Source organism: Prevotella sp. C561 (assembly GCF_000224595.1).
Taxonomy (GTDB): Bacteria; Bacteroidota; Bacteroidia; order Bacteroidales; family Bacteroidaceae; genus Prevotella; species Prevotella jejuni.
The window spans coordinates 115,343-173,013 of sequence record NZ_JH114147.1 but is presented as its reverse complement, the minus strand read 5'-3'; the positions used below and the strand labels follow the sequence as shown (position 1 = coordinate 173,013).

44 protein-coding genes (2 of these 44 running past the window's edge) are annotated in these 57,671 nt (G+C 41.5%); 23 read left to right on the top strand and 21 right to left on the bottom strand.

Features of this window, described 5'->3' with window-relative positions; translation table 11 throughout:
• The 8 genes from HMPREF0666_RS10415 to HMPREF0666_RS10380 form a co-directional block, all read right to left on the bottom strand.
• Nucleotides 1–1,626, bottom strand: the 5' portion of a protein-coding gene (locus tag HMPREF0666_RS10415; protein WP_042856274.1) for a pitrilysin family protein. It extends 1,227 nt beyond the left edge of the window; only the first 1,626 of its 2,853 coding nucleotides appear in the window; it begins with the start codon at nucleotides 1,624–1,626; its stop codon lies off the left edge, out of view.
• Nucleotides 1,627–1,635: 9 nt separating this feature from the next.
• The gene (locus tag HMPREF0666_RS10410; RefSeq protein WP_009012339.1) at nucleotides 1,636–2,964 is read right to left on the bottom strand and encodes a thioredoxin family protein; all 1,329 of its coding nucleotides are present in this window, start codon (nucleotides 2,962–2,964) and stop codon (nucleotides 1,636–1,638) included.
• A 166-nt stretch (nucleotides 2,965–3,130) separates the two neighbouring features.
• Entirely contained in the window at nucleotides 3,131–3,604 is a 474-nt protein-coding gene (locus HMPREF0666_RS10405; RefSeq protein ID WP_042856273.1) for a hypothetical protein, read from the bottom strand.
• Between the two features lie 2 nt (nucleotides 3,605–3,606).
• Nucleotides 3,607–4,239: a fasciclin domain-containing protein gene (locus tag HMPREF0666_RS10400; RefSeq protein ID WP_009012337.1), complete on the bottom strand. Its 633-nt coding sequence runs from the start codon at nucleotides 4,237–4,239 to the stop codon at nucleotides 3,607–3,609.
• Nucleotides 4,240–4,280: 41 nt separating this feature from the next.
• Nucleotides 4,281–5,828 carry a RagB/SusD family nutrient uptake outer membrane protein gene (locus HMPREF0666_RS10395; protein WP_009012336.1) on the bottom strand — a complete coding sequence of 516 codons (1,548 nt, stop codon included), beginning with the start codon at nucleotides 5,826–5,828 and terminating at the stop codon, nucleotides 4,281–4,283.
• 6 nt (nucleotides 5,829–5,834) lie between these two features.
• Entirely contained in the window at nucleotides 5,835–9,320 is a 3,486-nt protein-coding gene (locus tag HMPREF0666_RS10390; protein WP_009012335.1) for a SusC/RagA family TonB-linked outer membrane protein, read from the bottom strand.
• Nucleotides 9,321–9,699: 379 nt separating this feature from the next.
• Nucleotides 9,700–10,977: a DUF3078 domain-containing protein gene (locus HMPREF0666_RS10385; RefSeq protein WP_042856285.1), complete on the bottom strand. Its 1,278-nt coding sequence runs from the start codon at nucleotides 10,975–10,977 to the stop codon at nucleotides 9,700–9,702.
• A 197-nt stretch (nucleotides 10,978–11,174) separates the two neighbouring features.
• A complete protein-coding gene (locus HMPREF0666_RS10380; protein WP_009012333.1) occupies nucleotides 11,175–11,858 on the bottom strand; it encodes an outer membrane beta-barrel protein in 684 nt (227 codons plus the stop codon).
• Between the two features lie 1,109 nt (nucleotides 11,859–12,967).
• Between HMPREF0666_RS10380 and HMPREF0666_RS10375 the strand changes: the two genes are divergently transcribed.
• The 7 genes from HMPREF0666_RS10375 (at nucleotide 12,968) to HMPREF0666_RS10345 (ending at nucleotide 19,929) form a co-directional block, all read left to right on the top strand.
• Complete coding sequence (locus tag HMPREF0666_RS10375) at nucleotides 12,968–13,846, top strand: ABC transporter permease (RefSeq protein ID WP_009012331.1); 879 nt, start codon at nucleotides 12,968–12,970, stop codon at nucleotides 13,844–13,846.
• A 93-nt stretch (nucleotides 13,847–13,939) separates the two neighbouring features.
• The gene (locus HMPREF0666_RS10370; RefSeq protein WP_009012330.1) at nucleotides 13,940–14,182 is read left to right on the top strand and encodes a DUF3098 domain-containing protein; all 243 of its coding nucleotides are present in this window, start codon (nucleotides 13,940–13,942) and stop codon (nucleotides 14,180–14,182) included.
• Entirely contained in the window at nucleotides 14,182–15,042 is an 861-nt protein-coding gene (locus tag HMPREF0666_RS10365) for an undecaprenyl-diphosphate phosphatase (protein WP_009012329.1), read from the top strand. The genes HMPREF0666_RS10370 and HMPREF0666_RS10365 overlap by 1 nt, the downstream gene beginning before the upstream one ends.
• 21 nt (nucleotides 15,043–15,063) lie before the next feature.
• Nucleotides 15,064–15,762, top strand: coding sequence for a tRNA pseudouridine(55) synthase TruB (truB, locus tag HMPREF0666_RS10360; RefSeq protein ID WP_009012328.1), 699 nt, complete (start codon nucleotides 15,064–15,066; stop codon nucleotides 15,760–15,762).
• Between the two features lie 21 nt (nucleotides 15,763–15,783).
• The gene (locus tag HMPREF0666_RS10355) at nucleotides 15,784–16,968 is read left to right on the top strand and encodes an S-adenosylmethionine:tRNA ribosyltransferase-isomerase (RefSeq protein WP_009012327.1); all 1,185 of its coding nucleotides are present in this window, start codon (nucleotides 15,784–15,786) and stop codon (nucleotides 16,966–16,968) included.
• 1 nt (nucleotide 16,969) lies between these two features.
• Nucleotides 16,970–17,380, top strand: a complete 411-nt coding sequence (gene folK / locus HMPREF0666_RS10350) for a 2-amino-4-hydroxy-6-hydroxymethyldihydropteridine diphosphokinase (RefSeq protein WP_009012326.1) — start codon at nucleotides 16,970–16,972, stop codon at nucleotides 17,378–17,380.
• Between the two features lie 113 nt (nucleotides 17,381–17,493).
• Nucleotides 17,494–19,929, top strand: coding sequence for a C10 family peptidase (locus HMPREF0666_RS10345; protein ID WP_009012325.1), 2,436 nt, complete (start codon nucleotides 17,494–17,496; stop codon nucleotides 19,927–19,929).
• A gap of 314 nt (nucleotides 19,930–20,243) precedes the next feature.
• Here the strand turns inward: HMPREF0666_RS10345 and rpsO are convergent, their stop codons facing one another.
• Nucleotides 20,244–20,519: a 30S ribosomal protein S15 gene (rpsO, locus tag HMPREF0666_RS10340; RefSeq protein WP_004360506.1), complete on the bottom strand. Its 276-nt coding sequence runs from the start codon at nucleotides 20,517–20,519 to the stop codon at nucleotides 20,244–20,246.
• Nucleotides 20,520–20,726: 207 nt separating this feature from the next.
• Here rpsO and typA point away from each other — a divergent pair, with 207 nt between their 5' ends.
• The 4 genes from typA (at nucleotide 20,727) to HMPREF0666_RS10320 (ending at nucleotide 25,982) form a co-directional block, all read left to right on the top strand.
• Entirely contained in the window at nucleotides 20,727–22,529 is a 1,803-nt protein-coding gene (gene typA / locus HMPREF0666_RS10335; RefSeq protein ID WP_009012324.1) for a translational GTPase TypA, read from the top strand.
• 347 nt (nucleotides 22,530–22,876) lie between these two features.
• Nucleotides 22,877–24,118, top strand: a complete 1,242-nt coding sequence (locus tag HMPREF0666_RS10330; RefSeq protein ID WP_009012323.1) for a DUF1810 family protein — start codon at nucleotides 22,877–22,879, stop codon at nucleotides 24,116–24,118.
• A 24-nt stretch (nucleotides 24,119–24,142) separates the two neighbouring features.
• Complete coding sequence (locus tag HMPREF0666_RS10325) at nucleotides 24,143–25,045, top strand: hypothetical protein (protein WP_009012322.1); 903 nt, start codon at nucleotides 24,143–24,145, stop codon at nucleotides 25,043–25,045.
• Nucleotides 25,046–25,199: 154 nt separating this feature from the next.
• The gene (locus HMPREF0666_RS10320; protein WP_009012321.1) at nucleotides 25,200–25,982 is read left to right on the top strand and encodes a radical SAM protein; all 783 of its coding nucleotides are present in this window, start codon (nucleotides 25,200–25,202) and stop codon (nucleotides 25,980–25,982) included.
• A 160-nt stretch (nucleotides 25,983–26,142) separates the two neighbouring features.
• Here the strand turns inward: HMPREF0666_RS10320 and HMPREF0666_RS10315 are convergent, their stop codons facing one another.
• From HMPREF0666_RS10315 to HMPREF0666_RS10290, 6 genes are all read right to left on the bottom strand, one after another.
• Nucleotides 26,143–26,994: a hypothetical protein gene (locus tag HMPREF0666_RS10315; protein WP_009012319.1), complete on the bottom strand. Its 852-nt coding sequence runs from the start codon at nucleotides 26,992–26,994 to the stop codon at nucleotides 26,143–26,145.
• Nucleotides 26,995–28,162: 1,168 nt separating this feature from the next.
• Nucleotides 28,163–28,945: an acyl-ACP--UDP-N-acetylglucosamine O-acyltransferase gene (gene lpxA, locus HMPREF0666_RS10310; RefSeq protein WP_009012318.1), complete on the bottom strand. Its 783-nt coding sequence runs from the start codon at nucleotides 28,943–28,945 to the stop codon at nucleotides 28,163–28,165.
• Nucleotides 28,946–28,976: 31 nt separating this feature from the next.
• Nucleotides 28,977–30,356, bottom strand: coding sequence for an efflux transporter outer membrane subunit (locus HMPREF0666_RS10305; protein ID WP_009012317.1), 1,380 nt, complete (start codon nucleotides 30,354–30,356; stop codon nucleotides 28,977–28,979).
• Between the two features lie 21 nt (nucleotides 30,357–30,377).
• Nucleotides 30,378–33,641, bottom strand: coding sequence for an efflux RND transporter permease subunit (locus HMPREF0666_RS10300; RefSeq protein ID WP_009012316.1), 3,264 nt, complete (start codon nucleotides 33,639–33,641; stop codon nucleotides 30,378–30,380).
• Between the two features lie 82 nt (nucleotides 33,642–33,723).
• Nucleotides 33,724–35,058 carry an efflux RND transporter periplasmic adaptor subunit gene (locus tag HMPREF0666_RS10295; RefSeq protein ID WP_009012315.1) on the bottom strand — a complete coding sequence of 445 codons (1,335 nt, stop codon included), beginning with the start codon at nucleotides 35,056–35,058 and terminating at the stop codon, nucleotides 33,724–33,726.
• A gap of 198 nt (nucleotides 35,059–35,256) precedes the next feature.
• Nucleotides 35,257–36,681: a CCA tRNA nucleotidyltransferase gene (locus tag HMPREF0666_RS10290; protein WP_009012314.1), complete on the bottom strand. Its 1,425-nt coding sequence runs from the start codon at nucleotides 36,679–36,681 to the stop codon at nucleotides 35,257–35,259.
• Between the two features lie 599 nt (nucleotides 36,682–37,280).
• On the opposite strand from HMPREF0666_RS10290, the gene HMPREF0666_RS10285 reads away from it, so the two are divergent.
• The 11 genes from HMPREF0666_RS10285 (at nucleotide 37,281) to HMPREF0666_RS10235 (ending at nucleotide 48,875) form a co-directional block, all read left to right on the top strand.
• Entirely contained in the window at nucleotides 37,281–37,445 is a 165-nt protein-coding gene (locus HMPREF0666_RS10285; protein WP_009012313.1) for a hypothetical protein, read from the top strand.
• Between the two features lie 52 nt (nucleotides 37,446–37,497).
• A complete protein-coding gene (locus HMPREF0666_RS10280; protein ID WP_009012312.1) occupies nucleotides 37,498–39,540 on the top strand; it encodes a hypothetical protein in 2,043 nt (680 codons plus the stop codon).
• An 808-nt stretch (nucleotides 39,541–40,348) separates the two neighbouring features.
• Nucleotides 40,349–40,897 (top strand): DUF1599 domain-containing protein, encoded by a 549-nt coding sequence (locus tag HMPREF0666_RS10275; RefSeq protein ID WP_009012311.1) that lies wholly within the window; start codon nucleotides 40,349–40,351, stop codon nucleotides 40,895–40,897.
• Nucleotides 40,890–43,010, top strand: a complete 2,121-nt coding sequence (locus tag HMPREF0666_RS10270; RefSeq protein ID WP_042856269.1) for a BT_3928 family protein — start codon at nucleotides 40,890–40,892, stop codon at nucleotides 43,008–43,010. Before HMPREF0666_RS10275 ends, HMPREF0666_RS10270 begins: the two co-directional genes overlap by 8 nt.
• A gap of 97 nt (nucleotides 43,011–43,107) precedes the next feature.
• On the top strand, nucleotides 43,108–43,773 hold the full coding sequence (locus tag HMPREF0666_RS10265) for an SPOR domain-containing protein (RefSeq protein WP_009012309.1): 666 nt from the start codon (nucleotides 43,108–43,110) through the stop codon (nucleotides 43,771–43,773).
• Between the two features lie 67 nt (nucleotides 43,774–43,840).
• Nucleotides 43,841–44,434 (top strand): GTP cyclohydrolase I FolE, encoded by a 594-nt coding sequence (folE, locus tag HMPREF0666_RS10260; protein WP_009012308.1) that lies wholly within the window; start codon nucleotides 43,841–43,843, stop codon nucleotides 44,432–44,434.
• A gap of 47 nt (nucleotides 44,435–44,481) precedes the next feature.
• Entirely contained in the window at nucleotides 44,482–45,111 is a 630-nt protein-coding gene (locus HMPREF0666_RS10255) for a DUF4840 domain-containing protein (protein ID WP_232214097.1), read from the top strand.
• A 75-nt stretch (nucleotides 45,112–45,186) separates the two neighbouring features.
• Complete coding sequence (locus HMPREF0666_RS10250; protein WP_232214096.1) at nucleotides 45,187–45,792, top strand: DUF4840 domain-containing protein; 606 nt, start codon at nucleotides 45,187–45,189, stop codon at nucleotides 45,790–45,792.
• Between the two features lie 56 nt (nucleotides 45,793–45,848).
• Nucleotides 45,849–46,598, top strand: coding sequence for an exodeoxyribonuclease III (locus tag HMPREF0666_RS10245; RefSeq protein ID WP_009012305.1), 750 nt, complete (start codon nucleotides 45,849–45,851; stop codon nucleotides 46,596–46,598).
• Nucleotides 46,599–46,607: 9 nt separating this feature from the next.
• On the top strand, nucleotides 46,608–47,360 hold the full coding sequence (locus tag HMPREF0666_RS10240) for an SGNH/GDSL hydrolase family protein (protein ID WP_009012304.1): 753 nt from the start codon (nucleotides 46,608–46,610) through the stop codon (nucleotides 47,358–47,360).
• A gap of 33 nt (nucleotides 47,361–47,393) precedes the next feature.
• A complete protein-coding gene (locus tag HMPREF0666_RS10235; protein ID WP_009012303.1) occupies nucleotides 47,394–48,875 on the top strand; it encodes an MBOAT family protein in 1,482 nt (493 codons plus the stop codon).
• A 360-nt stretch (nucleotides 48,876–49,235) separates the two neighbouring features.
• Here the strand turns inward: HMPREF0666_RS10235 and HMPREF0666_RS10230 are convergent, their stop codons facing one another.
• From HMPREF0666_RS10230 to xpt, 5 genes are all read right to left on the bottom strand, one after another.
• Nucleotides 49,236–50,345 (bottom strand): energy transducer TonB, encoded by a 1,110-nt coding sequence (locus HMPREF0666_RS10230; RefSeq protein WP_009012301.1) that lies wholly within the window; start codon nucleotides 50,343–50,345, stop codon nucleotides 49,236–49,238.
• A complete protein-coding gene (locus tag HMPREF0666_RS10225) occupies nucleotides 50,342–50,905 on the bottom strand; it encodes a DUF4251 domain-containing protein (RefSeq protein WP_009012300.1) in 564 nt (187 codons plus the stop codon). Before HMPREF0666_RS10225 ends, HMPREF0666_RS10230 begins: the two co-directional genes overlap by 4 nt.
• A gap of 149 nt (nucleotides 50,906–51,054) precedes the next feature.
• Nucleotides 51,055–51,507, bottom strand: a complete 453-nt coding sequence (locus HMPREF0666_RS10220) for a hypothetical protein (RefSeq protein ID WP_009012299.1) — start codon at nucleotides 51,505–51,507, stop codon at nucleotides 51,055–51,057.
• A gap of 310 nt (nucleotides 51,508–51,817) precedes the next feature.
• Complete coding sequence (locus HMPREF0666_RS10215; RefSeq protein WP_009012298.1) at nucleotides 51,818–53,161, bottom strand: nucleobase:cation symporter-2 family protein; 1,344 nt, start codon at nucleotides 53,159–53,161, stop codon at nucleotides 51,818–51,820.
• Between the two features lie 237 nt (nucleotides 53,162–53,398).
• Nucleotides 53,399–53,971 carry a xanthine phosphoribosyltransferase gene (xpt, locus tag HMPREF0666_RS10210; protein ID WP_009012297.1) on the bottom strand — a complete coding sequence of 191 codons (573 nt, stop codon included), beginning with the start codon at nucleotides 53,969–53,971 and terminating at the stop codon, nucleotides 53,399–53,401.
• A 222-nt stretch (nucleotides 53,972–54,193) separates the two neighbouring features.
• Between xpt and HMPREF0666_RS10205 the strand changes: the two genes are divergently transcribed.
• The gene (locus HMPREF0666_RS10205; protein ID WP_009012296.1) at nucleotides 54,194–56,269 is read left to right on the top strand and encodes a TonB-dependent siderophore receptor; all 2,076 of its coding nucleotides are present in this window, start codon (nucleotides 54,194–54,196) and stop codon (nucleotides 56,267–56,269) included.
• Between the two features lie 179 nt (nucleotides 56,270–56,448).
• Here the strand turns inward: HMPREF0666_RS10205 and HMPREF0666_RS10200 are convergent, their stop codons facing one another.
• A protein-coding gene (locus tag HMPREF0666_RS10200; protein WP_009012295.1) for a family 20 glycosylhydrolase crosses the window boundary here: on the bottom strand, nucleotides 56,449–57,671 show its 3' portion. It continues 943 nt past the right edge of the window; 1,223 of the gene's 2,166 nt are visible here — the last part of the coding sequence; its start codon lies beyond the right edge, outside the window; it ends in the stop codon at nucleotides 56,449–56,451.

Genomic DNA, 57,671 nt, shown 5'->3' with positions numbered 1-57,671 from the left:
CTTACCACTCAGTTCTGGAACGTAACGATAAAGAACTTTCGCACCATTAGAGAGTGTCCACTCCTTTGCCTGCAAAGTCTTCAACTGCTTTTCAGAAACAATCTTTCCTCCTGTCAGAGGGAAGTCAATCAACTGACTGATAGGCTTCATACCATCAGCATGAGCCATATCGCTGAATGAACTCTTTTCCTTCAATGCAGCCATAAGATCATTCTCAGTGATATTCATCTCACTCTGCGACTTAGAATAAGTGACAAAAGCAAGGTTATTATCATTAAGCAATGACTTCATCCAAGCATTCATATCCTCAACCTCTAATTCAACCAAAGTTTCGAGGTTACGGTTAATCTGTCCGCGGAAGTCTTGTACAGGAATATCATAGAGGAAGTTCTGACGGAAAAGCATCAAAGCATTGTCTGGTGTACCTAATCCTTTTGCTTCGAGGACATCCTTCATTCCATTGTACATCTTCTCCTTCTCAGCATTGAACTCAGCAGCAGTAAAGCCTTGGTCGCGCAAGTTATCACGTACAGCTAACATCTGCTGAAGCGCCTTCTGTTCATTACCCTGATAGGGAACCATGTCCCATGCCATCTGATAATAGTTTCGTACCAAAGGAGATAGACTCACCTCAGCGGCAATATAACTCTCCTTATCAGCATTCTTCAACATCACAAAACGCTTTGGAGCCAATGTGTTGAAGAACTTAGTGAAGATAAACTGACGCACACGGTCCTCTTCTGGAGCGTTGCCCTTCACCTCATAACGTTGATAAAGACCAAAAGAAGCACTCTTGTTCTCTGGATCAATGAAACGCATATAGAGCGGTGTGGTATTGTCAGGAATCTGTCTTGTCTGTGGATTTACAGCAGGGGCTTGCTTAGCTGGCAATGTCTTGAAAACTGTCTGGATATCCTTTTCCATCTGGTCGACATCAACATCACCGATAACAGCAATAAACTGCATATTAGGACGGTACCACTTATCATAGAACTGCTTTACTTGCTTCTGCTGGAAGGTCTCCAGAATCTTCTGTGAACCAATCACATTATGAGTTGCATAACCAGCATGATTATAAACAACAGGGGCAATGGCATCTGTCAGACGACGGTCTACTCCCGAACGATGACGCCATTCCTCAAGGATAATACCACGTTCCTTTTCAATGTCTTTAGGGGTCATCTTGACGCCATGGCACCAGTCACGGAGCACCCAAAGCATATTCTCATTTAGCTTCGCATCATTGGTTGGTACGTTATGAACCGCATAACGCGTATCATCAACACCAGTGAAAGCCTCAAAGTCATTGAGATTGTTACTGCGAAGGAAGTTCATCACACCATTAGGGAAGTGGTCTGTCGTATTAAAAGCCAAATGCTCCAACACGTGCGCCAATCCCATTTCCTCATCATTCTCCAAGATAGCACCTACATTCTGGTAGAGGTAGTATTGTGCCTCACCAGTAGCAGAACCATCATTATAGATATAATAAGTAAGCCCATTTGCCAGTTTTCCCTTTCGCAATCCATTCATCTGCGCATTGGCAGGATTAAAGGGAAAAAACAAAAAGCCTATGAGCAGTGCCACTGGCACGCTCGATAGGCATTTAGTGATATTCTTGAACATAGTCATTGTTTACTTTTCAAGGAGTTCGAGCGTAGAGAGCTTCTGCTTGATTGCACCCTGCAACATAGCCTGTGGCATCTCCATATTCTCTAAACGGAGTGTCTCAGCAAATGCCTGGTTATAGTATTCACGTGCCTTGGTATAGTTCTTCAACTCACGATAAGAGTCACCTATCATTACCATATAGTTGACACGATCCATCACAGCATCTTCCTGTGACAAAGCTTTCTCAGCCCACTTAATAGCTACCTCATGATCCTTAGCCTTCAGACTCTTGCCTGCAGCCATGTAGAGGTTCTGTGCAGCCTTACCATAGTCGGCTGAACGGAGGTTGTTCTCCATCTTACCAAAATAGGTTTCCATAGCTTTCACATAGCCATTTACATCTTTATTCTTATACAAGTTGAAAAGAGCATCAAAGTAGAGCTTTGCTTTCTCGTATGGAGTAATACCTGTCAAGCCAACAACCTCGTATGCCTTTGCATACTGGTTCTTAACTTTCTCTACATAGTCCTTATACTTTACGTTGCCATCTTTTGCCATATCCTCAGCGAAGATGTCGTTAGCCTCAACAATATAGTAGGCAGGTGCCTTACCAAGTTTCTTCATCCAGTCATCAAGGTGGTCGTTCATAAGGTCAATCATATACTGCTTGTGCTCCTTATCTTCATCACCCTCCAATGTTAGAATGATACGATAGTCATTCTCATTGATAAGCTTCAATGGTGCCTTAGCAGCTACATAGTTCTTATAAAGTTTCTGTAGACGGGTTACCCACTTATCTGCATCCATACCTTCCTGCGCCTGCAAAAATGATGGTGCCTTGAGAAGAAGTTGCTGCTGAACGTCAAGGTCGTTGTTATCAGCCTTGTACTTATTGTAAAGTTCCTCAAAACTTACACTCTCTCCAGCAGCAATCTTAGCAGCTTCCATGAGTTCATCCTTATCCATCGCACCTGTATTCACAGACAAAGCTTTGCCATCTGGTGCAATGAAAGCTACTGTTGGATATGCTGCTACCTTATAGTTTTTGGCGATATCAACATTCTCACCCTTCTCTGCATCTAACTGCAGACTGATAAAGTGTTCATTGAAATACTTTCCTACTTCCTCTTGTGTGAAAACAGTCTTTGCCATCTTCTTACAAGGAACACACCACACTGCGTAGAAGTCAACAAACAGTATCTTATTCTCTTGCTTAGCTTTTACCAAAGCTTCATTGAAAGTTCCCTTAAAGAACTTGATGCCATTTGCTGCTTCTGTACCCTGCTGTGCACGGAGCTGAACTGCCATCATCAAAAGAGATACAAGCAGTAAGATATATCTACATCTTTTCATATTAATCTGTTTTTAATGGATTGTTTTATTCAATTTATCTATTTAACCATCATCTACTTACAGCATTGAGATTTACTCATGTCTGTCTTTCTCATACAATGACGAGAATACATATTCAATCAACGCTGAACGTAGTATGTGCACTTGTCATTTACCATTATTAATATTAGTCGACAAGTAGCTCATCATCAGTCACGACCACCTTGAAGATATTCTCCAAGACAGCCTCATGGTCTTCATTATACACCTTGATAGAGAGTTGATATCTACCATTAGGCAACTGTTGTGCTGCATCTTGTGTAACTACTATCAAGCCACCAGTCACAGAAATCTTACCTTCCTTGTAGAGTTTCATAAACAACTGTGCCTGTTCTTGATTGTCAGCCTTAACCCCAGACAACTCATAATTGATAGGGTTAGTACCAGCAACACCTTGAATACGTGTTGAAACGAATGGTAGCTTGTATTTACCACGGTCACTCGTTGAGTCTACATTGTGGAAGGCATTAAGTGAGTCAGGAGTAAACGATGCACCCGTTGTCCTTAGATAGCCAACAGCCATCTTACTGCATGATACCATAAAACCTATTGTAAAAGCCATAAGGCACAGCAATGCGATTCCTTTCTTCATCTTTTTCATTTTTAAAAGTCGGTTAAGTTGAAGTCATATACAAGTGAGTGAACCACTCCTGTGTTTGTTTCAATATTACATGAAGCAACGTCAGAAGTCTTGGTGGTCGTTGGAGAAACCAAATGGATACGCAAAGGTCCAGCACCAGGAACACTGTTGTAAGACTCACGGAATGTATAAATCCACAACTGGTTACCAGAAGCCATCTCTACCGTCTCACCACCCTTACCGATAGGTGTTGATGCATCAGAAGATTTAACACCTTCCTTAAAATCATCAAGCATCACTCGCTTGTTAGGTAAAACACAATTCAAGATAAACTTCTTACAGTCAGCAACAGGAATATCTGACACTCTCGTCATTCCATTATCAAAGAGATAACGATTGATACTATGATTGGTAGGACCAAAGAACGTGATGTTCTTGCCGTACTGACTTGTACCTTGGAAAAGAGAAACTAAACCAGCACGCTCAGTCATCACGCAGAGAGAATCCCAGTTATAGCTATCGCGTTTGAAATATTCCCACATCGTCATATCGTGCTTACCATTGGCAAGACCAGTGTCATCGAAATTATACTGGGTACAACCAGAGAGCATCCCCATCGTCAGACACACGACTATTATATATATAATCTTTTTCATCTATCAAACAATATATTTATTGTAACGTTCCTAACCCATTATTAGTTATAAGCTTGCCAATATGGTTTCTGTCGTAACTGGGTGTTAATAATGTGTCCATCCTTATCTTGCCATGAATCCTTTGGAAGTGGAAGGAACAGCGCACCACCCTGAATATCCTGATTGGTCAGCAAGAGGAATTTACCCTGTAACTCTTCTTTCACATAACCATTACGGATAACATCAGCATAACGAGCATCATTCTCACCGATAAACTCCTTCTCTCTCTCAAGGAAGATAGCCTTCTTCAGTCCCTCTGTATCGTAGGTTGATGGATAAGAAAGTGCACCAGCACGTGAACGAATCACATTAAGGTCAGCAATAGCCTTTGCCTCGTTACCTAACTTCTGATAGCATTCAGCTCTCAAAAGATAGAAATCTGCAAGACGCCAATAGACATAATCGGCATCTACCGTACGGTAGGTTTTACCACTTGGTGAATACTGGTCGGGATCCAATATTGCCTTTCTAAACTTATACATGATAGCATAATCCGTCCCATCAACCTCATGTGGTGTACCCCACTGATAGAAGAACGCTTGTAGGCGTTGGTCAGTAGTATCTGGGAACAAGCTTTCTACTGTTGAAGTGTAAAGCTGATAGGTACTACTTGATGGTAGATCAGCTAACGTCTGGTCCTCTCTAACAGGCCAGCTCACAAAGTTCTGCGCCACCTCATTAGGTGAGACAACATTCTCAGAGCGTGTCTTATCAAAGTAAAGACTGAAGATTGCCTCAGGATTAGGTGTCTTCTCATTAGACAGATACGTACAGAGTTCTTCTGGAGAAGAACAAAGTTGATAGTTACCTACCTGACCATCGATAAGCTGTGTAGAGTAATCAATAGATTTCTGATAATCTTCCTGTGCATTACCCTTCAACTTATAAAGTTCAGTCACACTACCTTTCCATGCGTAAATCTGTGCAAGTAAAGCAGCAGCAGTACCCTTTGAGGCTGTCTGACGATTGGTAATAGCAACGCCATCCAAGTCTGTCAGCTTATCCCATGTAGGTAGAATATCCCATGCCTTCTTAGCATGTTCTATCGCAGCGTTGAGTACATCAGCTTGTGAAGACAAAGAGTAAGGCTTTATCTCAGAGGAGTTTTCAGTGATGATAGCCTCCCCATAACGCTGAGCCAAGAGGAAATAAGACAATCCGAGAGCGAACTCAGCCTGTCCAACATGGTACTTTCGACGCTCTTCCGGCAAGCCTTTTGTCTTATCTATATTATCAAGCAACAGATTAGACTCAAAGATAATGTCATAAAGACCCTTCCATGAATACTCGCTTGCTATGACTGTTCGTGGGTTCCACTCGCGCATCTGCTTGCCATCCAGTATCTCGTCAGCCTTCATGCCAGCTGTTGAAAGGACGTAGTTATTACCTACTACAGTATTGATATAATATAGAATAGAAGTGGTTGTTGCGTTCAGCTCTTTCTCTGTATTGAACGAGTTGCTGTAAGTCATTCCGTTCTCTGGCTGCAAATCAAGGCTACAAGAGGACAGAAGACAACCACATAATGAGAGCATTATAATCTTCTTCATTGTCTATTAGAATTTTAAGTTAAGACCCAAAGTAACCTTTCTATTCAATGGATACTGTGTTCCATCATCCTTACCAGAATAAGGATTGATAACTTCAGGGTCTACTCCTGAATAATTAGTAATCAAGAACAGATTCTCTCCACTAAGGTATACATTAGCATCTTTGATGAAAGAGCCCTTCAACCAGTTCTTTGGTAACTGATAACCAATCACCAACTGCTTGAGACGTAAGAAACTAATGTTCTCAATGTTAGAGTCTACATTACCGTCAAACTGCCCTACATAATCCTTGTCAGCGAATTCAAGTGATGGATACTTCGCATCTCTATTGCTTGTTGTCCAGAAGTCATTAGCGTGGAAGTAGTTCATGATAACGCCAAAGTCCTTTGTAAAGGTGAAGGCACTGTTCTTATACATATTCATCACCTTACGGCTGATGGTATAGCTGAAGAGTACATCAAAGCTCAATCCCTTCCACTCTAAGTGGCTATTCAGACCACCGTAGACTGCAGGAAGAGTACTACCAGCATAATAGAGGTCCTTATCATCAATCACACCATCATAGTTCTGGTCCTTAATCTTTCTTCCGCCCACACGCAATGGATTATTGATTGATTGGAAGTAAAGCGGAATCTGCTTACCTGATGCATTAAGATACATTGGGATATCTTCCTCCTTCTGAACGATTCCCTCATCCTTAAAGGTATAGATACCATAGACAGGGCGACCTAATACTTTGTCGTTAAGGTCTTCGCCATTGTATGTCTTACGTAACATATTCTTATTATGAGAAAGGTTGAAGCCTACGCTCCAATTCCAATTCTTCTTGCGGATAACATCATACTGAGCCTCGAACTCGATACCTTCGTTAGAGATTGCAGAAGCATTGTCCCACATACTTGTAGCAAGGAAGACATTACCCGGCAGATAAGACTGCATCAACAGCTTACTTGAATACTTATAGTAATAATCGAGCTTGAGCTTCAAGCGATAATCCAACATCTGCAAGTCAAGACCGAGGTCGTACTGATCACTCTCCTCCCAAGTAAGTTTCTTATTAGCCATAGACTGTGGGATAAGACCTAACGAACCATTAAAGATGTTACTCTCCTCCATCACGCCCAATGCCAAATAAGGTTCTTGGAACTTCTGACCAGACTTACCCCAAGAAGCACGAAGCTTACCAAAGCTCAACCACCAGAATTTCTTCATGAAATGTTCCTCACTGAATGCCCAGCCAAGACCAACAGAAGGGAATGTTCCCCAGCGCACATCCTTACCGAAGACACTTGATCCATCCGCACGAATAGACAACTCCGCCATGTAACGTTTCTTATAGCTATATGCCGCACGACCCAAGAAACTAAGCAATGACTGCTCCTGCTGATTGGTTAGGAAGCTTTGTGCTGCTCTTACTGTTCCACCATCATTGAAGAGAGAAGGCCATCCCTCACCCGCAAACTTAATAGAGTTAGTAGGGCCACCCTTTGCTGTACCGCTTAGGTTCTGCAGCAAGTCATAGTTATAAGTCATACCAGCCATCAGCTCCAACTTATGTTCGCTTGGCAATGCAAGGTTATAAGTAAGGATATTCTCAGTCTGAATATTCGTCATTGCAATATTGGAAGCCTGAACCTCAGACTTCTTATCATACTTCAAATAATCAGGTGTGAACGTGTACACACGTGTGAAGTAATGGTCAAGCGAGTAGGTAGAAGAGAATTTCAGACCTTTTATAATATTATAGTTCAAGCCTACACTCAGACGAACATTATAATTTGAATTCGTCTTATCAATATCCTTCAACTGCCTTAACGCCACTTGTTCCGCGACACTACCCTTACCCGGCAAGAGCGTAGACGTACGCTTTGGATCGAATGTCAATCCTTGCACACGTCCCCCATCCGAGCCAGCTTTCTGCGTAGCGTATGTTAGGTTGATACGTGTGAAAGCACTCAACTTCGTCGATAGGTTAAAGTCAAGATTACTCAACAAACTGAAACGACGGAAATTAGAGCTAATCATAATACCCGTTTCATCGTAGATACCAGCATTAACCATATACCTTATATTATCTGTACCACCAGCCAACAACAAGTCACCTTTGGTCACCCTACCTACACGGAAGGCATATTTCCACCAGTTTGTTCTGTTGTTATAGAAAGTGTTCAGTGAGTCTTGTGCTATTCCTGGTAGTCGACGATCTGGGTCTAACACCCTACCATTACGCCACAAGTAGTCGTAGGCGCCATCATTATCAGCATCCCAACCGTATGAATCCTTATAAGAACCAGGGTAAATCAGCTTATCTGTGATATAATCATAGTGTGCACCTCTCTGGTTCTTAGCCAAGAGAAGAGCTATATCACGCTCACCCTTACCAAGTGTCTGCATTGGTGTACTTGGTAACCAAGAAAGAGATTGTGAAAAATTGAAGCTTACTTCTGATCGTCCCGACTTACCCTTTTTCGTTGTAATAAGGATAACACCATTACCAGCACGTGAACCATAGAGTGACGCTGATGCTGCATCTTTAAGCACCTGCACAGACTCTATACTTGAAGGGTCAAGTCCTGACAATGGGTTAATACCGCCCGTTGCATCCCCAGCACTACTTGACACTGGTATACCATCAATCACGTAAAGCGGTGAACCATCATTGATACCCTTCTGATTGAGAGAGCTAAAGCCGCGAATCGTGATGCGAGAGCCACCACCACCAGGTGAACCAGACAGGTTAGTCACATCTACACCAGCCATACGACCCTGCAAGAGGTTCTCAATACTTGCTGTTGGTGCCTTCTGCAAATCTTCAACTTTAACAGAGGCAATGGCTCCCACCTGTTCACGTGTATTCCTCTTACCATAAGCAACGACCGTAACTTCACCCATAGCAACGGCAGATGACGTCAGGATAACATTCATCGCCTTACCAGTATGGTATTTTAGTGTCTTTGCGTCATAGCCTACACTGGAGATAGTGATAGTTCCTTCCTCTTTTTCTACAGGCATAGAGAAGTTACCATCAACATCGGCAGTAACACCTTTCGACGTTCCCTTAATCTGTACAATAGCAAAAGGGACGCCCAAACCGTCCTTGTCTTTTACTGTTCCATGAATGGTGTATTGTCCCTGTGTAGCATTTTTCATCTTGAAGACATCAATCACCTTACCGTCAATATTATAGACAAAAGATGAGTGAGCCAACAGGTTTTCTACAGCACTCAGTTCGTCTACATCCTCAAACGAGATGGTAAGAAGCAACGTATCGTTCTTAACATCATCCGTGTAATTAATCTTGTAGTCTCCCTTTGTAGAAATGAAATCCAAAATCTGAGCAACACTTTTATCCTTAAACGAAATCGAGAACTTCTTTCCTGCTACTTGTGCAGAAGCAGGCGAACTCCACGAAAGCATCAAGATAAAAGCTGTCAGAAACACCAAAGAAGGCAAGCTTCTTAAAGTTCTAAACATGTGTTGATGATACTTCATTGATTAGTCTTTATTGTTATTACTTTTGATATTAACTTATTAAACAAATTAGATTACTTCGCAAATGCGCTCTCAACGATTCTACATAAAAAGGGTATTAATATTGATTGCGATGCAAATGTACATAAAAATATTGGATATCAAAGCCAATTGGACATAAAAAAAGTAAAAGAAAAATAGCTATAACAAGACATCTCACCCCTTCTCGGAAAGGAGAAGAGACTTCTAAGATAGAACAGATGCCTACCTATTAAACACGAATAGTCCCTTTACTTTCTCCCTTCTCTATACGTAGAAGAGTATTCTCTCGACACATAGAGAAATATTGCCAACAAGGCTTATTAAAGATTTCTACCCCTTCCTTGTCCAAATTGCTATATTAGAAACTATACTGAAATCCTATTGATGCAAATTCCTTCAACTGCCAGAAGGCATAATGGTCATCACGACGTACTCCATCGTCAAAACGAGGATAGATAAATACCCGACTTGAGATGTATCGATTGAAGCGGAAGGTAAAGGTATTCTCCCACTCTAACTCTGTGCGTTTATACGTAGAATAGCCATACAGACGAGTCTTCCAAGTCAACGACTCCATCATCTTCCATTCTAAATCTACAGTAAACTCAGAACCGAAGTCATGCAGGAAATGATTACCATCCTTGATACCCAAACGGCGAGTCAACTCCAACATGCGAGTGTACTTCATGTTATAAGCCAAGGGAGCTAAATGGAAGTTACCCTTCAAACGGTGGTTCATCCAGTCGACCGAGTAATCCATACCGATAGAGAGGTTTATGTTCAACGGAGCAACGAAAGCTGAATATACCTTTGGGTCGTTAGAGCGATAAGAACGACTAAATTGTGTATTACCAATAAACTGCACCGTATAGTACCACCGCTTCGTTGCCTGTAAGCCAAGTTTAGAGGTGAGCCGTATCAAGTCTTCTGTACTCTTGAAACTATGCAAAGAGTCTGAACGACTACTCTGTAAACCGTATTTCAGTTCTAAACGGTTTTCCCATTTCAATTTCTGTTTATTGTTGTAATTGGCCTGCATCACCAAAGAAGCCAATGCTGAATAGTTACTTTCGCCACCTCTATACCAGTTCCCAGAAACGTAGTTCTGCAGGAATTGCAAAGCATAATCACCATTAAACGTCCAGAAATTAGGTCGTTTTATCATAACCTCCACTGGCACTGTCGTTGGCTCAACAGGTGTTTCTGGCACCTTCTCGACCAATGTTGGGTCATGATGGATTGGCGCATTTATATCATCCAACTTTGTCTGCTGCTGTTGTACCATCCTATCAGTCCCTCTGACAAGGTCAGGACGTGTCAGATAAAGGTGCATCAACTCTGACAAAATAGGGTTGTCATTTCTATCTCGTGTGAACAATTTCTCTGCTACATTACCATAATAGGTCAACGGTAGAAACAATCGCATATCATTCCTACGCAGTCTCTGTTCACGACGTATCTTAGGCTTTTTTGACGTAAAAACACTGTCTTTTAATGCGTTTAATGAGTCAACATACACTTGTATCTTATCCATTGATGGTCGTTCATCGCTACGAACAGAGACAGGATGACTCACTTGAGCAACAGCGCCCAAGCATATCATTAAAAATAATGTGATTAAAAAGTTCCGTTTCATCATACTTAATATAATGTGCAAACTTACAGTATTTTTTTCAATTTACGGCCCTATTTACTGAAAATCTTAATCACTATAAGCAATTTACCCATATAATTAGTTGTCTTCCACTTCATCCTGAAATGAAAGACAACTAACTCTTACATCCAATGGTTATGGTATTTCTTGAATAACAAAGAATACTCCTTAGCGTTGTCTTAAAGATTTAATTTATAGCCTACAGACACCTCAAATACGCTGTTACGAGAAGAGTCGCCTTTCTTGTAAATATTAAAGACTCCCACATGATATAATGCTCCTAACACAACATTTTCGTACTCATAGCTTACACCAACTGGTATTGAAAGACCAAACTTACGCATACCATTCTTCATATCGATAGTAAACTCATCCTCATGGAAATTAGACTTTTTACCCTCCTTGTCTACTTCATACGACTGTTGTACTTCATGATTATTAGCATTAAACAGGCAGGTTGGTTCTATACCAACCTTAACAGAAAGACCTGGCAACAACTTATTATGAACTAAAATCGGCATACTCACATAATTTATTCGCAAGTAACGATCATAAACTGTAGTGTGTTCATCAGTATAATCCTCCAATTTACAGCCTGCTTGAACAAATGATAAGCCAGCAGAAAGACTTACGGCATCAGAAGCCTGATACATCACATCAGCGCCTCCAACGAACCCTAACAATGCATGAGGTTTAACCTCTACAGTCATGTTATCGCCCACTTCGTAAATACCAGACCCACCTAACAAAGAAGAAATTGACACTCCTACATGCGGTATCACTGACCATGTACCCGGCTTGTTCTGTGCCATTGATACCAAAGTTGATGTAACTAACACAATTAGAACTGCTATTCGTTTCATAGGTTTTGTATTTTATTTTGTTAAATATTATGTCTGTTAAACGTATTTTACATGATTTTATTGCAATACCTTATACTATTTGTGAGTCTTTCATCCCCCGAAAGTTATATATCGAGTTCTATTTACATGCCTAATATTGAGAAATATTGCAATTAAAGTCTTTGATTTACACCAAACCTTACCAACGGATAACAGCCATAACACAGACAAAAGATAGCCTCTTCACAGCTTTCTATGATACGAAAAAAATCTTTACATCTACATTCTATATATATGTCTTAAAAACCACGAAGACCCCCCAACAATCATCTTTGTAATCAACAACATATCAAATGGTTATGAACTCGTTTCAAGAAGAGGCCTAATTAGGGGCAAGAAGGGCGTCTCCAAGAGGCAAGAAGGGCATGTTCTTGAACGTAATTAGGCGTCTTCTTAAACCTTGAAGGGCAAGTATTGTTTTGGAGAGACAGGAAAAAGGTTTACAAACTCAACCTTATTGACGCTCAAAACGAAACCTTTAAACTCCTTCCCACTCCATCTTCTTCCAACGTTTCAATACTTAAAACATAGCATGCGAACAGCCCCCACAGCATGTATCAAGGTTCCACCCGTATGATGTGAATGGCAGGTGAAATCGAATCAAAGAGCTACCACAGTCCTTCATCATTTAAGTATCTTTTATCATTCTGCTTATTCTTAAGAGAAACTGAAAAACATGTCTTACCCACTTGTCCAACCCCACTCGAAAAAGTAGCAAGCGGAAACATCCTTTTCAAGGGAGTTTTGAATTTGCTGTCATATCTGTCATCGTATATCATCACCTAAGTCACTAACTGACAGTAGAATTACATGAAATGTTAATTATGACAGCAAATAAAAATAAAACTATTTTCGTAGTTTACGGAATAGTATCTCTTCTGTTAGAGTCGCCTAAGTCCTAAATTGCTCGGAAGAATTTCTTTTAATCAAACCGCTCTCTCCCACCCTTCCACAGTGGCGTGTGCAAAAGTTTCACCTATTATCTCTAAATAAAATATAATTTCTTTTGTCATTACCTTATTTTGCTGTATCTTTGCAACAACTTTGGTGTATTATACCTTATTAAAGAAATGGCAAAAAAAAGAAACAAAGCCCGCAGTCGTCATAGTCTGCAGGTTGTCACACTATGTATCAGTACAGCTATGGTGCTGATGCTGATTGGTATGGTCGTACTTACAGGCTTTACCAGTCGCAATCTTAGTTCTTACGTGAAGGAGAATCTTACTATCACCATGATTCTCCAGCCCGATATGAATACGGAGGAGAGCTCTGCTCTTTGTCAACGTATTCGCAACTTGCATTATATCAATAGCCTGAACTTTATCAGCAAGGAGCAGGCTTTGAAGGAAGGAACTCGAGAATTGGGTGCTAACCCTGCCGAGTTTGCAGGTGAGAATCCATTTACAGGAGAGATAGAAGTACAACTAAAGGCCAACTATGCCAACAACGACTCTATTCGTAACATCGTTCAGCAACTGCGAACCTATCGTGGTGTGAGCGACATCACCTATCCACAGAGTTTAGTAGAGAGTGTAAACCAAACGTTGGGTAAGATTAGTCTGGTGCTGTTAGTCATTGCCGTCTTGCTCACCATTGTCTCCTTCTCTCTGATAAACAACACTATCCGTCTGAGTATATATGCACGACGCTTCTCAATCCACACGATGAAACTCGTTGGAGCATCATGGAGTTTCATCCGTGCACCATTCTTACGACGCGCTGTATTAGAAGGACTCGTCTCTGCCCTATTAGCTATTGCAGTCTTGGGGGTTGGGATATGCTTCCTCTATGATTACGAGCCAGATATTACAAAAGTATTGTCATGGGATGCATTGGTTATCACAGCATTCGTTATGTTAGCCTTTGGTGTGATTATTGCGACCTTCTGCTCATGGTTGTCAGTAAACAAGTTCCTGCGTATGAAGGCAGGTGACCTCTATAAAATATAAACAAAACGTAAATAAGGTAAAAGACTTCTTAGGTGGTGAAGGCTGTCTTGTCTTAACTCCCCCTAACGCTCTTGAACTCCTCAAACAAACAATATGGACAAAAGAAATTTAGCTTTTGGTAAGACCAACTTTATCTTGTTGGCTATAGGTATAGCCGTTGTTATTATCGGCTTTATCCTTATGAGTGGCGGATCCTCCACAGAGACGGTATTCGACCCAAATATCTTTAATGCTCGTCACATCACAGTAGCACCTATCGTCACCTTTATTGGTTTTATCTCTATCATTGGTGCTATTCTATATCAGCCGAAAGAAACGAAAGGAATGGAGGACTAATGACACTTTTACAAACGATTATTATCTCTATTATTGAAGGACTGACGGAGTTCCTTCCAGTGTCATCTACGGGTCACATGATTATCACTCAGAAACTTCTGGGTGTCCCTGCAAACGATGAATTTGTACATGCCTTCACGTTCATCATACAGTTTGGTGCAATCCTCTCTGTGGTATGTCTATATTGGAAACGCTTTTTCCAAATCGACCACACACCAGTACCAGCTGATGAGAAGTCTAAATTCAAAAGATTTATCCACCCTATACGCTTCTATTGGTTGCTATTTGTTGGGGTTATTCCAGCATTTATAATTGGTCTACCAGCTAAGAAAAGCGGTCTACTTGATTGGTTGCTTGAATCTGTATGGGCTGTTGCAATAATGCTCGTAGTGGGTGGTATATTCATGCTCTACTGTGACAAGATCTTTAACAAAGGAAAAGAAGAAAACCAGATAACAGAGAAACGTGCTATCCGCATTGGTCTTTTCCAGTGCTTATCTCTCATTCCTGGCACAAGCCGCTCTATGGCAACCATCGTGGGAGGTATGGCAAGTGGGTTAACACGCAAACGTGCAGCTGAATACTCATTCTTCCTTGCGGTACCAACTATGGCTGGTGCAACCGTACTTGACATGTATGACTTGTTAAATAGTGACAGTACATGGGCTTCTGCTCATAACCTTACAATGCTCGCTGTAGGCTGTGTTGTATCATTCATCGTTGCGCTATTGGCAATGAAATGGTTCGTAAGTTTCCTTGCAAAGTATGGTTTCAAATGGTTCGGCTGGTATCGTATCATCGTTGGCCTTATCATTATTATAATGCTGCTCTGTGATATTCCACTGAATATGGTTGACTAATCTCATATACTTATCATACTAATGAACTTCAAAGAAGGAGTAATCATCCCTATTGACAAGCCCTACGGAATCACCAGTTTCAAGGCGTTAGCACACGTACGCTACCTTTGTACACAGGCGAATGATGGGAAGGTAAAGATTGGTCATGCCGGTACATTAGACCCTTTAGCGACAGGAGTTCTCATCCTTGCAACGGGTAAGATGACAAAGCAGATTGAGACTTTGCAGACTCACACAAAGGAATATACAGCGACCCTACAGTTGGGTGCTACCACACCGAGCTACGATATGGAACATGAGGTAAATGAAAATTTCCCAACAGAACATATTACAAGGGAGCTGATAGACGCTACACTACCTCAGTTTGTGGGTGATATCGAACAAATTCCACCCACTTATAGTGCTGTGAAGGTGGATGGTAAACGTGCTTTCGACTATCGAAGAAAAGGTAAGGAAGTAACGCTGAAACCTAAGAATATTCGCATTGACGAGATAGAAATATTAGACTTCGATGTAGAGAAGATGCAACTCTCAATCCGTGTCGTCTGCGGTAAAGGTACTTATATTCGTGCATTGGCACGCGATCTTGGTCGTGCGCTGAATAGCGGGGCCTACCTTACTGCCTTACGTCGCACACGTGTTGGAGACGTCAGAGTAGAAGACTGTGTCAATTATGACCAGTTTGACGCATGGCTCCAGCAACAAACAATAGAAAAATAATAAACTCCCCAATATATAAATATGAAGCTTTCACAGTTTAAATTCAACTTGCCAAAAGAGCAGGTAGCCTTATATCCACATTCTTCTGAACGTGTTCTGACACGTACTGATGGTAGCACACAGACCTTCACCGTCACTCGTCGTGATGAAGGTAGGCTGATGGTGTTACACCGTAAGTCAGGAAAGATTGATATGTTCAAGGCTGATATCGACGGTGAACCTACTGAAGAAGACTACATCCGATTCAAAGATGTATTCAACTACTTCGATGAGGGAGATGCCTTTATCTTCAATGATACGAAGGTATTCCCTGCTCGTCTATATGGTACAAAGGAGAAGACTGATGCGAAGATTGAGGTATTCCTCCTTCGTGAACTCAATCAGGAGATGCGTCTTTGGGATGTATTGGTAGAGCCTGCACGTAAGATTCGTATCGGTAACAAGCTTTTCTTTGATGAGTCTGGCACGATGGTAGCTGAAGTTATAGACAATACTACCTCTCGTGGTCGTACTCTCCGCTTCCTTTACGACTGTCCGCACGATGAGTTCAAGCGTGAGTTATTTGCTTTGGGAGAGGCTCCATTACCACGCTACGTCATTGATAACCGTCCTAAGGAGGATGGGGAAGAGTTTGCACACGCAACAGCTGACGACATGGAGAATTTCCAGTCTGTCTTTGCAAAGCATGAAGGTGCCGTGTCAGCACCTGGTACAAATATCCATTTCTCTGAACACATGATGAAGATGATGGATATCAAAGGCATCAAGAAGGCCTTTATCACACTACATTGTGGCTTAGGCACCTTCCATGATATTGAGGTAGAGGACCTTACAAAGCATAAGATGGATTCAGAGGAGATGCACATCAATGCTGACGCATGTCGTATCGCTAACGGTGCTAAGCAGGCAGGACATCATATCTGTGCTGTTGGTGCAAGTGTTGTCAAAGCTACAGAGACAGCTGTTGGCACTGATGGTATGATAAAGGAGTATGATGGTTGGACCAATGAATTTATCTTCCCTCCTTACAACTTTGGCTTTGCCGACTCAATGCTGGTGAATTTCTATCATCCATACTCAACACTATTGATGGAAACAGCAGCCTTTGGAGGTTACGACCTTGTGATGGAGGCATACGATAAGGCGGTAAAGAATGGTTATATGTTTGGTTGCTTCGGCGACTCTCTACTGATTCTTAACGATTAATATGCACATAGTTTATTTATCCCTCGGCACCAATCTTGGTAATAGAAAGGCCATTATGCACGAGGCGATAACACGAATAGAAGGAAAGATTGGCACAGTATTGCGCCAATCTTCTTTCCATGAGACAGAGCCTTGGGGCTTTGAAAGCCCTAATCTCTTCCTCAATTCCTGCGTATGTGTCTCTACCTCTCTTGCTCCCCGACAGTTATTAGAGACTACTCAAGCCATAGAAATAGAGATGGGACGAGTAAAAAAGTCTATCAATGCACAATATACAGACCGCATCATAGATATTGATATCCTGCTTTATGACAAGCTAAACATCAATGAGCCTGACCTTATCATCCCCCACCCTCTTATGGAAGAACGTGATTTTGTAATGCTTCCCTTGAAGGAGATATGGGAGGAGTAAGCGCTCTTCACACCGTAAAATAAACTAAATCTATTTGTCGGAAATATTCTTAAACTTATACAACCCTGACGTAAAATATAACAAACCCAAACTTTGACTAATAAGATAAACAAATGAAAAGAACATTATTATTTGTGGTAACTGCGTTTACAAACATCTTCCTTGCCAATGCAGATCCTATCACTAAAGCACAAGCTTTGAGTATAGCTACCAAATACATTAGCAATCCCAAACTATCGAACGATACCCCCAAGACCCGCTCATCACAAGCTAATGAGCAACCTGCCTATTACATTTTTACTAATCCAAACGACAAGAAATTCGTTATTATCTCTGGAGAAAGTAAACTCAACGAGCTCGTGGGTTATGGAGATAAGATGACAGAAAACCCCAACGATAAGCCTCCATACTTCAAACTGTTCTTAAAGGAATATGAACGTGTTGTAAAAGAAGTGCGGTCTAAAGCTACAGCTACTACCCCACAGCGTCCTATCAAACGAAAGGTAGAACCCTTGCTTACTTGTAAGTGGAGCCAGTATGACCCTTTCAATAAGTACACCCCACTAAGTAATGGACAGCATACACCTACTGGTTGTGTTGCAACAGCCACAGCACAGGTGATGTTCTACAACAAATGGCCTAAGAATCGACCACAAGATTATATAGCATCGACAGGTGATGATGCTAAGAAGAGCGCTACTTATTGGTGGGATGAGATGAAGAACACGACTAATGAGATGAGAACGGAACATTCTCGACAAGCCGTTGGCGTATTGATGTCTGATATTGGTAAGGCTGTCAATATGAGATACTATTATAGAGGTAGTGACTCAAACTTACAATATGCTTGCAATGCACTTCGCGATAAGTTCGACTATACCGTGCGTTATCTTGACAAAAACTTCCTTCCTGCCAATGACTTCCTCAATGAGGTGATGCAAGAAATCTCAGACGGATATCCTGTCTTAGTGGTAGGTGGTCCTCATGCCTTTGTTTATGATGGCTATGATGAGCAGGGCCTCATCCACACCAATTGGGGCTGGGGAGGTGAAAACGACGGATACTTCGACATCAACATAGTTACCCTTAATGTTTCAGGCTTTGCCCTCAATAGTGGAACATTCTGGGACGATATCTCAGTTGTCTTTGCCCATCCTAACGACGGTAAGGCTACACCTTTCAAGGATATAGAACGCGGATTAGATGCAAGAACCACCACATCGCTCACTATTGACAAGACAGAAGCAAACCGTTCTGAAAGTTTCAGTGCAAAGATTGAGAAGTTAGGCTCGTATAGTTCCGTGAAAGGTGAACTTGGTGTATTCACTGGGAAGGTTGCACTTGCCCTTTATAATGACAAGAACGAACGAGTAAAAATCTTCAACTCAACTGCAAGCGACCAGACTTGGGCATCTATCTTTACTTCCATGTCCTTTGATGTTGCTGATATTAACTTTAAGGGTATTGCTGACGGAAACTACCGTTTAGTACCAGTATTCTCTGAGATGCTCGATACCAAGACGAAGGAACATGGTGACTGGAAACCTATCAATCACGCCAATGAAATAGAAGTAAGACTCACTCCAAATGCAGTACAATTCAATACAAACAACCCAAAGGATGTAGTTATTATTGAGAAGGCACCAAGCCTACTTGCACCTTACTATGAAGGTTCTGGATTTAAGGGTGCATACAGCTTTACGATGTACAATCCTGGACGTGAAGAAGTGCGTGGCGAACTTGTAATGACACTTACAAATCAAGAGACAAAGAAAGAATATAATGGTTATCTACTTACTCCAAACGTTGTTGCGCAACGTCTTGGACGAACAACCTTTGTCATTAATATGCTCCCACTATATTACAACAAACCAAGTTTAGGGAATCTTCCAAGAGGTAAATATGACGTCAAACTATCAATAAAAGCCAATAGAAAAGGAACCGAAGTAGAGATTCCTATTGACATGAAAGAGCCATTCGAGATCGAAGTATTACCTTATGTCAATAATGGAAATATCGAATTAACTTTCCTCGACTACTATGTCGATGGTGAATACGCCAATTACAGCACCTTCCAACTTAATAAGATAAAGAATATCAGTCTGCAAGTACATTCTAAAGTATCTGGCTATCAGATTAGGAATGGCTACCGTGGTCCAATTCATTATCGTCTGCTCGATTTGACAAGTAACAAGTGGATAGACTTGGGTACCATCAATAATATTTATCTTCCATGTGATGCAGACAACAATGCAGCACAGACACGTATCACCTTTGCTGCTTCTCAATTAGAGCCTAATCATTCATACGAGATACATATTGAGGTTGAAAGGGATGGAAAACGAGAAGACATTTGGAATCCAAATGTGTTACGCAACACATTCTCTACGGTTGATGAGTTGAAACCTACTGGTATTAACTTGCTTAAAACCAAGCAGAGCAGAGCACTGGACATCTTTACCTTGCAAGGGCTTCGCCTATCACAGCCTTGGGAAGAACTCCCTGCAGGTATCTATATCGTAGATGGTAAAAAGATAATTAAGAAATAATATAAGCTAATCCTATCTTATAACAGATACAGCACGCATAGAGAATGTGAGCTTCTTAGGAAGAAATAAGAAAGAAATCGGTCATTGAGTATTATTATTAAATACCCATTGACCGATTTCCTATAAATAGAAAGATATAGTAATTAAGAAAACCTTTATATAGGTTCTTCCTTTCCTTGCGTTCTTTTTAAAACTTAATCAAGCATATAGCAAAAGTAAGATAGCATGAATAGTAAATGAAAAAAGGTAAGAAAGTAAGGTATGGACAAGCCAACCTTAACTTTCTTACCTTTATTTCGTTGCTTCTTAAAAGCTTACTTACGGAGACCCAAAGCCTTGATAATAGCACGGTAGCGCTCAATGTCACGATCGTAGAGGTAATCGAGCAATGCACGACGCTTACCTACGAGCTGTGTCAATGAACGAGTTGTAACGTAGTCCTTGCGGTTCTTCTTAACGTGCTCAGTCAAGTGCTTGATACGATAAGAGAAAAGAGCAATCTGGCTCTCAGCTGAACCTGTGTCAGTTGTACTCTGTGCCTTACCATACTGAGCGAAGATCTCTGCCTTCTTAGTCTTGTCTAAATACATAATTTGTTTGTGTGATTAATGTGATTTGCAATTACATCTTTCCGTCGTTAGCCGCCTTAATCACAACGGGTTACGACATCAAATGCATCGGACGTTCCGAAAATGCTGTGCAAAGTTACAACTTTTTATTGGAACCACAAACGTTTTCCATTTTTTATTCGTACTTTTGCACCATAAATTTAGCGTAAGCTTTTTTAAGGTAATTAAATGCAAGATATTCGTAACATCGCAGTTATTGCGCACGTAGACCACGGTAAGACAACCTTGGTTGATAAGATGATGCTCGCAGGAAAACTTTTCCGTGACGGACAAGACAACAGTGGAGAGGTTCTCGACTCTAACGACTTGGAGCGCGAACGAGGGATAACAATTCTCAGTAAGAATGTAAGTATTAATTGGAAAGGAGTAAAAATCAATATTCTCGACACCCCGGGTCACTCTGATTTCGGTGGTGAGGTAGAGCGTGTATTGAACATGGCAGACGGTTGTCTGTTGCTCGTTGACGCTTTTGAAGGTCCTATGCCACAGACACGTTTTGTGCTACAAAAGGCCCTTCAGCTTGGTTTGAAACCAGTTGTTGTTATCAACAAGGTAGACAAACCAAACTGTCGTCCTGAGGAAGTATATGAGATGGTATTCGATCTCATGTGCGACCTTAACGCTACAGAAGACCAGTTGAATTTCCCAGTTGTCTATGGATCAGCTAAGAATGGCTGGATGAGTGAGGATTGGAAGAAGCCTACAGATAACATTGAATATCTACTTGACCTTATTATTGAGGCCATTCCAGCCCCTAAACAACTTGAAGGAACACCACAGATGTTGATTACATCTTTGGACTATTCAAGCTACACCGGACGTATTGCCGTTGGTCGTGTACATCGTGGCACACTGAAGGATGGACAGAACATCACTATCTGTCATCGTGACGGAACACAGGAACGCACTAAGATTAAGGAGCTTCATACCTTCGAGGGTATGGGACATAAGAAGACAGACCATGTAGACTCAGGCGATATTTGTGCTGTGATTGGTTTGGAGAAGTTTGAGATTGGTGATACAATTGCTGATTTTGAGAATCCTGAACCACTACCACCAATCGCTGTTGATGAGCCAACAATGAGTATGCTCTTCACGATTAACGACTCTCCTTTCTTCGGAAAAGAAGGTAAGTTCTGTACCTCTCGTCACATTAGCGATCGTCTGAATAAGGAACTTGAGAAGAACCTTGCACTGCGTGTGCGTCCTATGGAGGACTCTATGGATAAGTGGATTGTTAGCGGTCGTGGTGTACTTCACCTCTCTGTCCTCATTGAGACAATGCGTCGCGAGGGCTATGAGTTGCAGGTTGGTCAGCCACAGGTTATCTATAAGGAGATTGATGGTCAGAAGTGTGAGCCTATTGAGGAGCTGACAATCAACGTTCCAACTGATTTCTCAAGTAAGATGATTGATATGGTGACTCGTCGTAAGGGTGATCTTCTCGGTATGGATGCTGAGGGTGAGCGTGTGAACATCACCTTTGAAATACCATCACGTGGTATCATTGGTCTACGTACCAACGTCTTAACAGCCAGCCAGGGTGAAGCTATCATGGCACACCGTTTCAAAGATTATCAGCCATTCAAGGGCGAGATCGTACGTCGTACAAATGGTTCAATGATTGCATTGGAAGCTGGTACTGCCTACGCTTACGCTATCGACAAACTACAAGATCGTGGTAAGTTCTTCATTGATTCTGGTGAGGAAGTTTATGGCGGACAGGTTGTTGGTGAGCATGTTCACGACAACGACCTCGTTATCAACGTTACGAAGGCAAAGCAGTTGACCAACGTCCGTGCATCTGGTTCTGACGAGAAGGCACGCGTTATCCCTAAGACTGAGATGAGTCTTGAGGAATGTCTTGAGTACATCAAGGGCAACGAGTATGTTGAGGTAACCCCAAAGAACATTCGTATGCGTAAGATTACGCTCGATCATAATGATCGTAAGCGCGAGAGTAAAGAATAAATCTTATTTCAATCATAAGACGAGGGGCGGCTATCCGATGGGGGGTAGCCACCCCTTTCTTTATTACTAATTTTTTGTTTATTGTAGTTGCTGTCACTTTTAACACTTCTCATAACAGTCTTGTAGTTAGTAGATTATAACGTCAATATTATGACAGTAGTGACAGCAACCTTAAAAATGACCATCTTCTTATTTTGTCCCTTCCGTTAGTTTTCCTCTATTTTCATTTGTTTCATTAATGGATTATAGCTATTTTTGTATTCGAGTTTGTAGCCTTTTGTATAACTCCTGTTTGTTATATCAAAGGTAAGATATTATTGATTAACAGATATGTAAAGTAATAGTTTATGTTAGGAGCAATAGTTGGAGACATCATAGGGTCAGCCTATGAGTTTAATAATACGAAGCGGAAAGAGTTTCATTTGTTTACTCCGAAGAGTAAATTCACAGATGATACGGTGATGACGTTGGCTGTGGCTCGATGGCTGTGTGGCGATAAGGAACATCGCAAAGAAACACTGGTTCGACACATGCAAGAGCTTGGTAGACGTTATCCAACGGCTGGTTATGGCGGTAGTTTTATGCGTTGGTTGCATAATCCAGAGCCTCAACCTTATAATAGCTATGGGAATGGTTCTGCTATGAGGGTGAGTCCCGTTGCGTTCTATGCGCATAGTTTACAGGAAGCATTAGGTCTTGCGAAGATATCAGCAGAGGTGACACACAATCATCCCGAAGGCATAAAAGGAGCACAAGCAATTGCTTCCTCCATTTATCTTGCACGTCATGGGGCAACGAAGAGGGAGATTAAGAGCTATGCAGAGGAGCAATTTCATTATGATTTAAGTCCGCAATTGGATGATATCCGACCTACTTATTCCTATGATATGTCTTGTCAGAATACTGTCCCACAGGCTCTTTTAGCATTCCTTGAGGGTGCCAACTTTGAAGATGTGATACGTATTGCAGTATCCTTGGGTGGTGATTCAGACACAATAGCAGCGATGGCTGGGAGTATTGCACAAGCATTTTATGGTATTCCTCAAAACCTTGCATCCTATTGTTATGCACTGCTTACACCTTACTTACGCACAATTCTCAATAAGTTCGAAGAAAGTATAGGAGTGCTGACTCCCGACCCTTTCGACATTGAAAGATTTATCAAGGCTCAGAACGATGACAATACCTACCAACAAGCATTGAAAGAAATCTTGCAAGGGCATAAAACCTCCCATTGGATATGGTATATCTTCCCACAACTGAAAGGACTTGGACACAGTACCTACTCGCAATATTACGGCTTAGCAGATACGGACGAAGCTCGTACATTCCTTGCAAACCCTTGCTTGAATGAACGATTACGTGAGATAACTAACGCCCTACTGATATATAAAGACAGAAATATAGAACGCCTCATGGGTAGCTCTATTGATGCCTTAAAACTAAAATCCTCTATGACTCTATTTGATGCCATTAGTCCTAATGACATCTTTAGCAAGGTTCTTGACGTCTTTTACGATGGCAAGAAAGATAGAAATACACTTCAAATAATAAGCAAGACTTTCAATGGTCATATCTCCAACAACTAATCCTAACTAAACTAAATTGATATTATGAATATTAAAGAAGCCATTTGCCTATGTCGGTCTACATTAAGACAGAACAGAAGATTCATTGCCTTAATTGCTATGATAGTGTTATCTTGTCAGTATATGCAAGCCCTTGATACTGGTAGTAGACAATATGATCCAGAAGGCAAAAAAGAAAATACCGATCCACTCTCAGCATTCTATTCTCATGGCTTACCCCACGATGCTTATCCTGCAGCATACAACGGTAGCGATCTCCCTTATGCACAGTTAAGCCCTAAAAAGAAGCAAGACTATCTTGCCATGAGTTGTCTGCAATCAGGGAGCGGGGCTTTCGGAACCTATTATTTCTTTACCCAACCTATAACAAACTCAGACGGAGATAGCGACGAGACATATTACAATATCTACATGTTTGATAACTCATCAAAGGTATTAACCAAGATTTTCTCTCATCATGTAGACACATATACAGAAATGCAGATAGACAATATCTCTTGGGATTATGATATCAAAACTTTTAACAAACCATACATTTCCAAGTCGGGCGCAAAAGGTATGTTACGTATTAAAAAAGCAACTCCTGTTGTCGTATTATCTTGTACAGATAGAGGAATTACGCCACATGCTTCTCCTCTAACCGTTATCATTAACCCTACCGCACATAAACACAAAGTGCTTACAGAAAAGTTCCTTGGTTTCGTTAGCATAGACGACAATACCCTAATGGTAGCAGAGCAAGGATTAACAAAACGAATAATACTTACAACATCTACCGTCGCTGTGAACAAAGATCTACCAACACCAAAAGGGGCAGATATCTTTTACAGGACCTATCTTACACCTTCCATCAATATTTATTCTACGACAGGAGTAAAAATTGGGAGTAACAGTCTTCCTACTGATGAGGTTGATTGTCTAAGATAAAAAGTAGGTATCAAAATAATTGGAAACGACATCATTTCCAAGAAAAATACGTACCTTTGTTGTAACAAGATTATGAAAGGAAAGACAACAGATAGATGAGCTCTCATCTACTCAGTCACATCCTACCCATAGACCATTTATAAAGACAATTTCAATGAGCACGATTATCTATCCATCCCCTATATTTGGACCAGTCCACAGCCGTCGATTAGGTATTTCCTTAGGTATTAACTTGATGCCAGCAGACGGTAAGATATGCACTTTCGACTGTATATATTGCGAATGCGGATTCAATGAAGACCACCGCACAAAGACTCCCCACCCCACTCGTGAGCGTATTGCAGAGGCTTTGGAGGCAAAGTTGAAGGAAATGCAACAGGACAATATCCACCCTGACGTTCTGACTTTTGCAGGCAACGGAGAGCCCACTTCCCATCCACACTTCGCTGAAATCATCGACGATACAATTCGTCTACGCAACAAGTATTGCCCACAAGCAAAGATTTCTGTCCTCAGTAACTCTACATTCATCCATCGTCCGAAGATTCACGAAGCACTGTCAAAGATAGACAACAACATTCTGAAACTCGATACTATCAATACTGAGTATATCAATAAGGTAGACCGTCCAACACAGCCATCCTACGATGTTCATCGTATCATAGCAGATATTAAGGCCTTCAACGGCCAAGCTATTATTCAAACAATGTTTTTGAAGGGGACAACCGAGGATGGTTATGACGTCAACAACACTACGGAAAAGTTCGTTGCTCCATGGCTTGAAGTTGTCAAGGAGATTGGACCTCGTGAGGTGATGATTTACACCATCGACCGTGAAACGCCCGACCAACACCTGCAAAAGGCCACACATGAAGAACTGGATGCCATCCGTGACCGTGTCATCGCATTGGGAATCCCTTGTACAGCATCGTATTAATCTTTCTATCTTCTAAATAACCCTATCATAGATAGACTCCTATTATAGAAGAGCTATCCAATACGAAAGTATAAACCAACCATAATGGACGCACTTTTGATGCGTCCATTTTATTTTAACGAATGTATAAATCCTACGTCTATTATACTTATAAACCAAATTACTTTAAGCTCAGTTGAGGATTGCTTGCATTACCAGAAGCCTGTAGAGCCTCTTGGTATGTCATAACTTTCCCTACCTCTACAATCTCACCATCCGTATTGCAGACAACACGCTGATACTTTGTATCAACCAACATATCACCATCAAAAACCTGCTCCGCATTTCTGTAATAAGAGAAAGTATTGTTACTCTCTATTGTGACTTTTCTCAATGGGTTAACATCAAAAGTCGCATTACATATATGAAGAGCCTCATTACATATATGAAGAATACTCGTCTGACCATCTTTATCTACTAAGTTTGTAGTTTCAACCAGTGTGTAAGGACTCTTAGCCAGCTCAATTTCCATCATCTTAGCCTTGCTCGTTCCTAAAGGGATAACCTTTAGATAATCGCTAACAGTCCCTTCTTCATTGGTAAGCTGGCTGATGAGCATCTTATCATCAGGCATAATGATATCTTCTTTGGATGATGCATCGACTAATACTCCATCTTCATCATACCATGCATACTCTTCTGTGATACGTACATCACCAGACTTTGACTTTGGTGATTTAACAACAAAGATACAATTATTATCTGAGAGCACCGTTGTTTTACCACTTTTGACATCATACAATCCAAGTGTATAAAGCGAACGACCTTCTGATGTCTTCTTTTGCGATTGTTTTTTAAAGATAATCCATTGCTGCCCTTCAGAGCAATCCATAACCTCCCCACCCTGCTTCACAATTTGATTACAGGGCTTAATCAGCTGATTTTTACTCTGCGCAGAACTTACCATTGGAACACTCAAGATTAAGCCTAAAGCAACCAGGACGTATCTGGTTATCAACTTCTTTAAGTTCATACTATTAATTTAAGTAAGTTATTATATTAAGATTTTATTTCTTACAAATAGATTGTTTATATTCTGGGACAAATATAATGCTATTCTTTTATATTACAAACATTTTTGAATATTTTTTCATTACCTCCTTTATTTTATCTTCAATAGATAGAATATTTACATCATCATACACAATTTATACCTTGAACATAATTAAAACGACAAAAGAGAAAGGTTAGCGCACAGAGAAAAAAGGCTAAAAAACGCCGTAAGGAACAATAGAAAGTGTTTAAAAAGTAAGCTCAATAGTCTATTTAACAATAAGTAAACAAATAGTCTACCATCATTCCCGAATTATTTTCATGAAAAGAAAAATCACAAGTAAGGCTACGCACGCCTTCAATTGCACATGAGAACGCTTGAAACTAACAGCCATAAGGACGAAAAAAGCGGTTCTTCCGTTAAATGTGTGGACGCTTTTCGTAGTGCTTTAACGTAAGAGCCAAAGTTACTCATTAAACAAAAATATAGCTGAGACAGTCAACTATCTATCCTATTTTCATCCTCTTTCATTGAAAATCTTTTCGTTTTAAGACTTCGAAAATCTGCAGACAAGGGTTTGAAAAATCATTACATAATTTTAAAGAAAATACCTATAACTAACGACAAAAATACACACATGAAGCAGGTTTACAATCAACAGCGTATCAATTAGTTATCAAGTATAAAGTAAAAGGTGCTTAATTGGACTTCAAAAGGGCGTTAGCAAGGGTCTTAAAGAGCATCTTTTGCAAGCCAAAAGGGCGTCTTTTAGAAGCCAAAAGAGCATGTATTCAAAATTATGATGTGAAATATTATAACAGAATAATAAGTTATTAGCCTAATTAGCCCAATTGGACTAAATAGCCTAATTAGGCTAATAGGAATAAATTGTTTGTAGACGACAGATAGACATCACACCTAATTACATTTATCATATTGTTTCCCCTCCCTTTATAAAACCATCTTATTGGAGGCAAGCTTACCATGTATGTGGATTAATCTCATTCTATGAACAATCTACACATTTAACGGAAGAACCAAAAAAGCACCTATATAATAAAAATAAAAACCTATATAATAAAAACAAAAAAGGAGGGCTAACCTTGCGGTTAACCCTCCCCAACATTAAAAATTATAGGTATGAAAATTATAATTTACTAATGATTCCAACCTCTGTACCTCTAACAAAGTCGATAATATTACTTATCTCAGTTGAGGAAGGAACCTGTTGTTCTATTTGTATACATGCATCAAACACCGATGTTTGACCATAGAACAAAAGACGATAAGCATTAGCGATATGCTTGAGGGTCTTCTCTTCTACACCAGCAGACTTTTGAATCGTGGTATTAACACCATGGAATCCAACTGGAGAGCCTCCCGCAATAATATAAGGAGGGACATCACGAGAGAATGTTGTACCCGCTTGTACCACAGCATACGACCCAACACGGGTGTTAGCCTTCTCTACAACGTTAGAAGAGATGACTGCACCTGTGTCAATAACACAATCGCCAGCAATCTTCGCACCATACCCAAAGACACAGCGGTCGCCAACGACGGTATCATGACTGATGTGTGCACCCTCCATCAAGAAGTTATCTGAACCAATGACCGTCTTACATCCACGGTGTGTAGCACGGTTTATCACTACATTCTCACGGATAACATTGTTGTTGCCAATTATCAATTCGCTCTTTTCTCCTACGAAGTTGAAGTCCTGTGGCAATGCAGCAAGAACAGAACCTTGGTGCACTTTGTTCCCATTCCCCATTCTCGTACCATTCAAGATACTAACAAAAGGAAAGATAACACAGTTATCACCAATGACAACATCGTCTTCTATGTAAACAAATGGGAATATCTTACAGCCATCTCCAATCTTTGCTCGTGGAGAAATCTCGGCTTTTGGACTAATTACACTACTCATACTTTTGAATACTAAGAATTAAACAAACTTATTACTTAGAGCCACCACCGAGTGCATTATACAAGTTCACGATAGATTGTAGCTTCGTAAACTGCTCACGAATCTGTGAGATTTGAGCATTAAGTAAACTCTGCTGAGCAGTGATAACCTCAAGATAGGTGCTTGAACTTTGTGCATAGAGCATCTGCGTATGTTCTACATTTTGCTTTAAGACATCTATTTGCTGTTGTTGTAACTTCTCTTTCTCGTTAGCAGAGTTGTAGGCTACAAGTGCATTACTAACCTCTGAGCCTGCCTTAAGAATACTGTTTTGCCACGTGTTATACGCTTGCTTATACTTGTCTTCAGCCACTCGTAGACCAGCTTTCAGCTGTCCACGCATGAAAACAGGCTGTGTAAGACTACCCACTACGCTCAATAACAACTTAGCAGGGTTTACCATGCCGTTGCCATTACTCCAACCTCCGGTAGGAGAAATGTTCAATGCTGGATAAAAACGGCTACGTGCCTGCTGTACATTATAGAAGCATTGAGCCAGCGCCATCTCGTTTGCATGCACATCAGCACGATTGCTTAACAGCTGAACACCAATGCCTCCTGCAAAATTCGTTGGTAGACTCTGATTATCAAGGCTTCCACGTACAATCCCTTGAGCAGGTTCGCCAAGAAGAAGACTCAGTGAGTTCTCTGTCTCACGAATCTGACGACGAATGTCTGCAGCCTGTGTCTGTACGCTATAGTAAGCCGCCTCAGCACTCTGAACACTCGTTGAACGAGCACGTCCAAAGTCCATCTGCAACTTCATCATGTCCCAAGTGTTCTTTGTCAGACCAGACATATCATCGACAATCTGCTTCTGACGATCAAGCATCAACAATGTGTAATAGAGATTAGCTACGTTACAAATAAGGCTGGTTTGCACTGCCACCTTATAATCCTTTGACTGAAGAAGAAGCATTTGTGCGGCTTTCTTCTGCGAACGAAGCTTCCCAAAGAGGTCAACATCCCAACTTGCAGCAATAGGAAGCATGTAAGACTGTGTTGAAGAGGTATGCGTTCCAAAATGAGAAATCGTACCTGTTGGTGCGAAGACTACCGATGGTAAGAATGCCAACTTCGCCATCTTAACCTGCTGCTCAGCAATATCAACATTCAAAGCAGCATTGAGCAAATCAGGATTATTATTAAGAGCTTTCTCAATAAGTGCCTGTAATTGAGGGTCGGTAAAGACACTACGCCATGGCAAGTTACCGAAATCGTTAGCCCCCTCAAGTGCGGTCTTGTCATCAATAGGGTCACGCACAATCCCATTCGTCTTAACGTCTGGACGTTCGTAATTGCCATAGAGGCTCTTACAGCCTGTCAGTGACAGAGCTGCAAGGGCTATGATGATTATATTCTTATTCTTCATTATTGTTCTTTTAATATAGTACTACTCTTCTACCCTATAGTCATGTGCAGGACCTTTAGCAAATTGTTCAAGTTCCTTAATGACATCATGATTAGCCTCATCTTCAAACTCGAGAGGCTTAATACGCTCCTGTAAGTACTGGAAGCCAGCGAAGAGAGCTGGTACAACAAATACCTGACAGAGTGTACCAATCAACATACCTCCAACGGCAGCAGCACCTAATGTTTGGTTACCATTACGGCCTACACCACTTGCGAACATCAATGGCAACAATCCAATAACCATTGCCAAAGAAGTCATCAAGATAGGACGAAGACGTGCACCAGCACCTAAGATAGCCGCATACTTTATCGCCATACCCGTACGACGGCGTTCAAGAGCAAACTCAACGATAAGAATAGCATTCTTCGCCAACAATCCAATCAACATAATCAAGGATATTTGCATATAGATATCATTGTTATGTCCAAACAGCAAGGTGAAGATGAACGCACCTGCAAGACCGAATGGTATTGACAAGATAACGGCCAACGGAAGGATATAACTCTCATACTGTGCACTAAGAATCAAATAGACAAACACAATACAAAGTACGAAGATCATCGCCGTTGAGTTAGAAGACTCTCGCTCAGAACGTGTCAAACCAGAGAACTCGTAGCCATATCCCTGTGGTAATATCTGCTTAGCAACTTCTTCGGCAGCTTTAATAGCCTGACCAGAAGACACTCCATTGGCAGGTGTTGCACTAACGGCAATAGACGTAAAGAGGTTGAAACGAGTGATATTTGATGGTCCATAAACACGCTTCAACGTACAGAACTCACTCACAGGAGCCATACCAGCCGCTGTACGAACATAGATATTATTCATGCTCGACTCGTCCATTCGACTCTCTGCTGTTCCTTGTATCATCACACGGAAAAGCTTACCGTATGCATTGAAGTTGGATGCGTACATACCACCATAGTATCCCTGCAATACAGAAAGGATAGCTGCTGGAGATGTACCAGCCTGCTTTGCCTTCGCAACATCTACATCGACCATGTACTGAGGATAGTTAGGATTATATGTAGTGAGTGCACGGCTAAACTCTGGACGCTTGTTCAGCGCAGCAATGTAATCCTGTGCTATCTTAAAGAACTTATTCAAGTCGCCACCAGTCTTATCCTGCAAAGAGAAGGAAAGACCATTGGTCATACCATAACCAGGAATCATTGGTGGTGCAAAAGCGATAATCTGTGCGCCCTTGATACTTGAAGTCTGCTTATAAATCATACCCAAAACCATATTTGAAGAAGTTGGGTCAATAAACAGTCCTGCAATACCAGCCCCTTCGAAGACAGACTTAATACGTTCTATCATGCCATATTCACGCTCAGCGAAAGGCTTCAACTTGATAATAAAGGTTGACTGGTTAGAACCCTGCCCAGCCATGAAGTTATAACCAACAATCTGTTCACGACGCTCGATATAAGGGTTACTTGCCAACATCTTATCCACCTGGTCGGTCACCTTCTGCGTCTCTACTTGAGAGGTTCCAGGAGGAGTACTAATCATGACAAATATACTTCCTGTATCTTCGTTAGGTACAAGACCTGTCTGTGTAAAGGTCATTGTCAGAACAAGAGCTATAACACCAAGGACGACAGACACACCTGATATCCAACGATGATTGATAACCTTCTCAACGGTTTTCTGATACTTACTATTAATCTTCTCATACTGAGCATTGAAAGCCATGTGGAACCTGTCTACGCGTGACAGCTTCTTGTGTTCTTCATCATCACCATGAGGCTTCAAGAAAATAGCGCAAAGTGCAGGTGATAACGTTAAAGCGTTCAAAGCAGAGATAACGATTGACACGGCCATTGTTACACCGAACTCACGATAGAAAGTACCTGAGGTTCCGCCAATGAAAGATACAGGAATGAACACTGCTGCCATCACCAAAGTAATAGAGATGATAGCGCCTGAAATCTCGTTCATAGCATCTATGGCAGCTGTCATAGCACTCTTATAACCTAAATCGAGCTTAGCATGAACAGCCTCAACGACCACAATGGCATCATCGACCACAATGGCAATCGCTAATAACAATGCTGACAGGGTTAAAAGGTTGATGGAGAATCCGAACACCCATAGGAAGAAGAAAGTTCCAATCAATGCCACTGGTACGGCAATCATAGGGATTACTGTTGAACGGAAGTCCTGCAAGAAGATATAAACAACGAAGAATACCAGCACAAGGGTGATAACCAATGTGCGAATAACCTCCGCAATAGATGCAAAGAGGAACTCTGTTACATCCTGCTCTATCGTAACCTTCATTCCTGGTGGCATCTGCTTTTGAGCATCAGCCAAGGCTGTCTTCACATCTTCAGCTATCTGAGTAGCATTCGAACCAGCAACCTGGTTGACCATACCTAACACAGCTGGTTGGCCATTGTTACGCATGGCAACAGAATACAGCAAGCCACCTAACTCTACCTTAGCGACATCTCGCAAATGTAAAGTCTGGCCATTTGTATTACTTGAGATAATAATATTACCATACTCTTCAGGCGTTTTTAAACGTCCCTTATATCGCATGGTGTACTCGAATTTAAGCTTGCTTTGCTCACCGAAAGAACCTGGTGCTGCTTCTATATTCTGTTCTGCTAATGCACCAGAAATATCAGAAGGCACAAGACCATACTGCTTCATCTTATCTGGCAGGAGCCAAATACGCATAGAGTAGGTCTTCATACCCGGTGTGTGTACGTCACCGACACCATTGATACGCTTCAACATTGGCACGATATTGATATTGTTATAGTTCGTCAAGAACTCATCATCATATCGTCCGTCATCTGTTGTCAATGAATACATAACAACATTTGAGTTCTGACGCTTTGACACCGTCACACCCGCACGTGTTACCTCAGCAGGCAACAACGCCTGTGCTTGTGACACACGGTTCTGTACATTGACTGCTGCCATATTAGGGTCTGCACCCTGCTTGAAGTAAACAGTAATCATTGCCATACCAGCATTGGTTGCTGTTGACTCCATATAAGTCATGTTCTCAACACCATTGATACTCTCCTCCAATGGTGTAATAACTGAATTCAATACGGTCTGTGCATCAGCTCCTTGATAAAATGTCTGAATAGAAATCGTAGGAGGTGCAATATTCGGATATTGTTCAATAGGCAGTGATATCAGACCAATTATACCCAAAAGGACAAAGAAGATGGATATAACAGTTGATAATACCGGTCGTTTAATGAAATTCGTAAATGTCATAATACCTAATTATTTATTTAGGGTTTAGAAGTATTGAATGAGTTAAGCAATACATCATCGCCTATCATTCAACACTCATCACCTACTTATCGTCGCCCTTCATTGCTTTAAGGAAGCCTGAGGCAGAACTCTGCTTCTCTCCCAATTTCTCTGCTTTCTGAATGGCTTTATCATACTCTGCAGGGGTTAGAGCCTTAATCCATGTACCATCTTCAAGACTTGAAACGCCTTTACTTACAATACGATCACCCATCTTAAGACCACCTGTCACGATATAGTTGATACCATCATTCTGTGGATCAATGCTTATCTCACTATAGCGTACTGTGTCTTTAGCATCAACCTTGTAGACAAAGACCTTATTCTGAACTTGTACGGTAGCCTCCTGTGGTATCAACAATACACGATTGTTAGTCTTTGCTATAACTATCTGACCACTTCCACCACTCTTCAGTAAGTGTTCTGGATTAGGGAAACGAGCAATAACACTTACTGTTCCTGTTGTAGGATCAATAATACCACTGGTCTTAACAACGACTCCTTCATGATTATAGGTTGTTCCATCAGCCAATATCAAGCTCACACCTGGGAAAGACTTGATGGCATTACTCAATCCATTATTAGTACGACTGAGCTTTAAAACATCCGCTTCTGTCATAGAGAAATAAACTTCTATTGAAGAGTTATTGCTGACTGTGGTAACTGGCTGTGCTGAAGAAGCACTTACCAAAGCTCCCTCCTTATATGGGAGGCTACCAATATAGCCTGATGCGGGGCTCTTCACATAGCAGAAACCAAGGTTGTCTTTTGCCGTAGCAAGCATTGCCTGAGCCTGACGAACAGCAGCTACTGCTTGAGTCACAGCTGTCTTAGCTGCGACAACACTACTCTGTGCTTGACTAACAGCCGACTGCGCTGTCTCGTATGCATTCTTTGCTGACTCCAACTCATACTCACCAATCACCTTATTATTATATAGGTTCTTGCTGTTACTATATGTCAAACGTGAAGTGGCAGCCTGTGCGTTGGCAGAATTGAGACTTGCATTTGCCTGAATGACACGAGCTTGTGCACCAGCAACACCACTTTGTGCTGATGCTACCTGTGCCTCAGCTTGGCGTACTGCAGCTTGATAAGTAGAGTTATCTACTACAAATAGCACCTGACCAGCATGAACATACTCACCTTCATGTACATACAGTTTTGTAATAAAACCGCTAACCTTCGGACGAACCTCAACATCCTGTACACCCTTGATGGTTGCTGGGAATGTTGTCTTCAACTGTGCATTAGCTGCACCAATCGTTACTACTGGATACTCATTACTTGTAGGAAGACCCTGTTGGCCTCCCTTACAGCTGGTAAGTAACACTGCCGCTGCTGCAACAGCAGCCAGTAAGACACCTTTTTTCTTCATACCTATAATATTAAATATTCTTTTTCTATATTCTTTCTCACAAATAGTAAGACTCTAACTATGTACCTCTAAGGGGTTTTATCAGTAAGTCTAAGCCCTTATAAAACCAAAACTAAGTGTTTTAGTTTTCGGTATGCAAAGATACACATTTTTATCCATTGACATCGAACAAGCACTTACTTTTTTAACATTTATTATTTATATCAATCCTAACTCTTTTGCTTTTACTTGTAACAAAGCTAATAGTGGCTCACGCTCATTGGGTACCTTATTATCAAGAACAGCATCCTTCAATGTCTTTTTCAGTTCTCCCACCTCTCTACTCGGCTTCAGATTAAACATCTCCATAATCTCATTACCGTCAATACAAGGCTGTAACAAACGCTTATAATCACGGTCTTTCAGGTCTTTTAGTTTCTCACGAACAATACGGAAGTTATCTAAGAAGCGCTGTTTTCGTACCGCATTCTTACTTGTTATATCTGCTTCACAGAGTGTCATCAGGTCGTCTATATCATCACCAGCATCATTCATCAATCGCCGAACGGCTGAGTCAGTCACCTCTTCATCGGCTATGACTATCGGACGCATGTGTAGGTCTACTTGCTTCTGCACATATTTCATCTTACTATCCATCGGGAGCTTCAGACGTCGGAAGATTGTTGGGACCATCTTTGCACCCACAAAGTTGTGGTTATGAAAGGTCCACCCAGCCACTGTATCCCATCGCTTACACTTTGCTTTCCCCACATCATGTAACAAGGCTGCCCACCGCAACCATAGATTATCCGTATGCTTACAAATATTATCCAACACTTCTAAGGTGTGATAAAAGTTATTCTTATGTGCACGACCATTCTTTGTTTCCACAACATCGAGTGCAACAAGTTCTGGCAGAATAAGCTGCAGGAGTCCACAGCGGTATAACTCAATAAAGCCCTTACTTGGAGTTGCCGTCATCATAATCTTATTCAACTCCTCTTCTATGCGTTCCCCACTGATAATCTTAATTCGTTCTGCATTTCGCTCCAAGGCTTCAAAGGTCTCATCCTCTATGAAGAAATTAAGCTGTGTAGCAAAACGAACACAGCGCATCATACGTAATGGATCGTCAGAGAAGGTTACATCTGGATCGAGAGGAGTACGGATAATTCCATCCCACAGGTCATCAATGCCTCCAAATGGGTCTACTAACTCGCCGAAGCGTTCTTTATTCAAGCAAACAGCCATCGCATTTATCGTAAAGTCACGGCGGTTCTGGTCATCCTCTAATGTGCCATTCTCTACTACAGGTTTCCTACTGTCGTGGCTATAACTTTCCTTGCGTGCCCCGACAAACTCCACCTCTAAGTTCTTATACTTTACTTGCGCTGTTCCAAAGTTACGAAAGACTGACAAATGCGCCTTCCTCCCCAAGATGGATTTTAACTCACTTGCAACCTGAATACCACTTCCTACAACCACAACATCAATATCGTTTGACGGACGCTCCAAGAACAGATCACGCACGTAACCACCTACAACATAACATTCTAAGCCAAGTTTATCTGCTGCAGATGAGATGTGATGGAATATGTCTTTATCTATAAGCTGTGCCAATTCGGCATCTGAAAGATCTCGCATAAAATAATGTTATCTTTAATAATAAGAGTCATGCAAAGATACATAATTTCCTTAACTCTCACAAGACTAAAAGTAGGGGAATACGCTTTTTACAACTAACTATTTTCACAATAACGCAAGTTACGAGTATAGATAAGCATGATGTAAATCAAGTAAATTGGTAAAAAGAATACACAACATTCATCTTCACGCTTACAAAAGTGGCCAAACTTAAATGGAAAGTACCATTAGACAAATGTTAATATATCACAACAAAAGATGTTTAATCACGACCAATACGTTAATTAAAATTTCGTTTTAGAAAGTTTCCAATAAGCTTTTTTACTGTTTACAGAAGAATGATTAACTTTGCAACCCACTAAAAAAAGCGACGGTAAAGGACTTGGTAATAAGTCTTTAAGACCGTGTAAAGATAAAATAACCACCGAATACGAATTTGCGATATCAGTACTTAAGGACTCCATCTAACAGAGATATTCAGGAGAAAAGGACTGACGCCAAAGTAAAAGACATAAAGAAGTCGGTCACGGATAACAAAAGAAACAAAAGGAAACTATGATATCCAAAGAGAGTAAATAGGATAACAAAAAGGAGAAAAAATGAAGAAAGTATATCAAAAACCATCTACCCTTCTGGTCAAAATAGAGACAGAAGGTGATTTCTTAATGGATAGTGCGCATGGTACTCAGCACGAGGGATTTACAGAAACTCACGATCCTAACCTCAGAGTTGAAGATGGCACTGATGACGACTCACCATTTTAACCACAAAGGATTAAGCTTATCACAAAACGAACAAAAAATCAAAAAGAATTATATGAAACATTTTAAGGCATACTTACTGTGCTTAGGACTTGCACTTATCACAGTATCATGTTCTCAAGACGACTTCGGAAACAGCGACAGTGACAGTGAGAATCTCGTTGAGATGAGCTTTATTGCAGGATCTTCACAGCCTGTCACACGTACAGTACTTGGCTCAGACGGCGCAACTGTAACTTGGCAAGCAAACGATAAGATTGGTATTGGATTTAAAGGAAACCAACCCAAGAATTATCCTTTCACAACCCCTACCGCAGGAAATGACGTACATTTCTGGGGAAAAGCACCCGATGTCAATAACGTATCATACTTCATGATGTATCCTTATCAGCAGGATGCAAAGATTTCAGCAAACAGTAACACCCAAGCAATATACGAATACAACTTTCCAAAGGATCAGAACGCTATTGCAGGCACATTTGATCCAAAGGCGAATGTATCTGTTGGTATCATTCCACAGCGTGGAAAACCATTCATTGCATACAATGTTGGTGGTTTGCTCCGCTTTACCATCAAAGGAACTTCTGACGTAAAACAAGTGAAACTACTTGCTATTGGGCAGGAGAACCTTGCTGGTAACTTAAAGTCAACCATCACTTTTGCTAATGATGGAAAGATTAGTGCGGCTAAAAACGAGTTCACTACGGCTTCTCCAGTGGTAAACCTCAAAGCCGAGTCTGGCACTCTTGAGGAGAATAAGGCATATTATATAGCACTCCCAGAACAAAAGCTTTCACAGGGCTTGACGCTTGTCTTTATCATGCAGGATGGTAAAGCTATCTTGAAGAAGGTTAAGCAAGAAATCAACATTCAGCGTGCCAAGGTTTACGACCTCGGTGAGATGACGCTTGATGCGTCTAAGGCTAAGGCTTTCATCCTCAAAAACCAGGGTCTGATTGAGGCTGTTGGTGCGAAAGTTTCAGGCTTAACAAGAACCGCAGATGGTCACTTGGATATTTATGCGGCAGACAACTTGGAGAAGATTCTTTCTTACAAGGGAATGTTAGAAGTAAATAACAAAGACAACTTCACATCAATTGATGAGCTACAATACTATCGTAATATTAATGGACTGAACCTTCAAGGTAACAAGAATCTTGCAGGAGAGCTTAATCTCAACAAGTATCCACAGCTCACTGGACAAATAGTAATTAGTGGTAGCCCATTGGTCACCAAGATTAATGTGACTGGATTGGATAAGATAACACAGTTACAAACGCATCATCTGGATGGAATGACAGAAATTGTAACTGGTGGTAACACGAAGCTCAACTTATTCGCATTGTATAATAACAACAGCCTTCAGTCGGTTGATGCAAGCAATATGCCTGCATTATCAACATTACAGACATATTATAGTCCTAATATACAGACTATCAATACCACCAATTCACCGAACTTGAACGACTTTAATGGTCTCTCTAATGGTAGTCTTCAGAGCTTCATAGGGTTGTCAGATAACTCAAAGCTGCAGAGATTTTGGGCTTCAGGTTCAAGGATTGAAAGCTATGACTTCAGTAAGATGACAAACCTAAGGGATGTCAATCTTGCAAGTGCTGCAGTAAAAGAAATCAAAGGACTGTCTGCTGCTGGTGCTAACTTGAAAGAACTTCAGCTATCAAATACACATGTAGGTTCATTGGATGTATCAAACAATCCAAACCTCACAAAGCTTGACTTATATAATGTAAGGGAGATGTCTGCATTGGATGTAACGCATAATCCAAACTTAATATATTTGCGAACAACCTTTATCCCATTTACATCTCTCGACTTATCGAACAATACAAAGTTAGAAGAGCTAAGTATTGCGCATTGTAGATTTTCATCATTTGACATACGTCACATGACAAACTTGGCGAAGTTTTATGCTGGTAGTCAAGAGCCAAATGGCTTCTTAGCAAACATTACTGTCACAATGACTGCTGCACAAAAGGCTAAACTGGAACAAGTAAAGCCATTCAAAGAAAGTGCTAACGATGACAGAGCCAATCACGATGACACTAATAGTTGGGTAAAAGTAGTAGTAGCACCATAAAACTATACTGCGTTTACACATACATCCACAGAGCGGGAATGTCCCTAACAGGCGTTCCCGCTCTTCCGTTTTATAGTCTTTCAAATGGTTTTAGACAAAGTATTACAAAGATAACAAGACTTTTTTAAAAACATCAAATCCGTAGATAAGATTCTGAAAAATCATTACATAATTCCGTATAAAACATCTATAAATAAAGGCAAAAACACTGATAAAAAGTGAGTATACAACCAACAGAAAATCAATTAGTTATAAAGTAGCCCAAAGAAGGTGCCTAATTAGACTCCAAAAGGGCCTTAGTTAGACCTCAAAAGGGCTCCTTCTACAAGCTAATTAGCCGTCTTTTAGAAGCCAAAAGAGCATATATTGGCTTCGAACTGCATAAAATATTTTACAAACATCACACAATAAAGGAAATAAGTTGTTTGCAGAAGACGAATAGATAGGGTATCTATTTGTATTTTACCCTGCAGTTTATCCACCTTTGTGAGACCAACAGATATAAGAAAGTAATACCATACAAGTGTATAACCCTTTATTCTATTCACAACCAATAAACTAATGGAAGAACCTTAAGGCATACGAGTTCTCTCAAAAAGACTTAGGGTTAAGACCCTCAGAAAGCCTTGTAATCCGTCCGAAAGACACGGATCTATCTTCAACACAAAGATTGGCAAAGGATATTCAAGTCCTTGTTGCAATCGCTCACAATGATTTACGAACCAACCTTAAAGACAGGAATAGTTGTTAATTCATTCGTTTATTACAGCGAAATTACGTATTTTTGCAGTCAAATCAATATAAGACTATGGCAAGTCAACTGACAAAGACACAGCAAGAATTTCAAGATGTACTCGCTGAGTGCAGAAGTCTCTTTGAAAAGAAGCTCCATGACTATGGTGCTTCATGGCGTATTCTGCGCCCATCTTCCCTTACTGATCAGCTCTTTATCAAGGCGAAACGCATCCGTTCTTTGGAGATTACGGGTGAGAGTTTAGTAGGTGAAGGTATTCGTCCAGAGTTCATCGCGCTGATAAACTACAGTATCGTAGGACTTATCCAGTTGGAGAAAGGCTTTGTTGACAGCGTCGATATGACCCCTGACGAAGCTTTAGATCTGTACGACAGATACGCAAAAGAGGCCTACGAATTAATGATTAAGAAAAATCACGACTATGGCGAAGCATGGCGCGATATGCGTGTCAGCAGCTATACCGACCTTATCTTGACAAAGATCGAGCGTATCAAAGAGATAGAAGACCTTGGTGGAGCAACGCTTGTTAGCGAGGGTATCGATGCCAACTACATGGATATAATGAACTACGCAGTCTTTGGAGCAATCAAACTACATGAATAAATTAAAGTCCATACTGGTAAACTTAAGCCGCACACTACTTGCTTTGACATTCATCTTTTCGGGCTTCGTCAAAGCAATTGACCCTTTAGGTTCGCAATATAAGATTGCAGAATACTTAGAGGCAGCACAGTTGTCGGCATATATTCCAGACTGGGCACAATTGATTTTATCTGTCGGACTATCAGCAATAGAGTTCACCTTGGGTGTGATGCTCTTGCTTGCTATACGTCGCCGACTCGCCAGCAAGCTATCACTCATCATGATGGTAGTGATGACGCTCGTGACCCTATGGCTTACTGTAAGCAACCCGATACAGGATTGTGGTTGCTTTGGTGATGCCATTCACCTTACGAACACGCAGACTTTCATTAAGAATCTTATCCTCTTGACAGCAGCTATCATCCTTGCATGTTGGCCGCTTTATCAAGTGCGCTTTGTGTCAAAGACAAACCAGTGGATAGCTTTCTATTTCACGATTGTCTTCATTGTCACAGCCTCCACACTGAGTCTTTATCATCTGCCTATCTTTGATTTCCGTCCTTATTACATCGGACAGAATATCAAAAAAGGGATGGAAATTCCTAAAGGGGCTAAGCTAACAACTTATAAGACGACCTTCATTTGTGAGAAGAATGGCGTAACAAAAGAGTTCACTGAGAATGATTACCCTTACAATGACTCTACATGGGTGTTCAAAGATACACACCAAGAGATACTTGAAAAGGGTTACGAACCACCTATTCACGACTTTTCAATTACAGACGAAAAGACGGGAGAGGACCTTACTGACAGCATACTAAACAAGGATGGATATACCTTCCTACTCATTGCCCCTGTATTGGAACGTGCAGACGATAGTAATTTTGGTGAGATAGATGCTATCTATGAATATGCTAAGGAGAATGGATATGGCTTCTATGGATTGACAGCAAGTACGGATAAAGCCGTAAAACATTGGCGAGACATCACTGGAGCAGAGTATCCTTTCTACACAACTGATGGTACAACCTTAAAGACTATCATCCGTAGTAACCCTGGTTTAGTACTGCTTTACAAAGGTACTATCATCAACAAGTGGAGTCATAACGACCTACCCAAACAAGCAGAACTAAACGCACCATTGTCACTCATAGAGATAGGACGCGAACCAGAGAATGAGACATGGACAAAGATAGTACTGATACTTATTTGCTATATCTTCCCACTGACCCTTCTCATTGTTGCAGATCGCATCTGGTCATGGACAAGATGGGTGAGAAAACGGGAGGAATGGCTTAAGCAGAAAGAGCAATGGATAATACAGAAAGAACAATCAAATAGATTATATCAACTTTTAAAACGTAAAAGACAAATGAGAAAGAAAATTGTAGCAGGTAACTGGAAGATGAACGAGACCCTGCAAGAAGGTGTTGCTTTGGCAAAGGAAATTAACGACTCATTGAAGGCAGAGAAGCCTAACTGTGATGTTGTTATCTGTACTCCATTCATTCACCTTGCAAGTGTTGCAGAAGTTTTAGACGCTGAGGGCGTTGCTCTCGGTGCTGAGAACTGTGCTGATAAGGCTAAGGGAGCTTACACAGGTGAGGTTTCTGCCGCTATGGTAAAGAGCACTGGTGCACAGTATGTAATCCTTGGTCACTCAGAGCGTCGCCAGTACTACGGTGAGACAGCAGAGATTCTCAAAGAGAAGGTACAGTTGGCTTTGGCTAACGGATTGAAGGTTATCTTCTGCTGCGGCGAGACTCTTGAGGAGCGCGAGGCTGAGAAGCAGAACGAGGTAGTAAAGGCTGAGCTCGAGGGGTCAATCTTCCACCTCACAGCTGAGGAGTGGAAGAACATCATCTTGGCTTATGAACCAATCTGGGCTATCGGTACCGGTAAGACAGCTACATCTGATCAGGCTCAGGAAATGTTAGCTTATATACGCTCAATCGTTGCTGATAAGTATGGTAAAGAGGCTGCTGAAGACACATCTATCCTCTATGGTGGTAGCTGTAACGCAAGCAACGCAGCAGAGTTGTTCAGTAAGTCAGACATTGATGGTGGTTTGATTGGGGGTGCTTCACTGAAGGCTGCTGACTTCAAGGCTATCATCGACGCTTGGAAGAAGTAATTAAAGAATATCTAAGAGGCTGTATCAATCTGTCACTCGGTCAACAACCATTGGCATCTTTGATACAACCTCTGTTTCACTTATCACAGACTAAAGAATGAAAAGACTCCTTACAATCATAGTTCTTATGCTGACATCCATTGTGGCTGCTAATGCCCAAGGGTCGGTAACGGTATCGCAGAGTGCCGAGATTGACGCATTGGTGAATGGTAAGAAAGCTTCAAAGAAAAATAATAAAGACCGACAGAAAGTAGAGAGTCAAAACGAGACGGCACGTCAAAACATCAAGACACCAGACACGAGACAGCTGACTGTCCCGAAGCTAAACGAGCATAAGCCAGAGATAGCACGCCCAGACAATAGCACCTTACAACCAGTTAGGACCAAGATGGTCAAACGTTTAGTCAGAAGACCGCACGTTCCTTCATGGGATGAAGTAGACGAGACGCGGATTGTGACCAAACGTATTAAGAAAGGAACACAGAAGGTTAGGGGCTTCCGTGTACAGGTTTATAGCGGTGGTAACACTCGTGTTGCTCATCAACAGGCTGACAAGGCAGGTCAGAAAGCCAAGGAGCTATTCCCAGACCAGCCCGTTTACGTACATTTCTATTCGCCCCGTTGGATGTGTCTTGTGGGTAATTTCACAAACTATAATGCGGCTAAGAAGATTATGCGGACACTCCGTACAGAGGGTTATCCACATGCCAATGTCATCCGTATGATGGTAACCATTAAGACATCTCAGGTCGTAAATAACTAAAGGCCCTACCTTTTATTAATAGGGCGAAGGACCAGAACATATACAATTAACAAGAAACTATAATAATATGATTCCTGAATCACCATTCCGAGAAGGGTTAGACGAACTTGCATCACACTACAAGCAGGTGCTTACTCTCTTAGGAGAAGACCCAGAAAGAGAAGGTTTGGAGAAGACTCCAATGCGTGTTGCAAAGGCAATGCAGGTACTTACGCGTGGTTATACACAAGACCCACATAAAGTATTGACCGATGCCTTGTTTGAAGAGAAGTATAATCAGATGGTTATAGTCAAAGACATTGACTTCTTCTCTATGTGCGAACACCACATACTACCGTTCTATGGGAAGGCTCATGTGGCGTATATTCCGAAAGGATATATTACTGGTTTGAGCAAGATAGCACGTGTTGTAGATATCTTCTCACATCGTTTACAAGTGCAGGAACGCCTAACGGAACAAGTGATGCAGTGTATTAATGATACACTGAAGCCACAAGGTGTGATGGTTGTCATCGAAGCAAAACACATGTGTATGCAGATGCGTGGCGTGGAGAAGCAGAACTCTATCACCACAACAAGTGCTTATAGCGGTGTATTTGAATCAAGTAAAACACGTAATGAGTTCATGGACTTGCTGCGTGGTGAGACCAAGAGAATATAATTAAAACACTATTATAAACTTTAAAACTCAAAAAAATGAAAAGAACAATGAAAACAGCCTTTATGGCTTTATGTGCAGTTACAATGTTAGCAGTTACGGCCAGCTGCTCAAGTGACAAAAATGAAGTTGACTATCCCAAGACTACTGAACAAGTTCTTAACCACATGGTAGGAGAATATAAAGGAACATTAGGTTTCTCTACCACGACAGAAACTGGTACAGAAGGAGCTTTTGGACAAAAAATTAGTTGGAAGATAGATAAGAACCACGATATTATTATCGAGAAATTTCCATACGCGACATTAGCAAGTGGTGTCTCAAAACAAGGAGTTGTTGGGAAAATGTCAGAATTATTTCAGACACTTTTAGACGTTAAAGATGCACCTCTTTATATTGTCATGGCAGGTTCAGACATATCCGACAACCGCATGTCATTGAATATAGACCTTCTTTTCTACGCACCACTTTCTGCACCAAATGCAGATTATGAAATAGTAGGATCAATCAAAAAAGCTCAACCTATATCCAAGAGTTACTATAATATAAATGAATCAGAATTATACCTCGAATTTACAGTAGAGGGACTAATTAAGAAACATAAGAATGGTGGAGTAAGAGAATGGCAGAAAGATTTCGACAAGCCAATAACATACTATCTAAGAGCCAAAAAGCAATAAATGTAACTTGTACGAAGCCTATTCAACAGGGCTTCGTACAAGTACGTCAAAAGAAGGAAGAGCATGAAAAGAAATATGAAACTTATAACAATAGCCATTTGTGCACTTGTAATAACATTGTTTGCGGCAAGCTGTTCAAAAGACAACAATATTCCTGACGCAGAAAAGACTGCGGAACAAGCGCTCAACAACATGGTCGGCACCTATAATGGTACTTTGAGAACTGATAATAACACACCCAACTCAGTTTTGACAATAATCACTTGGACAGCAAACAAGAACTCTACTATTATAGTTAACGACTTTCCTTATAATTTGTTAGCGAATGGTGTATCAAAGAATACGGCATCTCCATTGTACACAACCCTGCTGAATGCGAAGAAAGCACCCCTAAAATTCTATATTACAACACTCCTACCACAAGAGGACTACGTGCTTTTCAACTTATCACATAATTTCAAGTTTGATGTAACAACAGGCAGTGAAACCTACGAGTTAACAGGCGTTGTCACCTTTAAGAATAATCTGTTTAATAGTAGCTACACGATGAGTAGATCAGAGATGACAATACAATTCACTATAAACAGCTTAGTGAGAATAGACAAGGCACACGCAACTGCAACTAAACAAGACGACTTTGACACACCTGTCAGCTTTTCTCTTATAGGAAGAAAGATATAAGACAACAACAAGTTCATTAAGGTTTAATTAAGAATAACAGCTAAGAAAGAAATACAATGAAGTTTATTTCATGGAATGTAAACGGGCTTCGCGCCTGCGTAGGGAAAGACTTTGAGCAACAATTCAAGGACTTAAACGCTGATTTCTTCTGTCTTCAAGAGACGAAGATGCAAGCAGGACAACTCGACCTCAGCTTTCCTGGTTATGAATCTTACTGGAATTACGCTGATAAAAAAGGCTATTCTGGTACCGCTATCTACACTAAGCATAAGCCGTTGAACGTCACCTACGGTATTGATATTGATGAGCACGACCATGAGGGACGTGTGATTACACTCGAGATGGATGATTTCTACCTCATAACCGTCTATACACCGAACTCACAGGACGGACTTCGCCGATTGGACTATCGCATGAAGTGGGAAGAAGACTTCCAAGCTTATCTTCACAGACTCGATGCTATTAAGCCCGTTATCGTATGCGGTGACATGAATGTTGCCCATCAGGAGATAGACCTTAAGAACCCAAAAACCAACCACAAGAATGCTGGTTTCACGGATGAGGAGCGTGAGAAGATGACCCAGTTGCTAAGTAATGGCTTCATCGACACCTTCCGTACCCTTTATCCAGAGAAGGTTACTTACTCTTGGTGGTCGTATCGTTTCCGTGCAAGAGAGAAGAACACGGGGTGGCGTATCGACTATTTCCTCATCTCAGAACGCCTCAAAGACCGCCTCGAAGACGCCAAGATTCATACAGAGATTATGGGAAGCGACCATTGTCCTATAGAGATCACCTTGAAATAAGACGCTCGTATGCAGGCCCAGATAAAGACATTACTCTTGATGGCTGCTGTCATGGCAGCCATTATTGTCTATGCTGTTATCCCAACAGAGATAACTATGGGCAGCTATACCATCCGTAAAATTACCCTTGCCAACCTCAGTCAACCACTTATTGAAAAGTCAAAACCCATAAAGCATACCGTTAAGAAGGTGCGTCGCAACCAGACTATCCTTTTTATAGGAGACTCTATGGTCGAAGGACTATCACGTAGGTTGGGTGATTATGCAGGTGAGAACGGCCATAAACTATATACCGTCATCTGGTATAGTTCTACTACTGAACGCTGGGGAACAACCCAAACATTAGAGCACTTCATTGCTGAATACAAGCCAACCTACGTCCTTATCTGTCTTGGAAGTAATGAGTTATTCATCAACGACCTTGCCAATCGCACGCAATACGTACAGCAGTTGGTTAAAAAGTTAGGTAATCTCCCCTTCGTATGGATAAGTCCTTCTAACTGGAACGGCGACACTGGCATCAATGATGTTATAGAAGAGAATGTTGGGAAGGGCCATTTCTTCGACAGTCGTAACCTTAAACTCAAAAGAGGTAGCGACCATTATCACCCTACTTGGGCTGCAGCAGCCTACTGGATGGATACCGCTGCGAAGTTTATTAGGAGTAAGGAGTGTGCCAACCCACTGCTACTTAATAAACCCAAAGCCCATCACAAGGCTACGAATACAAAGCTTTTACAACCTTCCTTCGAGGGCTATTAAATAGGAAAGAAGCAGCACTTAAACGATTGATAGATGGCAGAGATAACACAGCTGACAACCGCCTTATTCGATTTCTTGTCTTCACAAGACAAGAACTGGTCGCTGTGTACATTTCCATTCATGGTTTCCTTCCTTGTTTTCTTCGCTATTTACATCGGATTAAACCGCTATCGACCGATGTGGACTAAGGTCTACATCATTGCTTTCAGCCTTTTCTTTGCTTTCAAAGCGAATGGAATATTGATGTGGCTATTGCCTATCATCACCATTAGCTCATGGTATCTCACTCGCTTTATGATGCGATTAAAACGGGGAAAGGTGCGTAAAATTGGACTTGCCCTCGTCGTTCTGACAGAGTTAATCCCCCTACTCTACTACAAATACACAAACTTTACCCTTGAGATATTCCATGAACTCCTACGTAGTAATTTCTCTCCTGAGAAGATGCTACTGCCTGTCGGTATCTCTTTCTTCACCTTTCAAGCTATCAGCTACACGGTTGATGTCTATAAGGGGCGCTATCCCAAGACGGCAGAACTGATTGACTACGCTTTCTTCCTTACGTTTTTTCCACTCCTTATCGCTGGTCCTATCACCCGTGCTGAGGTATTACTTCCACAGGCCCAAACACTGAGAAATAAGATCGACGACCGCCTTGTCTATAAAGGACTATGGCTCATCATCTGCGGATTAATAAAGAAAGCCCTCATAGCCGACTATATCGCACAATATAATAACATTGTTTTTGATGCCCCAGCAAGCCAAAGTGGCTTCGGTGACCTGATGGGCGTATTAGGTTTCTCAGTACAGATTTACTTCGATTTCGCAGGCTACAGCGACCTTGCCATTGGTGTTGCTGCACTGATGGGATACGAATTAAAAGACAACTTCAGGTTCCCTTATCAGAGTCTGAACCTCACTGAGTTCTGGCATCGTTGGCACATAGCCCTCTCCACATGGTTCCGTGACTATCTTTACATCCCATTGGGAGGAAACAGGAAAGGCGAACTTCGCACCTATCTCAATAGCTTCTTAGCAATGATTGTGGCTGGTCTGTGGCATGGCGCATCGTGGATGTTCATTGTATGGGGCGTACTTCATGGTATTGGACTGGTCATTCATAAGTTCTGTCGAAACAATGGTCTGAATAAGATACCAGATAATAAATACACCAAAACTATCAGTTGGTTTATTACATTTAGCTATGTTTCTCTTGCATGGATATTCTTTCGTGCGGCGGACATGACGACTGCTACGACATTAATCAACAATATCCTGCATACAGTAAGCCTTACAGACGCTTACACCTTCCTAAAGGAATACCCCCTGTGGTTGGCCGTTGTTCTCATAAGTTTAGAACTTCATAGTATTCGAGAGACTGACTATAACTGGCTGCAAAGTAAGTTTATCAATTCTTCATGGCTCGTAAAGCTGTGTATCTTTGCTGTTATTCTGCAGTTGGTAATCAACCTCAGTCACCATAGTATTCAACCTTTCATCTATACACAATTCTAAGTAAGCCCCAAGAGGACCGACAACTATGCCATTATAGTGGCACTTATAGGGCTAAGACCACCGTCTTCAATGGGTCTTCTAAAGGAAGACTATAAGTCACAAGTCCAACAGAAAAAGACTTGTCCCTCCCCTTCTTCAAATTATTTTCATGAAAAAAAATATTTTTCTTCATGAAAATAAATATTTCCACTCATGAAAATAAATGTTTCTTGTCATGAAAATATTTCACTTCTGATAATGAAGAATCACAAAGAATACACATTTTTACTCCCCAAACTGTACCCGTTTAGCAGCTTGTTTGCCGTTATTTCCACCGAAGACAACAAATGAAACAAATCATTATGGAGCTTATAACGACGCTTATTGGAAATGAAGAATAAGCGGGAGGTTATATCTGCAAGCCACAGGTTTACCATTGTGCATAGCAGGTTTCCAGCCTGTCAACAGTTGAAGAGCTGCTGCAATAGCACGATTTAACTCGATGTTATTAACCGTTAGAAAGGTGATATCTTTCAATGAACCATCCGAATTGACAATAAAAGAGACGAAAGTTTTAGTCACAGGAGTCGTTTCGGGAGTAATACTCGTATAGGAAAGACTCTGCCCAATAGCGGCCGCTACATTCCCTTGAAACTGTGGTAAGACTTCAGGGAACACCGAGTCAGTAGGTAAAGTAGTATATACAGCCTCCATAGGAAGATTTGTATTGCCTTCAGTTGATACTTTTTGCTTCATCCATCGCTTAAAGTCTTTAGAGAAAAGTACGTCAACCATGTCATCAGTCACGTCTGAATAAACCCCTCCACTCTTGTCTACACCGAGGTCGAAGCGTATGTTTTGTCCTTCCAAAGCAAACTGTTTAGGAAGGTGATCCCAGTCTATAGAGTCTGCTGTATGCGTGTTCGCCATATAATCTAATAGTTCACAGAACTGATTACGAATGTTAGCATCCTGCCACATACGTGTCTGATTGAACACATCCTTCTGTGTTAACACCTTCTTATTAATAAGGTCAAAGGTGAAATAAGAATACTTTTGCGTAATAACACTTGTCTCGTTACGCTCCTCCAGACGGGCAAGGAAAGACACATACCGTCCCTGTTCTAACCATAGACAGCGCAAACCCATATCATAATAACGCCTTTCTGTCCCCGTATCGTCCTTTATCGCATGCACTTCTTTACCTTGTAAGGACTCAAACTGCTTCCATCCAGCATCGTAACTATCTGATGCCTGCCCAAAAAAGAAGGCCGTAAGATATTGCTGTAACTCGGTCAGCACAGAACCACCCAAGCCTTTTGGCCATTCCAAATCCTTAGAGACAATCGTCAGCTTATTGCCTTTCTCGTACAGATGGCGCGACGAATCATAGAGCATAGCATCCTTAGATGCAATTGTTCCTGCCGTCTGTCCGTAGGCCACAAGGCTTACAAACAGTGACAGGAACAAAGTATAAAGTCGGTTAATCATAATTTCATAAATGTTGTCTGCCGTCTCTTACTTGTCTTAACACCCTTTGGCGTAAAAGAGTCGTTGAGTTCCATCACACCAGAAAAGCTGATAGACTCCTTTCCACTGGGGTTGACGATAAGTGAGACAGTAGCATTGTCGAATACTTCAAGAACTATCTGATAACTCTCAAAATCATTACGTGTTGTCATGAAGATACGCCGTCCGTCCTTCATCGGTTCTTCCTTATAACTCGTTAGAGGTTCAACAAGACTCAAGCCTCCGCCTCGTCCGTAAGGAATTTGATAGACTCTACCGAAGTAAGGGAGGAAGAGACCGACAGAGTCACCGCTCACCTCCATCCCCCAATCATACTGTAAATAGACTGCAGGACCTCGCATTGGATACATACGATCGACGAAGATGCGATAACGATGCTCTCCTAAGTGAGCCTTCACAGCAGCGGTTCGCAACTGATTCATCTTCTCCTTTGGTACAGGATTACCTTCGGAATCATAATAGGTAGTAGCACAACCTGCAATAAGGACCGCTACAAAAAGAAATAAAAATAACCTTTTCATTGTCTACCTCTCTTTCTTTTAAGTCGTTATAAATCCACTCTCCTTTGTTCAAGAAGATCCAGAACATGTTTACAAGACGATATATAGAACATAAAAAAATGAATGTATGAACCTTAAAGACTTTTTTTTCAAATCTAAAAGTCGCCAGACTATTCTATCTTCTCTATCCTTGGCGCATCCATCTTCTCAATAGATGGAGCTGTCTGCTTGGCAGGGAGGTCAGAAGAAGGAGCTATGTCTGGTGCAGGAGCAGCAATAGGAGCATCATGATGGGTTGCTTGTTCCTTCTCAGATGAGGCCTTGCCTTTATCATCTTTATCGTTCTTATCTTTCTCAGCATCAGCTGTCTTATCCTCATCGGTCGTTTCCTTTTCCTTTGAAGGCTTCATGTCTGGCCAAAGATAATTACCGACAATATCAATCGTGTCCCTATCTGCGTTACGTTGTTGTACCTCTTCCTGCTCTTCTTCAGTCATGGGAGCATCGTCGGCAGCCACGATGAAATTATAAACTAACCCTAAGACCAAGAGGACAACCAGCCCACAAAGGACTTTAAAGGTCAACGACTTTCTAAATTTATGCTGTTTATTCTGATTTGACATAGCCTTATTACTTTTCTTTTCTAAGGAGTTCTCTATTTAAGTTCACGGAGAAATGCAATCGGTACATTCTCCTTCTATCTTTTGCAAAGATAAACATTAAAAAGGAGAATGTACCGAAAGATTACTAAAAAATATGCTTTTTGCAGCAGTATTTAGGGGATAAAAGTGTTCTGAAACAGGATTTCTTTATCAGAAAAGGAGACTGTTCTTCATGACAAAACAGCCACAACACTGTTCCCTACAGCTGCCTTTCATCTACTGAGAACACGTGAATAGCGATAGATTCACAGTCGTTAAGCATCGCCGTCGTCTATTCCTTAATACGGATAAGAGCATTGGCAATGATAGCAGTAAGGCCACCTGTCGTGATACCACTTGAGAAGATTGTCTTAATCATAGCGGGCATCTTATCAAGTATATTAGGTACTAACTCTACGCTCAGACCCATAGCAAAACTAATAGCCATGACCAACACTGCTTTACGAGTAATCTCTGTTGAAGCAATAATACGAATACCTGCAGCGGCAACAGTACCGAACATCAACAAGGTAGCACCTCCTAAAACAGGAGCAGGGATAAGTGAGAACACCCTACCAACCACAGGGAAGAGTCCTAAGAGTACTAATGCACCTGCTATGAAATAGCCCACATAACGGCTGGCAACGCCCGTAAGCTGTATCATACCATTGTTTTGAGCAAAGATAGAGTTAGGGAAACTATTGAAGACAGCGGCCAATAAGGAGTTGAAACCATCTGCCAACACTCCACCCTGTGCTCTCTTCAAGAAGACAGGACCCTCAACAGGCTCGCCAGAGATAAGCGAGTTGGCTGTAATATCGCCATAAGCTTCAACTGCCGTTACAAGGTAAATGAGCCCAAGACCAATGACTGCACCCCAATCAAGCCTAAACCCATATTTAAAAATGGTTGGAATAATAATCCCACCACTACCTTTAAGCGTTGAGAAATCTATCATCTTGAGTGCATAAGCAGCCACACAACCTATCAGTAAGCCCAATACTATGGACGCCATACGTAGGAATCTGTTGCTTGAACGATTGAAGAATATAATGCTAACCAGTACCAACAAGGCCAGACCAAGGTAGCGCATAGAACCGAATGTATGGTTATCTATGGCCGTCTGACCACCTCCACAGGAGCTGATACCAGCCTTAATAAGACACATACCGATAAGGGTAACGACAATACCTGACACCAATGGCGTGATTATCTTACGTGTATAAGGTAGGAGACGACTCACAACCATCTCTACAACTGAAGCTACGAGACAGGCACTGAAGATGTAACTGAGTCCCAACTCGACGTTCATCTTATGATTAACCATACCCAGCATACCTGCTCCTATGATTGGACTGATAAAAGAGAAGGACGTTCCTTGAATACAAAGGAGGCCAGCACCAATCGGACCAAACCTACGACACTGAATTAAAGTAGCCAAGCCTGACACGAAGAGAGACATTGACACGAGGTAACCAGTGGTCGCCAAGTCGAATTTCAACGCCGAACTGATGATGAGAGGAGGTGTGATAATGGCTACGAAGATGGCTAACAGGTGCTGCAAAGCAGCAAAGACGGTTTCACGAAGCGGTGGACGATCATTCAGACCATAGATAAGTTCCTTTGACTTTTCCATTCTTTTCTATTATTAAATACTATAACTGAAGGTAAGATACCATACTTTTATAAAACGAAGATAGCAACTTTGGCTCTACCAAAGTTTATCTTTACACTAACTGAGTATATATGCAGGAGTCACTTAAAAGACGTTTCTATAATTCCAAAAGACACTCCCTCAAGACGAAGACCACTATATAAATAGACGAAGACTACATTATATAATAAGAAAGGTGGGCACACAAGCCCACCTTATTTATACTTCTTTCATTTTAATCTCACAGTTATCAAGTGACTCGATGATAGCTAAGCTCTCACAACGAACGCCTTCCGCCTCAATCACCTCACGCCCATGTTGGAATGCTTTCTCTATGATGAAGCCCATACCAACCAGTTCTGCGCCAGCCTGCTTACAAAGGTCTATAATCCCTTTTGCCGCATTACCGTATGCTAAGAAGTCGTCTACGAACAACACCTTATCACCTTTACCAAGGTACTCCTTGGAGATTACGACATGATACTCCCTTTGTTTCGTAAACGAAAAGACCGTTGTTGAAAGCATGTCACCCATCGTTGAGGGTTTCTTCTTCTTCGCAAAGACCACTGGAAGGTCAAGGAGAAAACCCATCATAATGGCTGGTGCGATTCCACTCGCCTCTATTGTGATAATCTTATTGATTTCTGTTGATGCATAGCGGCGGATGAACTCCACGCAAATCTGCTTCATCAAATTAGGGTCCATCTGGTGATTAATAAACTTATCTACCTTCAAGATACCATTTGGGAAACACTTTCCATCCTTTAGGATACGGTCACGTAATGCTTTCATTGTGCAATTAATCGTTTTTCTACTTCGATAATTAATTGCCTACAAAAGTAGTAAAAATCTCAAATATAACATACATAAACGATGCTTTTTTCTATGTCTTACTTGCATAAAAGCTGATAATTATCGTTTTACCCACGCTCTTCAAAAAAGTTTTATTACTTTTGCACTCGTTTTGCCGGTAAGGGTCTTTTACCCTTCCGACCTTTTATTTAATTATAAAATATGTACAAACCAAAAAATCAAAAGCGCAGTGTTCTGAAGTTCAAACGCTTCTCTAATCACGGCTACTCGCTCTTTGCCGTTCTTGGCAAGGAGGTTTTGATTGGTGTACTGAGTGTCGCTACCTTACAGAACGCTACAGCCAAGGGCATTAGCGTTAAGACTGAGAAGGCAGAGACAGACTCAACATTCGCCAACCGAGGTGTCTTGATGCAGGAAGTGAACGTGACAGGAACACGAGCACCACTGACAGTAAGTCAGCAGGCGAGAATGGTAACTGTACTAAGTCGTGAGGATATCCAAGCGGCACCAGTACAAAGTGTAAACGATTTGTTGAAGTATGCCGTCGGTGTTGACGTCCGACAGAAGGGTCCAATAGGTGCTTTAACCGACGTAAGTATCCGTGGTGGCAACTCAGAACAAATCACTATCCTCCTTAATGGTATTAATATCTGTGACGCACAGACGGGACATAACTCCTTTGACTTCCCTGTAGACATCAGTGAAATCGAACGAATAGAAGTCCTTGAGGGCCCAGCAGCCCGCGTTTATGGTACATCTTCTTTATTAGGTGCTATAAACATCGTAACCAGAACTCCACAAAAAACCAGTCTCTCTGCCCATGTTGAAGGTGGTTCCTACGGCTATCTCAGTGCTGGCATACGTGGTAATATTGCGTCAAAAGACCACTGGAACAATCAGCTATCAGCCTCTTACACACGCAGTGATGGCTATCTTCGTAACAAGGCGGACAGCCTCAACGCCGACTACCGCACTGCAAAGGCCTTTTATCAAGGTAATTATATAGATGAAGACATGGTCGTACGCTGGCATGCCGGTATGAGTCTGAAAGACTTTGGGTCAAATACTTTCTATTCAGCAAAGTACGATGACCAGTTTGAACACACTTTCAAGACCTTCACAGCCATTCAAGCAGAGAACCTACGGGGCCGCTTCCATATCCGTCCTTCTATCTATTGGAACCGCAATATGGACCGTTTCGAACTCTTCCGAGGTGCTGCCAACAAGTATCCATTCAACTATCATCGCACTGATATATATGGTGTTAACCTCAATGCTTACTTTGATTGGAACCTTGGACGTACTGCCTTCGCTGCAGAACTACGCAATGAAGACCTCGTAAGTGGTAACCTTGGCGAACCTCTCTCTCGTCCAAAGCATATCCACGGGACTGACAGAGACTACACCGTAGGGCTGAATCGCACGAATATTCAGTTTGTTCTTGAGCATAATATCATCCTTGACCGCTTCACGCTGTCGGCTGGTTTGACAGCTGTCAAGAACAGTCAAGCAGACATGCCTATGCATGTTTACCCAGGCGTTGACGCAAGTTATCGCATTGGAGACGCTTGGAAGTTATACGCTTCCTACAATTCATCACTCCGCATGCCGTCTTTCACCGAGCTATTCTACTCTGTTGGCGGACATAAAGCCGACAAGCATCTCCGTCCGGAAGAACTTTCTGCATTCGAGGCAGGTGTGAAATACGACAACAAAGGTGTCACTGCTAAGGCAAGCCTTTACTGGAACAATCACAAGAACCTTATCGACTGGATTAGTGATGGGACATTAGATGCCAACGGAGCAGTGCTATGGAAGAGTGTAAATTTCGGTAAGATAAAGCATTTCGGAACCGAGGCTTCACTCGACTTCGACCTCTATCAGCTTCTTCCTTCCCAAAAGTTCTTTAAGAAGTTTGGCGTGGCTTATAGCTACATCCACCAGAAGAAGGTTGATAATCAAGGTTATGTAAGTAAGTATGCGTTGGAATATCTGAAGAACAAGTTTGTCAGCAATCTTCAGTTGAACCTCTGGCGCAACCTTGATCTTGGTTTCTACTATCGCTTCCAACACCGAATGGGAAACTATATCGACACTAACAACCAGCTACAAAGGTATAAGAGCTATGGAGTTGTGGACAGTCGAATGAGTTGGAAAGCCTCAACATGGACAGCATACATCGAAGCCAACAATCTATTTGGGGCTCATTACGTTGACTATGGGAACGTTCCACAGCCAGGCGCATGGGTCGTTGCAGGTGTAAGTCTGAACCTTTAGCGAATTATTTTCATGAAAAAAATATTTTTCTTCACGACAATAAATATTTTTTTCATGAAGAAAAATAATTATCATCACGAAGAATAATTCATTACCTTCGTGATGATACTTTTATTTATAACGGTATGTCGTCATCGTAAAGACTTTCTTTTTACAGACTGACAACACTCATCAACACTCTATCTTACGTTTACTGCGATACCACGACGTAGCATATCATCCGCCAGCGGACGAACTCGTGTGAGGAACTCCTTATAACTTCTTCGTTCAGGAACACTCCATCCTGCTTCAGCCAAAGCGGCTGCACGTGGGAAAGCTTGATAGTAAATACGCTCCGTGGAGTTGATACATTCGCTCCAAAGCGTACCACTCACACCGAGCAGATTGTCACGTACAAACACGCTATCCTGCCCCCATGCTGGGTCAAGACGATAGGTCTGCTCGAGCGTAGTGACCGGCATTCCCCAGTTTTTCTCAGGCATATCGCCTCGTTGCTGTGGATAGTCAAGGTAACAGTGCTCGCCCGGGCAGAGCATAATCTTAGCCTTATTGCGTACTGCAGTATCAATGGCTGTCTTCGTCAAGCCATGTCGCCATGCATAGACCACACAGCCCGGCTGAATCGTCTTAAACTCCTGTTCATACCAATACATCGGTGTCTTACCCAACGACTGCAGCTTATTTATCACACGATCAAATAGGTATTGTTGCAACTGCCAGTTCTCTGTGTATCCTTCTTTCTGCTTCAATGCCTTACAAGCAGCACAATCTAACCATGCACCCAAAGGCGGCTGACCAGCCTCATCACCCCCCAGATGGACGTATGGAGCAGGGAAGACATCGGCTAACTCAGTCAGAACATTATCGAGAAACTCATAGACAAATGGCTCTGCAGGGCAAAGCAACTCATTGCTCACACCACAAGTCAAGCGGATAGGAACAGGCTTCTTTGCACAAGAGAGTTGTGGGAAACAGTGGACAGCAGCCACTTCGTGACCAGGAAGTTCAATCTCTGGTATCACCATGACATGATACATCGATGCAAAACGAACAAGCTCTCGCATCTGGTCTTGGGTATAATAGCCACGAATACGCTCTGGCATATCATCCATACCGACACGGTCGGAGGCCTTCTCTATAAGCTCTGGGTATTTCTTTATCTCTATTCTCCATCCTTGATCGTCAACAAGATGAAGGTGGAGAGCATTGAACTTATAGCGTGCCATCTCTACGATAAATCCCTTCAGGTCATTGAATGGAATGAAATGGCGCACTGGGTCGACCATTAACTCACGGATTGCCGTACGGGGTTGGTCGACTATATAGAGTGATGGGAGCTGTACCGAACGGGCTGAAACACCATTGCCTATACAGAGTTGTTCGAGTGTCATCAGTCCATAGA

Excerpts from the sequence above, each read along its gene's own strand:
- HMPREF0666_RS10385 (WP_042856285.1), bottom strand. The coding sequence starts at position 10,977 with ATGAAACGGAACTTTTTAATCACATTATTTTTAATGATATGCTTGGGC.
- typA (WP_009012324.1), top strand. The coding sequence starts at position 20,727 with ATGCAAGATATTCGTAACATCGCAGTTATTGCGCACGTAGACCACGGT.
- HMPREF0666_RS10255 (WP_232214097.1), top strand. The coding sequence starts at position 44,482 with ATGAAAACAGCCTTTATGGCTTTATGTGCAGTTACAATGTTAGCAGTT.
- HMPREF0666_RS10235 (WP_009012303.1), top strand. The coding sequence starts at position 47,394 with ATGGCAGAGATAACACAGCTGACAACCGCCTTATTCGATTTCTTGTCT.
- folE (WP_009012308.1), top strand. The coding sequence starts at position 43,841 with ATGATTCCTGAATCACCATTCCGAGAAGGGTTAGACGAACTTGCATCA.
- HMPREF0666_RS10300 (WP_009012316.1), bottom strand. The coding sequence starts at position 33,641 with ATGACATTTACGAATTTCATTAAACGACCGGTATTATCAACTGTTATA.
- HMPREF0666_RS10290 (WP_009012314.1), bottom strand. The coding sequence starts at position 36,681 with ATGCGAGATCTTTCAGATGCCGAATTGGCACAGCTTATAGATAAAGAC.
- HMPREF0666_RS10225 (WP_009012300.1), bottom strand. The coding sequence starts at position 50,905 with ATGAAAAGGTTATTTTTATTTCTTTTTGTAGCGGTCCTTATTGCAGGT.
- HMPREF0666_RS10395 (WP_009012336.1), bottom strand. The coding sequence starts at position 5,828 with ATGAAGAAGATTATAATGCTCTCATTATGTGGTTGTCTTCTGTCCTCT.
- HMPREF0666_RS10380 (WP_009012333.1), bottom strand. The coding sequence starts at position 11,858 with ATGAAACGAATAGCAGTTCTAATTGTGTTAGTTACATCAACTTTGGTA.
- HMPREF0666_RS10205 (WP_009012296.1), top strand. The coding sequence starts at position 54,194 with ATGTACAAACCAAAAAATCAAAAGCGCAGTGTTCTGAAGTTCAAACGC.
- lpxA (WP_009012318.1), bottom strand. The coding sequence starts at position 28,945 with ATGAGTAGTGTAATTAGTCCAAAAGCCGAGATTTCTCCACGAGCAAAG.
- HMPREF0666_RS10280 (WP_009012312.1), top strand. The coding sequence starts at position 37,498 with ATGAAACATTTTAAGGCATACTTACTGTGCTTAGGACTTGCACTTATC.
- HMPREF0666_RS10320 (WP_009012321.1), top strand. The coding sequence starts at position 25,200 with ATGAGCACGATTATCTATCCATCCCCTATATTTGGACCAGTCCACAGC.
- HMPREF0666_RS10305 (WP_009012317.1), bottom strand. The coding sequence starts at position 30,356 with ATGAAGAATAAGAATATAATCATCATAGCCCTTGCAGCTCTGTCACTG.
- HMPREF0666_RS10410 (WP_009012339.1), bottom strand. The coding sequence starts at position 2,964 with ATGAAAAGATGTAGATATATCTTACTGCTTGTATCTCTTTTGATGATG.
- HMPREF0666_RS10270 (WP_042856269.1), top strand. The coding sequence starts at position 40,890 with ATGAATAAATTAAAGTCCATACTGGTAAACTTAAGCCGCACACTACTT.
- HMPREF0666_RS10400 (WP_009012337.1), bottom strand. The coding sequence starts at position 4,239 with ATGAAAAAGATTATATATATAATAGTCGTGTGTCTGACGATGGGGATG.
- HMPREF0666_RS10390 (WP_009012335.1), bottom strand. The coding sequence starts at position 9,320 with ATGAAGTATCATCAACACATGTTTAGAACTTTAAGAAGCTTGCCTTCT.
- HMPREF0666_RS10325 (WP_009012322.1), top strand. The coding sequence starts at position 24,143 with ATGAATATTAAAGAAGCCATTTGCCTATGTCGGTCTACATTAAGACAG.
- HMPREF0666_RS10405 (WP_042856273.1), bottom strand. The coding sequence starts at position 3,604 with ATGAAAAAGATGAAGAAAGGAATCGCATTGCTGTGCCTTATGGCTTTT.
- HMPREF0666_RS10330 (WP_009012323.1), top strand. The coding sequence starts at position 22,877 with ATGTTAGGAGCAATAGTTGGAGACATCATAGGGTCAGCCTATGAGTTT.
- HMPREF0666_RS10275 (WP_009012311.1), top strand. The coding sequence starts at position 40,349 with ATGGCAAGTCAACTGACAAAGACACAGCAAGAATTTCAAGATGTACTC.
- xpt (WP_009012297.1), bottom strand. The coding sequence starts at position 53,971 with ATGAAAGCATTACGTGACCGTATCCTAAAGGATGGAAAGTGTTTCCCA.
- HMPREF0666_RS10370 (WP_009012330.1), top strand. The coding sequence starts at position 13,940 with ATGGACAAAAGAAATTTAGCTTTTGGTAAGACCAACTTTATCTTGTTG.
- HMPREF0666_RS10230 (WP_009012301.1), bottom strand. The coding sequence starts at position 50,345 with ATGATTAACCGACTTTATACTTTGTTCCTGTCACTGTTTGTAAGCCTT.
- HMPREF0666_RS10245 (WP_009012305.1), top strand. The coding sequence starts at position 45,849 with ATGAAGTTTATTTCATGGAATGTAAACGGGCTTCGCGCCTGCGTAGGG.
- HMPREF0666_RS10285 (WP_009012313.1), top strand. The coding sequence starts at position 37,281 with ATGAAGAAAGTATATCAAAAACCATCTACCCTTCTGGTCAAAATAGAG.
- HMPREF0666_RS10315 (WP_009012319.1), bottom strand. The coding sequence starts at position 26,994 with ATGAACTTAAAGAAGTTGATAACCAGATACGTCCTGGTTGCTTTAGGC.
- HMPREF0666_RS10375 (WP_009012331.1), top strand. The coding sequence starts at position 12,968 with ATGGCAAAAAAAAGAAACAAAGCCCGCAGTCGTCATAGTCTGCAGGTT.
- HMPREF0666_RS10295 (WP_009012315.1), bottom strand. The coding sequence starts at position 35,058 with ATGAAGAAAAAAGGTGTCTTACTGGCTGCTGTTGCAGCAGCGGCAGTG.
- rpsO (WP_004360506.1), bottom strand. The coding sequence starts at position 20,519 with ATGTATTTAGACAAGACTAAGAAGGCAGAGATCTTCGCTCAGTATGGT.
- HMPREF0666_RS10220 (WP_009012299.1), bottom strand. The coding sequence starts at position 51,507 with ATGTCAAATCAGAATAAACAGCATAAATTTAGAAAGTCGTTGACCTTT.
- truB (WP_009012328.1), top strand. The coding sequence starts at position 15,064 with ATGAACTTCAAAGAAGGAGTAATCATCCCTATTGACAAGCCCTACGGA.
- folK (WP_009012326.1), top strand. The coding sequence starts at position 16,970 with ATGCACATAGTTTATTTATCCCTCGGCACCAATCTTGGTAATAGAAAG.
- HMPREF0666_RS10240 (WP_009012304.1), top strand. The coding sequence starts at position 46,608 with ATGCAGGCCCAGATAAAGACATTACTCTTGATGGCTGCTGTCATGGCA.
- HMPREF0666_RS10355 (WP_009012327.1), top strand. The coding sequence starts at position 15,784 with ATGAAGCTTTCACAGTTTAAATTCAACTTGCCAAAAGAGCAGGTAGCC.
- HMPREF0666_RS10215 (WP_009012298.1), bottom strand. The coding sequence starts at position 53,161 with ATGGAAAAGTCAAAGGAACTTATCTATGGTCTGAATGATCGTCCACCG.
- HMPREF0666_RS10365 (WP_009012329.1), top strand. The coding sequence starts at position 14,182 with ATGACACTTTTACAAACGATTATTATCTCTATTATTGAAGGACTGACG.
- HMPREF0666_RS10265 (WP_009012309.1), top strand. The coding sequence starts at position 43,108 with ATGAAAAGACTCCTTACAATCATAGTTCTTATGCTGACATCCATTGTG.
- HMPREF0666_RS10250 (WP_232214096.1), top strand. The coding sequence starts at position 45,187 with ATGAAACTTATAACAATAGCCATTTGTGCACTTGTAATAACATTGTTT.
- HMPREF0666_RS10345 (WP_009012325.1), top strand. The coding sequence starts at position 17,494 with ATGAAAAGAACATTATTATTTGTGGTAACTGCGTTTACAAACATCTTC.